This window comes from Streptomyces sp. NPDC021212 (assembly GCF_044332925.1).
Lineage (GTDB): Bacteria > Actinomycetota > Actinomycetes > Streptomycetales > Streptomycetaceae > Streptomyces.
The window spans coordinates 450,510-508,180 of the sequence record NZ_JBIRPZ010000006.1 but is presented as its reverse complement, the minus strand read 5'-3'; the positions used below and the strand labels follow the sequence as shown (position 1 = coordinate 508,180).

Here is a 57,671-nt window from a genome sequence, read left to right as displayed (position 1 = left end):
GCGTATGCCTCGCGCTGCGGCGGCCGGGGATCGGTCTTCCCGCTCTCCCAGTTGACCACCGTCGCGCGGCGCACCTGCAATGCCTTGGCGACCTGCTCCTGGCTCAGGCCGTGTGCCTTGCGCAGCCGCAACTCGGACATGGAACGCCTCCCGCCCCCGTTATACACAGGAGCGGACTTCCGGCGCACATATCGCGGACAGCCGCGCGGAGTGGCCGGCGGTGTGCGTGGCCTACCGTTCGGGGGCGTAGAAACCCGTGGTGGCGCGGGCGGCGGCCGCCGCCACGTCGGCCGGTGCGCCGGACGCCTCGTACGCCGCGCCCCAGGCCTCGCTGCTGCGGGTCGCATACTCCCGCGCCTCGTCCGATCCCTCCCACGCGGCCGGGTCGTCGATCGATTCGCCGCGCAGGTGCAGGCCGAGGCCGAGGAGGGCCAGGTCCCAGCCGACTCCGGTGGCCCCGGGGCCGAACCGGTCCCAGAACTCGGCGGGGACGACAGCGATGTGCTCCAGCTCGAACACGGTGCGCTCGTCGCCGTCGGCGGTCAGCCGCACCTCGACCTCGCTGAAGCCGGGGTTCTCGCCGAACAGCCAGCTCACCGCGAGCAGTCGCGGGGGGTCGCAGCGCAGGATCTCGCCGCCCGCGTTGCCCTTCAGCTGGTAGTGGCCGCCGAGTCGCAGGTCGCCACTGACGGGCAGGAACCAGCGGGCGATCCGCTCACGGTCGGTGCACGCCTCCCAGACATCCTCGATCGCGGCGTCGTAGGTGCGGCGCAGCAGTACGGTGCGGGCGTCGCCTTCGGGGACGGCGCGGCTGCCGACCGCGCGGTGGACGTGGTTGATCTGGTCGACGATGTCGCTCATGGCTGCTCTTCCCTGTCGGTGCGGCGATGGGCGTCGCCGCCGTGCTCGTCGCGCAGCCGCCGCTCTCGCTTCCCGCGTGCCAGCTCGGTGCCGAGGGCGTCCAGCCGCTGCTCCCAGAAGCCGCGGAACCGGTCCAGCCACGCGTCGGCCTCGCGCAGGGGCTCGGCCTCGACGGCATACAGCCGCCGAGTGCCCTCGGCCCGCACCGACGCGAATCCGGACTCGCGCAGCACGCGCAGATGCTGTGAGACCGCGGGCTGCGAGATGCCGAACTCGGCGCGGATGGTAGAGCTGACGGTGCCTGATGTCTGTTCGCCTTCGGCGAGCAGCTCGAGTATCCGGCGCCGTACGGGATCTCCCAGTACGTCGAATGCGTGCACGTCAGGACTATTTCACCCGCGACTTATATAAGTCAACACTTAGACAATGGAACGGCAGGGCTAGGTCGAGACGTCGTCCAGATCGCCCCACTGGGCGAGCAGGTCCTCCTCGGTGGGTTCGGGGCCGGGGGCGGCGGCGGTGAGTGACTGCTCGGCCCAGATGATCTTGCCGGTGGGGGTGTAGCGGGTGCCCCAGCGCTGGGCGAACTGGGCCACCAGGAACAGGCCCCGGCCCCCCTCGTCCGTGGAGGCGGCGCGGCGCAGATGGGGTGAGGTGCTGCTGCCGTCGGACACCTCGCAGATGAGGCTGCGGTCGCGGACGAGGCGGACGTTGATGGGGCCGGTGCCGTAGCGAATGGCGTTGGTGATCAGCTCGCTGAGGATGAGTTCGGTGGTGAAGCCGCTCTCCTCAAGGCCCCATCCGGCCAGCCGCCGGGCGGCCTCGGAGCGGATTCCGGCGACGGCGGCGGGGTCGGAGGGGACGTCCCACTCGGCGACGGAGTCGGGGTCCAGCAGGTGGGTGCGGGCGACGAGGAGGGCGACGTCGTCCCTCGGCTGCGGGGAGGTCATCGCATCGAAGACGGCCCGGCAGATCTCCTCGGGGCCGCGCCCGGGATGGCCCGCCAGAGTGCTGCGCAGGAGGCGGAGGCCGGTGTCCCGGTCGCGGTTGCGGTCCGCGACCAGGCCGTCGGTGTAGAGGGTCAGGCGGCTTCCCTCGGGCAGCAGCAGCTCGGTCGTCTCGACGGGTTCGCCGCCGAGGCCGAGCGGCGGGGCGAGGGGGACCTCGGGGAAGGTGACGGTGCCGTCGGGGTACGTCAGGGCAGGACCCGGATGGCCCGCCCGGGCCATGGTGCAGCGGCCGGTGACCGGGTCGTAGATCGCGTACAGACAGGTGGCACCGCTGATCGGCGCGACGTCGGTTTCCGCGGCGGCCTGGTCCTGGTCGAAGCGGGTGACCAGCTCGTCGAGATGGGTGAGGATCTCGTCCGGCGGCAGGTCCAGGGCGGAGAAGTTGTGCACGGCGGTCCGCAGCCGCCCCATGGTGGCGGCGGCGTGCAGTCCGTGGCCGACGACATCGCCGACGACCAGGGCGACTCGGGCGCCGGGCAGCGGGATGACATCGAACCAGTCGCCGCCGACGCCGGCCTGGGCGGGCAGATAGCGGTGCGCCACCTCCAGGGCGTCCTGCTCGGGCAGGCCCTGCGGCAGCAGGCTGCGCTGGAGGGTGACGGCCATGGAGTGCTCGCGGGTGTAGCGGCGGGCGTTGTCGATGGCGACGGCGGCGCGCGCGACCAGCTCCTCGGTGAGGGCCACATCCTCCTGGTCGAACGGCTCGGACTTCTCGGAACGCCAGAAGGTGGCGATGCCCAGGGTGACGTCCCGGGCGCGCAGCGGAATGGTGATCATGGAGTGGATCCCGTACTCGACGATCCGTACGGCCTGCTCGGGATCCTGCTCCTGCCATCCCGCGAAGTCCCGGATGTCGGCGTCGAGCACCGGCCGCCCGGCGCCGAAGCCGAGCGCCTGCGGCGCGCCGCGCACGTACGTCGTCCGCTTGCCGACCCGCCACAGCGGGTGGTCCTCGCGGATGCCGAAGGTGGCCGTACGCACCATGTCGTCGCCCACGGGCTCGTCGCCGCGCATCACCGGGTCCACCAGGTCGACGGTGGCGAAGTCGGCGAACCACGGCACCGCGAACCGGGTCAGCTCCTCGGTGGTCCGGGAGATGTCGAGGGTGGTGCCGATCTTCGCGCCCGAGTCGTACAGCAGCCGCAGCCGCTTCTCCGCCACCTCGGCCTGGCCGGACAGCGCACGGAGTTCAGTGGTGTCACGGAGGGTGGCGACGCTGCCGGCGAGACCGCCGTTCCACTGGGTGGAGCGCTGGTTGACGGCCAGCAGCCGGTCCCCCGCGAGATGCACCTCGTCGGTGGCCACCCGGCCGGAGGCCAGCAGCTCGGCGGTGCGCGGTTCCAGCCCCAGGTCGCGGACGGGGCGGCCCTCGGGGTCCGGGGGCAGGTCGAGCAGCCTGCTCGCCTCGTCGTTGACGAGGACGAGGCAGCCGTGGCCGTCGACGATGAGCACGCCCTCGCGTACGGAGTGCAGCACCGCGTCGTGGTGCTCGTACATGCGGGTCATCTGGGCCGGGCCCAGGCCGTGGGTCTGGCGCCGCAGCCGCCGCCCCACCAGGGCGGTACCGGCGGTGGCGAGGGCGAGCGCGCCCCCGGCCGCGCCGAGGACCAGCGGCAGCTGGCGGGTGACCCGGCCGCTGACGTCATGGGCGGTCATCCCGGCGCAGATCACGCCGACGACCTTTCCGTCGGCCCTCCGGATCGGGACCGTGGCCTGCACTTCCTTGCCGAGCGGGCCCTGCACCGTCTCCGTGACGACCTTCCCGCGCAGCGCGGGCTTGTAGTTGGCGACGAGCTGATGGCCGATCTGCTGGGGCAGCGGGTGGGTGTAGCGGACGCCCTTGGGGTTCGCCGCGACGACGAAGTTCAGGCCCGCCCGCTTACGGACCTGCTCGGCCCGCGGCTGGAGCACGGCGGTCGGATGGCGGGATGTCATCGCCTCCGCGGTGCCCGGAGAGCCGGCGAAGGCCTGGGCCACGGCGGTCGACCGGTTGATGGCCTCCTGCTCGCTGTCGTTCCGGGCCTGGAGGACGAGCGCGAGGGTCGCCACGGCGATGAGCATGACGACGACGATCGCTTGCACGGCAAACACCTGACCGGCGATGCTGCGCACGCCCAGCAGGGAGCGCAAACGCCCCCGCGACCGGACAGGCCGGGAGTGCTTCGATCGACCGAAAAATCCGATCACCCCCTATTCCTAACACCTCACAGCGCCGGGACGTGAGCAGCCGGAGTGAGACAGTACCCCGGACCGGCCGGTTCATACGTTCCCGTCACACCCCGGTGATCGCCGGTGGCGCTGCGTAGGGGTTGGAACGGCGGGAGGGAGGGGAGGACCCTGCCGCCGGGCCATGGTTCCCGTGTCCGTCCGGCAACCGCACCACGTGTTGTCCGATCACGGCCGCCGCCTCCGCGCGCGCGGCCCGGTGAGCATGGAGGCGAGTGCCGTTGTCGACACGTCAGAGACCCCGGATACGGATCGGGACCCGGATCAGGGCCACCGTCGGGGCCGTCGTCCTGTCGGTGCCGGCCCTGCTGGTGCCGGCCGCCGTATCCGGCCCGGCCGCGGCCGACGGGCGCGCCGCGGGCGTCCCCGGTGTGATCCCGGCGCCGGTGCGGTGGACCGGCCAGGAGGGCGCGTTGCGACTGGCCGCCACGGCGGCGGTGGTCGCGCGGACGCCGGAGCTGCGCGGTGACGCCGGGACGTTCGCCGACGACGTGGCCGACGCGACGGGGCTGCGGCTGTCCGTGGCGACCGGCGGGGACGGCGCGGCGGGCGATGTGGTGCTGGGCGTGGACGCGTCCCGGAAGGATCTGGGCGCCGAGGGGTACGAACTGGTCGTCGGCGGCTCCGTGCGGATCACCGGGGCCACGGCCGCCGGGGCGTTCCTCGGGACCCGGACCGTGTTACAGATGCTCGGCGGCGGGCGCGAGTTGGCGCACGGCCGGACGGTCGACGTGCCGCGGTACGCCGAGCGCGGGGTGGGGGTGTGCGCCTGCTACATCCACGTCTCCCTGGGCTGGTTCGAGCGGCTGATGCGCGACATGGCGTATCTGAAGCTGAACCAGCTGTGGATCGAGGCGAAGGTGGTCAGCGACGACTACCCGAAGACGAGGTTCTGGGGCTACTACACCAAGGACGAGGTGCGGCGGCTGTCGGCGATGGCCCGGAAGTACCACATCACGCTCGTACCGGAGATCAACTCCCCCGGGCACATCGACCCGTATCTGCAGAACCACCCCGAACTCCAGCTCACGGACACGAAGGGGACCCGGTCGCCGGCGCGGCTGGACATCACCCGGCCCGAGGCGTTCGCCTTCTACACCGGGCTGCTGGACGAGGCGCTGGCGGTGTGGGACACCCCGTACTGGCACATGGGCGCGGACGAATACATGCTGGGCTCGGACTACGCCGCGTACCCGCAGATCGCCGCGTACGCCAAGGCCAGGTACGGCGCCCGGGCCACCCCGCAGGACGCGTTCGTGGACTTCGTCAACCGGGTCGACGACCATGTGCGCGTCGGCGGGCGCACCCTGCGGATCTGGAACGACGGGCTGACCGGCGACAACACCGTCCCCGTCAACAAGGACATCCGGGTCGAGCACTGGATCGCCGAATCCGGGCAGCCGCCCTCGGCCCTGCTCGCCCAGGGCCATCAGGTGATGAACGCGACCTACGCGCTCTATCTCATCCGCGGCGGCTCTCCCATGAAGACGCGGGAGCTGTACGAGAGCGACTGGACGCCGTTGCGCTTCGAGGGCGAGACGCTGAGCGGCCCCCAGCCGGGGATCACCGGGGCGAAGATCTCCATGTGGCCGGACTCGGCGGCGGCCCAGACCGAGAACGAGGTCGAGACGGAGGCGTATCTGCCGTTGCGCTTCCTCGCCCAGGCCGCCTGGGGCGGCCCGAAACCGGCCGCCACGTACGACGCGTTCAGCGCGCTCGCCCGCGACATCGGCCACGCGCCAGGCTGGGAGAACACGGTGCGGCTGCCGGTGAAGGACGGCCGTTACGCCCTCGCGCTGCCCGGCTCCGCGGCCCGGCTGACCACCACGGGCGGCGGCGAGGGCGCCACCGCGCGGTTCGGGGAGGACGGCGGCGCGGCGTGGCAGGTGTCGGCCACCGCGGACGGCTACTACACGCTCCGCGCCGTGCGCGGTGGCGCGGCCACCGCCTACTGCCTGGACATGGTGAAGGGGGCCCGCTACCTCGGCGCCCCGCTGGAGGCGGGCGCCACGGTCACCACGCAGACGTGCTCCGCCACGGCCCGCACCCAGCGGTGGCAGCTGACCGGCACCGGGACGCGCGTGCGGCTGGTCAACGCCATCTCCCGGCTCGGCCTCGCCCGGCGCGCCGCCGACGGGGTCGCGGTGCAGCAACCGCCGGACCAGCAGGCGGCGGCCACCCTGCGCCCGGTGGCCGCCACTCCGCCCGCTCGGGACCGCGGATGACCTGAGCGTTTCGACGACATGACGCTCCTGGCCGCTGACGGCGCCCGTGACGCCCGTGACCTGAACCGGACCCGTGGTGGTGAGCCCGGGATCGGCCTATTCTGCGCACGCGTTGATCGACTTCCTATGGAGGACGCATGACCGTCGGCAGCACTCCCTCCCGGGCCGTGGTGGTGGGCACCGGATCCCGTGCGCAGATGTTCACCACCGCGCTGGCCCGCCGCCCCGGGCTGCGGGTCGCCGCGCTCTGCGACCCGAACCCCGTGCGCATCGCCCACCACCAGCGGCTGCTGAAGGAGGCCGGTGAGCCGGAGGCTGCCGCCTGGAGCCCGGAGGACTTCGAGCGCCGACTGCGTGCGGACGACATCCAGGAAGTCGTCGTGACCTGTGTGGACGCGCTGCACGACGCCTACATCGTGCCCGCGCTGCGGGCCGGTTGCCGGGTGGTCACCGAGAAGCCGATGACCACCGACGCCGCCAAGTGCCGCCACATCCTCCGAACGGTGGAGGAGACCGGCAACCATCTGGCGGTGGCCTTCAACTACCGCTTCAACCCGGTGCACGAGGAAGTCCACCGGCAGCTGTCCTCGGGTGCCATCGGCGAGGTGCTGTCCGTGCACTTCGAGTGGTTGCTGGACACCCGGCACGGCGCGGACTACTTCCGCCGCTGGCACCGCGAGAAGAGCCACAGCGGTGGACTGATGGTGCACAAGTCCAGCCACCACTTCGACCTGGTCAACTGGTGGCTGGGGGCCAGGCCGCAGGAGGTCTTCGGCTACGGCAGGCTCGGCTTCTACGGCCGTGAGGCGGGCGAGCGCAGCGGTTACCGCCGCGAGTACGAGCGGGCCCACGGCGCGTCCGCCGCGCAGGACGACCCGTTCGCGCTGGAGCTGGCCGACAACGACGCGCTGCGCTCGCTGTACCTGGACGCCGAGGGGGCGGACGGCTACCACCGGGACCGCAATGTGTTCGGCGACGGCATCACCATCGAGGACGACATGTCGCTGCTGGTGCGCTACGACACCGGCGCCACCATGACGTACCACCTGACCGCGTACTCACCGTGGGAGGGCTACCGCGTGATGTTCAACGGCACCCGCGGCCGGCTGGAGCTGGAGGTGGAGGAGAGCCGGTGGCAGCCGCCCGTGCTCGGCACCACCTCCGGCCGGGGCACGATCCACGGCGACGAGGCACTCGCCAACGCGGGCGGCCCGCGGGTGGTGCTGCGCCCGCTGTGGGAGCCGCCGCGGGAGGTGGCGCTGCCGGCGTTCGACCACGCGGGACACGGTGGCGGGGACGAGCGCATGCTGACGGCGCTGTACGGACCCCTGAATCCCCTCGCCCCGGCGGCGGACACCGGGGCACCGGCCGCCACGGACGGCTCCGACGCGTCGAAGCAGCGGGCCACCGAGGCGGACGGAGCCCTCGCCCTGGTCACGGGTCTGGCCGCGAATGAATCGTTTGTCAGCGGAAAGCCCGTGGCCACGGCGGATGTGGTGCCCGGACAGCACACCTAGGCGCTCAGCCGTTCCTGCCGGGCCGTGAGTTCCAGGCCCATGTGCTGGGCGAGGCCGACGGCGAGGGCCGCCACGGTCGGGTGCTGCCAGACGAAGTTCCCGGCGAGCTTGATGTTCAGGCCGGTTTCCAGGCGTACCCGCAGCTCCATGGCGAGCAGCGAGTCGAACCCGAGGGACTTCAGCGGGGTCTGCGGATCGAGGGTGGTGCTGCTCAGCCGCAGGACGACCCGGATGTGGTCGGTCAGATACGCCTCCAGGGCGGCGCGGCGGGCGAGTCCGGCCGGGATGGCGGTCAGCCGGGCCCGGATGTCGTCGGTGTTCTCCTGGGCGTCGGCCGGTTGCTCCTCGCCGGGGAGGAGCAGTCCGAACAGGGACGAGTGGTGTCCGGCGGCCGGGATCCAGCTGGTGGGCTCGCCGGGGATGACACCGGTGTGCGTCCGCCCGTACGCCAGGAGGGTGCCGAACGCGCGGAGCCCCTGGTCGGTGGGGATGGTCTGATATCCGCGGTCGGCGAAGCCGGTGGCGACACCGGTCTCGCCCCACGGACCCCAGTTGACGGCCAGGGTCCGCAGGCCCTGGGCGGAGCGCCAGGCGGCGAAGCCGTCCAGCCAGGCGTTCGCGGCGGCGTAGGCGCCCTGCCCGGGGTTGCCGAGCAGCGAGGCCATGGAGGAGAACACCGCGAACCAGCCGAGCCGCGTCCCGGCCGTTGCCCGGTGCAGCCGCCACGCGCCGGTGACCTTCGGTGTCCACACCCGGTGCAGCTGGTCCTCGTGGATGTTGGTGACCACCGCGTCGTCGAGGACCATGGCGCAGTGGACGACGCCGTCGAGCCGTGCCCCGTCCGCGGTGGCGGCGGCCACCAGCCGGTCGGCGGTGCCGGGGCAGCCGATGTCGCCGAGGATGACGGTGACCCGGGTGCCGGTGGCCGACAGTTGGCCGAGGGTCTGCGCGTCGGCACCACCGGGTGCGGTACGGCCGTTGAGCACGAGGTGGCCCGCGCCCTGGCCGGCCAGCCAGCGGGCGGTGGCCAGGCCCAGCCCGCGCAGTCCCCCGGTGATCAGATACGTGCCGCCCTCGCGCACCGGGACGGGCCCGTCGGGCAGGACGGCGCTGATCTCGCCCCGCTGCGGGAGGGTGAGCACCAGTTTGCCGAGGTGGCGGGCGCCCGCCATCTGCCGGAACGCCTCGGTGGCATCGGCCAGCGGATAGGTGGTGCACCGCAGGGGCTTGAGGCGGCCGGCGGCGAACTCGTCGAGGACCTCGTGCAGCATGGCGGCGAACACCGCGGGGCGGGAGGTCTGGAGTTCCACGAGGTCGACCGTGCTGAACGTGATGTTGTGGCGCAGGGGCGCGAGCCCGAGCGGGGCGTCGGAGAGGATGTCGCGGACGCCGAGTTCGATGAAGCGGCCGAAGGGGCGCAGCGACTCCAGCCCGGCCCGGATGGCCGCGCCGGACAAGGAGTTGAGGACGACGTCGACGCCCTCGCCGCCGGTGGCCTCCCGGATCTCGTCCCGGAAGTCGAGCGAGCGGGAGTCCATGACATGGCTGATGCCCAGGGAGTGCAGATGGCGGCGCTTTTCCTCACTGCCCGCCGTGGCCAGCACCTCGGCGCCCAGCAGCCGGGCGACGGCGATGGCGGCCAGTCCGGTGCCGCCGGTGGCCGAGTGGATCAGCACCCGCTCGCCCGCCGTGACCCGGGCGATGTGGCGCAGCGCGTACCAGGCGGTGAGGAAGGCGAGGGGCAGTCCGGCGGCCGTGGCCGGGTCGAGGCCGTCCGGGATGGGTCCGGTGCAGTCGGCGGGTACGACGGTGAAGGAGCCGAAGGCGCCGCCGCGCGCGTCGGCCGCGACGACCCGGTCGCCGACGCGGACGTGGTCGACGCCGGGGCCGACCGCGGTCACCTCACCGGCGCATTCGAAGCCGAGCCGGTAGCGGACATCCGTGTCGCCGGGGAGCAGGCCCATGGCGGTGAGGACGTCGCGGAAGTTCATGCCCGCGGCCAGGACGCGCAGTTCGGCCTCGCCGGGGCCGGGCGGGCGCCGTCCGGCGGTGGCGAGTTCCAGGGTGCCCAGGTCCCCGAGGCGGCCGGCCCGCAGCCGGAAGCCGTCGGTGCCGCAGCGTACGGTGCGGGCGGCGGCCGTGGTGCGTTCGGTGTCGGTCAGGGGTGCGTAGGCGAGCCGGGCGGTGTGGCGTGTTCCGTCGCGGAGGGCGACCTCGTCCTCCGCGGCGTCGGCGAGGAGTTCGGGGACGAGGTCGAGCGGTGCGGCCGGGTCGGTGTCGACCAGGGTGGCGCGCAGTTCGGGGTGTTCGAAACCGAGCACCCGCACCAGTCCGCGCAGTGCGCTCTGCGCCGGGTCGGCCACGTCCCCGGGTGCCACGGCCCGGGCGCCGCGGGTGACGGCGTAGAGGCGCGGCGGGCCGGCGGGACCGCCGGGGACGGAGGCGAGGGCCTGGGCGGTGGCGAGCAGCCGCCGGGTGCGGCGCAGGGCGTCGTCGCCGCTGTCCTCGGTGCGTGTGTCCCCGGTGTCCGGTGCGGTGCCGCACAGGAGGACGACGCCTCGCGGCAGGGCGCCGGGGCCGGTCAGCCGGGCGGTGAGGTCGTCACGGAGGGCGTCGAGCGGTGCGTCGTCCAGCGGCGGGTCCCAGAGCCGGGTGGAGGCTCCGGCGGCGCGCAGTGCGTCGGCGGTGGCGCGGGCGGTGCCGTCGCCCTCGCCGACGACGAGCCAGTGGCCGGGCGGGCGTCCGTCGTCCGGGGCGGGCAGCGCGGTGCGTTTCCAGCCGATCTCCAGGAACCACTGGTCGGCCTCGGTGGTCTGCTGAGCGGCGCGGCGCGCGATCCGCAGGCCGTCGATGGCGAGGATCGGGCGGCCTTCCCCGTCGAGCAGCCGGATGTGGCCGACGAGGGCCCCGGCGGTGCTCTCGGCGGTCAGCCGGGCGTGGCAGTAGACGGCGGTGGCGGGGTCGCCGAGGATCCGGGCGGTCTGCATCCGGACGGGCAGCACCAGCCCCTGGTCGGCGTCGTTCAGGAGCCCGGCCGCCACGAGCTGGGCGCACAGGTCGACCAGCACGGGGTGGATGCGCAGGGCGTGTCCGGGGGTGCGGGCGGCCTCGGGGATCCGTACCCGGGCCCAGAAGCTGCTGCCGTGGCGGGAGGTGTGCACCTCGGTGATCCCGACGAACGCCGCGCCGTGTTCGATGCCCCGGGCCCGCAGGTTGGCGTACAGGGCGGCAGGATCGACGGGGACGGGGTGGCGCAGGGCCAGGGTGCGTACGGAGGCGGGGCGGGGCCGCGGGGGTGCGGCGAGGCGGCGCAGTACCGCACCGGCCTGTCTGATCCAGGTGCCGTCGTCGTCGCGTCCGAAGATCTCGCAGGTGGCGCGGTCCGCGGCGGCCACGGTGACCGTGGTGCTGAGGTCGGTGTGCTCGGCGATGGTGAGGAGTTCGTGGAAGCGCAGATCGGTGACCTCGACCTCAGTGGGGTCGGCGTCGAAGACCTGGCAGGCGGTGGTGAGCGCGAGGGCGTAGTAGGCGGCGCCGGGCAGGACGGGGGTGCCGTGCACCCGGTGGTCGTCCAGCCAGGGAAGGGTGGCGGTACCGGTGCTCGCGCGCCAGGAGTGGCGGAGGGATTCGCCGGGCACTTCGGTGTGGCTGCCGGGCAGTTCACCGGCGGACCGGCCGGAGGTGTCGGCGGCGGGCGCGGGGAGGGCGGGGGTGGCCCAGTGGGGAGTGCGGTCGAAGGTGATGGCGGGGACGTCGGCGAGGTCGCCGTCCCCGTACAGGTGTGCCCAGTCGACGGGGACGCCCGCGCAGTGGAGGGCGGCGAGCTGGGTGCGGAAGGTGGTGGTCTCGTCCTCGCCGCGGCGCAGGGTGGGCAGGACGACCGGGTCCCGGGTCAGTTCGGCGAGGGTCCGGGCCACGGGATGGGTGACCACGGGGTGCGGCGAGATCTCCACGTACACCAGGTGGCGATCGGCCGCGGCGGCGGCGAGCGCGGCGGAGAAGCGCACCGGGCGGCGGAGGTTGGCGCACCAGTAGGAGGCGTCGAAGGCGGGCACGTCGTGCGGGTCGTCGAGGACGGTGGTGTAGAAGGGCACGTCCGGCCGCCGGGGTGTGAGATCGGCGAGGACGGTGCGCAGTTCGGGGAGGAGAGGGTCGACCTGCGGGGAGTGCGAGGCGACGTCGACGGCGACCAGGGCGGCGGGCACGCCACGGGCCTCCCAGTCGGCGACGAGGCGTTCCACGCGTGCGGTGTCCCCGGCCACGACGGTGGAGCCGGGCGCTGCCACGACGGCGACGGTGACGGCGCCCGAGGCGTCGGCGGAGCTGTCCAGTTCCGCCTGGACCTCCTCGGCGGGCAGGCCCACGGTGGCCATGGCGCCGTGTCCGGCGACGCGGGTGAGCAGCGCGGAGCGGCGGCAGATGACCTTGGCTCCGTCGGCCAGGGAGAGCGCCCCGGCCACCACGGCGGCCGCCACCTCGCCCATGGAGTGGCCGATGACACCGGCCGGTTCGACGCCGTGGGCGCGCCAGGTGGCGGCGAGGGCGGTCTGCAGGGCGAACAGCACGGGCTGGACGCGGGCACAGCCGGTCACCGGCTCGCTCGCGCGGATGATGTCGAGCACCGAGAACCCCGCCTCGGCGGCGATGAGTGCGTCGGCCTCGGCGAGCGCGGCGGCGAAGGCGGGCTCGCGCTCCAGCAGTCCGCGTCCCATGCCGGGCCATTGCGAGCCCTGACCGGAGAACACCCACACCGGCCGCCGGGACACCTCGGCGCCCACGGCGCCGGTCACCACGGCGGGGTGGGCCCGGCCGGTGGCGAACGCCCGGAGGGCTTCGCCGAGTTCGCCGTGGCCGGTGGCGGTGACGCCGAGCCGGCCACGGCCCGCGGCGCGGCGCAGGGCGAGGGTGTGGGCGATGTCGCGCAGCGGTACGGCCGCGCCGTCGCCCTCCAGCCAGTCGGCCATGCGCCGCGCCGCGACCGGCAGCGCGGCGGGGGAACCGGCCGGGAGGAGGACGATGTGCGGGTCGGTGGTGGTGGTGTGGTGGGGCCGCCGCGCGCGGGGGCGGGCCGGGGTGGCGGGCGGCTGTTCCAGCACCACATGGGCGTTGGTCCCGGAGAACCCGAACGAGGAGACGGCCGCGAGGCGGGGGCCGGTGCGCACGGGCCAGGGGGTGAGCTCCCGGGGGACGAAGAAGCGGGTGGCCTCGGCGTCGATGGCCGGGTTCCAGCGGGTGAAGTGCAGATTGGGCGGGATGCGGCCCTCGTTCAGGCAGAGGATGGCCTTGATGAGGCCGGTGACCCCGGCGGCGGGTTCGAGGTGGCCGAGGTTGGTCTTGACGGACGCCAGGGCGCAGCGGTCGCGGCCGGTGCCGTACACCTGGGCGAGGCTGGTGAATTCGACGGGGTCGCCGACCGGGGTGCCGGTGCCATGGGTTTCGATCATTCCGACGTCACGGGCGTCGATCCCGGCGCGGGCGAGCGCCTCCTCGTACAGGGCGCGCTGGGCGGTGGGCGAGGGTGCGGCGAGCCCGTCGGAGTGGCCGTCCTGGTTGACGGCGGAGCCGCGCAGGACGGCGAGGACACGGTCCCGGTCGCGAAGGGCGTCGGGGAGGCGTTTGAGGACGACGATGCCGCAGCCCTCGCCGCGTACGAAGCCGTCGGCGGCGGCGTCGAAGGCGTGGCAGTGGCCGGTGTGGGAGAGCATGCCCATCCGGTCGAAGGAGCGGGTGACCCGGGGCTCGAACATCAGGGTGACGCCGCCCGCGATGGCGAGATCGCATTCGCCCGCGCGCAGCGCCTGGGCCGCGAGGTGCACGGCGACCAGGGAGGAGGAGCAGGCGGTGTCCAGGGCGAGGCAGGGTCCCTGGAGGCCGAGGAGGTAGGAGATCCGTCCGGCGGCGACGCAGTGCGCGTTGGACAGGGACGAGCCCTGCTGCTCCGGGGCGTGCCGCTCGAGGCGGTCCGCGTAGTCGTTGTAGCTGAGGCCGGTGAAGACGCCGGTGGAGGTGCCGGTGAGTCGGTCGGGCGGTGTTCCGGCGTGCTCCAGGGCCTCCCAGGCCACTTCCAGCAGCAGCCGGTGCTGCGGGTCGAGGACGTCGGCCTCGCGGCCGGAGACGCCGAAGAAGTCGGCGTCGAAGCCGGACACGTCGCGCAGGTAGCCACCGACGGCGGGCAGCCCGGAGCCGTCCTCCGGGCCGGTGGCGGGCGGTGGCCCCCACAGGGCGGTGCGCTCGGCGGGGGGCGCGGCGACCGCGTCCCGTCCCTCGGCGAGCAGGTGCCACAGGGCGGCGGGCGAGTCGATGTCACCGGGGAGCCGGCAGCCCATGCCGACCACGGCTATGCGGGTGGGCGGGCGGCCGGAGGCAGGGGTGTTCTGACGCATCGGGGTCTCCGTGGGGGTGTTCGGCCTGTGGGGTGGAGGCCGTGAGGGGGCGGGCGCGGGCTCAGATGGCGTCCGGGCTGCCCAGCAGCATGGCGTGCTTCACGCCACCGATCTGGTAGTTGAAGCTCAGTGCGTAGTCGAAGTCGAGGGGCCGGGTGCGGGTGCCGGGGACCGGGTCGAAGGGCAGTCCCTCGGCGGGTTCCTCGCAGTTGGCGGTGGGGCACACCGCGCCCTGTTCCATCATCATCAGGGTCAGGGCGGCGCCGACACATCCGATGGGCGAGCCGTGATGGCCGAAGCAGGCCTCCTGGGTGCTGACCAGGACGGAGCTGTCCGGCCCGTACAGCTCCCGGATGGCGCCCGCCTCCAGGGCGGTGACGGCCGCGCCGCCGTCGCAGGCGCCGTTGATGTACGGGATCTGCTCGATCCGCCACCGGTCGCCGAGACAGGCGCGGACGGCCCGGACGAGCTGTGCGCCACTGGGATCGGTGGCGAGGGGGTTGTCGAGGCCGTCGCGGGTCATGGCGGTGGCGAGCACCTGGCCGTAGAGGTGTGCACCGCGGCGCAGGGCGTGTTCGCGGCTCTCCAGGATCACGGTCGCGGATCCCTCGCCGTGGTTGATGCACTCGGCGCGCCGGTCGTAGGGGCGCATGAGGGAGTCGAACGAGGCGACGAGGTCCGGCATGGCGGCGGCGTCCATCGCCTCGTGGGCGCGCTGCGCGCCCACTTGCACCCGCTGGCCGTGCTGGATCAGTCCGATGTCGAAGACATCGACCCCGGTCACCGCGGCCATCTCGACCTCACCGGTGGCGATCATGCGGCGGGCGTTGCCGATCTGTACGGCGGCGGACGAGCAGCCGCAGGCCACCGTGAAGCAGGGGCCGGTGGAGCGGGCCGCAGCGGCCTGGACGACCACGACGTCGGCGGGTGACGCGCCCAGCGCCGCCGTGACGAACATCTCCACGCCGTCCAGCGCGGTGGCTTCGTCCGACTGGGTGTTGAGCAGCGAGAGGTACACGCCGACGTTGGTGTCCACTCCACCGCGGCCGACGAGGATCGCCGCCTCGCTCAAGTCCCCGGCCCCAAGGTCCAGTTCGGCGTCGGCGCAGGCTTCCACCAGGGACACCAGGCCGAAGCGGTGGGCGTCGGTGTAGTGGCGGGAGAAGAACTCGGGGATTCCGGGGAGCCGTTCACCGAAATGTTCTGGGGTGAGGTTCACCGCACCGTAGGCGATGTCCCGCTGGACGAGGGCGGAGCGGCCGTGGGAGGCGATATCCCAGACCTGTCCCGCCGTGAATACGGGCTCGGCGTCGCCCGGCAGGCAGAAACCCAGACCGGTGACCACGGCATCCCGCGGTCTTTTCACAGCGCTCTCCTGAAGCTGATAATAGTTGTCATGACGACCACCTGATCATCGTTCGGAAACGATTGCGGAATAGAAGACGTTACGCCGCGGTAAGGACCGCCGGAAGGTTGTGCCGTATCGCCGAGGTGGAGACGGAAGGTACGGTGCCCGGATTCGTACGCCCGGCGCCCGGGGCACACCACCACCCCGCTATCGGGCTCCGCGTTCCCGCGCACGCCCCCTCTTGCGGAAACTTTCTGAAAACGGGGGAAATTCACAGTGGGCGGGCATCTCATCGGTACGTCATTTCGACTGCTCATCACCGGTCGCCGAAAGGACCCCACATGGCGAACCAGTCCGTACCGTTCGACGACCTGGACCGCAAGATCGTCGCGGCCCTGGTGGCGAATGCCAGGGCGAGCTTCACGGAGATCGGCGCCGCGATCGGGCTGTCGGCGTCCGCGGTCAAGCGGCGGGTCGACCGGATGCGGGAGAACGACGTGATCACCGGCTTCACCACGACCGTGCGCCCGGCCGCCCTGGGCTGGCGGACCGAGGCGTACGTGGAGGTGTACTGCGACAGCGCGGCCCCGCCCAGGCGGCTGGCGGAGGTGGTGCGCAGCTACCCGGAGATCACCGCGGCCATGACGGTGACCGGGGGCGCCGACGCCCTGCTGCACGTCATGGCCATCGACGTGGAGCACTTCGAGGAGGTGCTGGAGCGCATCCGGACCGAGCCCTTCATCCGGAAGACCATCAGCTACATGGTGCTGTCGCACCTGATCGCGGGCAGCGCCGAGGCCGGCGCCAGCCCCGCCGCCGCGCCGCCCGGCGCGATGGACGCAATGAACGATCGCTAAACCGGCCGAAGACGCAACATCACTGCACCATCGCGCAATTTTCCTTTCTTGTGTCCCCTCTCGTCCGCTTTCTACCGTTGAATCATTCCCCGGTCCGCGGAAGCGAGAGGACTGCTCCGTGCCCCAGACCCGTGTGCCGCGCCCCCGGCGCTATCTGACCTGTCCCCCCGAATACTTCGACGTGCGGTACGCCATCAATCCCTGGATGCGCGAGGACACCGTGGTCGACACCGCACTCGCCCGCGCCCAGTGGGAGACGCTGATCCGCACCTACCGCGACCACGGCCACCGGGTGGAGACCGCCGAGCCGGTGCCGGGTCTGCCGGACATGGTGTTCGCCGCGAATTCGGCCCTGATCCTGGCGGGCCGGGTCTTCGGCTCCCGGTTCCACGCTCCCCAGCGCCGGCCGGAACAGCTCGCCTACACCTCCTGGTTCAAGGCGGCCGGATTCGAGGTGCACCAGCCGGAGGCGGTGTGCGAGGGCGAGGGCGACCTCGTGCCCGCCGGCCGGTTCGTCCTGGCCGGCACCGGGTTCCGTACGACGCGCGCCGCCCACCAGGAGGTGCAGGAGTTCTTCGGCGTGCCGGTGATCAGCCTGCTGCTGGTGGACCCGTACCTCTACCACCTGGACACCGCCCTGTTCACGCTCGACGACGAGAACATCGCCTACTACCCGGGGGCGTTCTCCCCCGGGAGCCGTGAGGTTCTGGAGCGCCTCTTCCCGGAGGCGCTGATCGCCACCCGGGACGACGCCATGGCCTTCGGGCTCAACTCCGTCTCCGACGGCCGCCACGTGTTCGTCGCCCCGCGCGCGACCGGCCTCATCGAGCAGCTCACCGACCGCGGTTACGTCCCCGTCCCCGTCGACCTGTCGGAGCTGCACAAGGCCGGCGGGGGCATCAAGTGCTGCACTCAGGAGATCCGCTGATGACCGCACCCACAACGATCGCCCAGGCCGCCGAAGCCCGTCCCGCGCGCTCCTCGGACGAGCTGATCGGCGCCGAGGAGTCCTCGCTCGCCCACACCTACCACCCGCTGCCCGTGGTCGTGTCCCGCGCCGAGGGCGTCTGGGTGTGGGACGTCGAGGGCCGCCGCTACCTCGACATGCTGGCCGGCTACTCGGCCCTCAACTTCGGCCACCGCCACCCGGCGCTCATCGAGGCCGCCCACCGCCAGCTCGACCGGCTCACCCTCACCTCGCGCGCCTTCCACAACGACCGGCTCGCCGACTTCGCGGAGGACCTGGCGCGGCTCACCGGCCTGGAGATGGTGCTGCCGATGAACACCGGCGCGGAGGCGGTGGAGAGCGGCATCAAGCTCGCCCGCAAATGGGCGTACGAGGTCAAGGGCGTCGCCCCGGACCAGGCGACCATCGTGGTGGCCGACGGCAACTTCCACGGCCGCACGACGACGATCGTGGGCTTCTCCAGCGACCCGGTGGCCCGCGACGGGTTCGGCCCGTTCGCCCCGGGTTTCCGTGTCGTCCCGTACAACGACCTCGCCGCGCTGGAGGCGGCGGTGGACGAGACCACGGCCGCCGTGCTGATCGAGCCCATCCAGGGCGAGGCGGGCGTGCTCATTCCGGACGACGGCTATCTGCCGGGGGTGCGTGAACTCACCCGGCGGGCCGGGGCGTTGTTCATCGCCGACGAGATCCAGTCCGGGCTGGGCCGCACCGGCGCCACCCTCGCCGTCGACCACGAGGCGGTACGTCCTGATGTGCTGCTGCTCGGCAAGGCGCTGGGCGGCGGCATCGTGCCGGTCTCCGCCGTGGTCGCCGACCGCGCGGTGATGGGCGTGCTGCGCCCCGGCGAGCACGGCTCCACCTTCGGGGGCAATCCGCTGGCCGCCGCCGTCGGCTCGGCCGTGGTCGACCTGCTGCGCACCGGGGAGTTCCAGGAGCGCGCCGCCGAGCTGGGCCGGGCGCTGGACGCCGGGCTGAGCGCGCTGCACGGCAAGGGCGTGACGGGCCACCGCTGCCGCGGCCTGTGGGCCGGGGTCGATGTGGACCCCGCGTTGGGCACCGGGCGCGAGATCGGGATGCGGCTGCTGCGCGAGGGCGTCCTGGTCAAGGACACCCACGGTTCGACCATCCGGCTGGCCCCGCCGCTGACCATCACCCGCGAGGAACTGGACGCGTCGCTGGCGTCGCTGGAGAAGGTACTCGGCTGACCCCACCCGAAGATTGAAGCGCCGGGCCGCATTACGTTCCATACGGCCCGGCGCTTCGTCATGTTCAATCCGTCTCCGAGATTCTTTTCCGCGCCCCGCCCAGAGCCTCCGAACCGTAGATAACGCGCAGGTCACGGCCCTTTTATGTACGTTGTTGAGTATTCGACTGTTGCGGATCTCCCGATGTGGAACACTTCCTGTCAACTCGCCGGGAAGACCTGGCGGAGGGTAGGAAGTCCTTGCAGGTCAGCATGGTTCAGAAGGCGAGCGTGCAGGGTGCGGGAAGGAGTTGCGGCTGGCGTGGACACGGAACCGGTCACGGTGACGGCCGCATACCGGGTGGACCCCGGCCGCGAAACCGAGTTCTATGGCTGGGCGATTGAGATGCTCAATGCCGCGGCAAGTCTTCCCGGATACCTGGGGGGCGGCGTCATGGGCTCCGGTCAGCTGTCCTCGGAGTGGCATGTCATCTACCGATTCGACAGGGAAGTATCCGCACAGGGATGGGAATCCTCGCTCGAGCGCGCCCGGTTGGCCACTCGGGCCGGACCCTTCGTAGAAGAAAAGGGAACTCAGCGCACCTCAGGACTGCAGAACTGGTTGAAGGGTCCGGTGCGGCCGCTGCCGCCGCCCCCCAAATGGAAGCTCTGGCTCGTGAACCTGGGCGCCGTGTTCCCTCCGGTCCTCATGTTCAACGTGCTGGTGATCCCGTTCCTCGACGGCACCAATTTCCTGCTCCGGACCCTGGCTCTGTGTCTTGGCGTGACCGCGATGGTGACCTGGCTCGTCATGCCGCGCCTGCAGCGGCTCCTCAAGAAGTGGCTCTATCCGCCGCTCCAGTCGATCCGAGGACGTCACAGGCGCATGGCGATGGACGGCCCGAAGCAAGGAGGCAAATCCGGATGGAATCGCTGAGGACGCTCCTCGTCGATAATTACGACTCGTACACGTACAACCTCTTCCATCTGCTCACCGAGGTCAACGGTGAGGAACCGGAGGTGCTTCTCAATGACGCGCCCGAATGCGCGGACATCGACCTCTCCGAGTTCGACAACATCGTGGTCTCCCCCGGCTCCGGACATCCGGCCGACGCCCGCGACTTCTCCGGCGCCGCCCGGCTGATCGAACGGGCCACCATCCCGGTGCTGGGCGTGTGCCTGGGCCACCAGGGCATCGCGCTCGGGGCCCAGGCGCGGGTGGTACCCGCCCCCCAGCCGCGGCACGGCCATCTCTCCCGGATCAAGCACGGCGGGCGCGGCATCTTCCGTGGTCTTCCCCAGGACTTCACGGCCGTTCGCTACCACTCGCTGTGCGTCGCCGAGCCGCTGCCGCTCGGTCTGCAGGGAATCGCCTGGTCCGAGGACGGCGTCCTGATGGGGCTGCGGCACCGGGCCCGGCCGCTGTGGGGCGTGCAGTTCCACCCGGAGTCGGTGCTCACCGGATACGGCCACCGGATGTTCAGCAACTTCCGCGATCTGACGATCGAGCACGCCAAGGGCGAGTCCGTGACGTCCACCGCCTCCCCCGACGAGCCTCGCAAGCCCCGCCCCCCACGCCCCAAGAAGCCGGTGGTGGCGACGAGCGCCCAGGGCGCGGACGGCGCGGAGGCCCGCACCTACCGGCTGCACGCCCGCTGGCTGGCCGACGCGACCGACACCGAGGCGGCCTTCACCCGGCTGTACGCGGACGCGCCGCGCGCCTTCTGGCTGGACAGTTCGCGGACCCAGTCCGGCGAGGCGCGCTTCTCCTTCCTCGGCGACGGGCAGGGGCCGCTGGCCGAGTTCGTGGCGTACGACACCGCCACCAAGGTGTGCGAGATCGAGCGGCCCGGCCGGCCCGCCGCCCGTTACGAGGGCAGCGTCTTCGACTATCTCAAGCGGGAGCTGGCCGCCCGCCAGATACACGCCCCGGACCTGCCCTTCGACTTCACGGGCGGCTATGTGGGCTACTTGGGCTACGAGATGAAGGCCGACTGCGGCGCCCCCGGCCGGCACGAGTCCGCCACCCCGGACGCCTGCTGGCTGTTCGCCGACCGCTTCGTCGCGGTCGACCACCAGGAGGGCGTCACCTACATCTGCTGCCTCTCCGAGGACACCCCCGACGGCCACCGCGAGGCCAAGGACTGGCTGGACGCGACGGTGACGGTGCTCTCAGGGGTGCCGGCACAGACCGAGCCCCTGCCCGCGCCGCCGCCGCTCACCACCACGGCCGCCGTCGAACCCTGGCTGGTCCGGGACCGGGAGAAGTACCTGGCCTCGATCGAGGCGAGCCTGCGCGAGCTGCGCGCCGGGGTGAGCTACGAGGTGTGCCTCACCAACTCCGCGTGGCTGCCCGCCCCGAGCGACTCGTACACCTTCTACCGGACGCTGCGCCGCTGCAACCCGGCTCCGTACGCCGCGTATCTGCGGTTCGGCGAGGCGGACGTGGCGTGCGCCTCCCCCGAGCGCTTCCTGCGGGTCACCCCGGACGGCATAGCCGAGGCCAAGCCGATCAAGGGCACGGCCCCGCGCTCCTGGGACGCCGACAAGGACGCCCGGGCGCTGGCCGCCCTCGCCACCAGCGCCAAGCCCCGGGCCGAGAACCTGATGATCGTCGACCTGCTCCGCAACGACCTGGGGCGGGTGTGCAAGCCGGGCAGTGTGTACGTCCCGCGGCTGATGAACACCGAGTCGTACGCCACCGTCCACCAGTTGGTGTCCACCGTGCGCGGCCGGCTGCGCCAGGACACCAGCACCGTCGACTGCGTACGGGCGTGCTTCCCGGGCGGCTCGATGACCGGCGCCCCCAAGCTGCGCACGATGGAGATCATCGACGCGCTGGAGACCGAGGCCCGCGGCGTGTACTCGGGCGTCCTCGGCTTCCTCAGCTGCAACGGCGCCGCCGACCTCAGCGTCGTGATCCGCACCGCGGTGTTCACCGGCGGCCGGATGCACATCGGGGCGGGCGGCGCCATCGTCCTCGACTCCGATCCGGCCGAGGAGTACGAGGAGATGCTGCTGAAGACCGCGGCGACGATGCGCGCGTACGACGCCTCGAAACAGCGGCCCGCCGGTGAGCTGGACGACCTGCTGGTGGCGGCGGTCCCGTCGCTGCCGGACTCCCCCGCGAAGGAGCTGGAACGGTGACGACTCTCCCGGATCTCTCCGACCCCGCCCTCCCAGGCCCGCCCCTCGACGCCTCCGCGCTTCCGCTGTCCGGCCCGTCGGTCTTCGTCCCGTCGGTGTCCGCCAACGTGGCCGCGCATCTGGCGGCACTCGCCGACCGGTGCGGCTGGTCGGCCCGGCCCGCCTTCCTGGAGGCGCACCGGATCTGGACCCACGGCGAGGTCCACGACCGTGCCGCGCGCGCCGCCACCGTGCTGGCGGGGCGCGGGGTGGGCGCCGGGGACCGGGTGCTGATGGCGCTGCCCGACGGCTTCATGTGGGTGGCCACGTTCCTGGCCGTCGCCCGGCTGGGGGCGACGGCGGTGCTGGTCAACCCCGGGCTCACCGCCGACGACCACCGGTTCATGGCCGAGGACTCGCGGGCCGCGCTGTGTGTCTCGGGCCCCGATCTCCAGGACCACTTCGACACCGCGCGCCGGCTCGGCGCGGACCATCTGTCGGCGCTGACGAGCCCGGACGGCATCGACGCCGCGGCCCCCGTGCGGGAGGCCGAGCCGGTGACGGCCGACGCCCCGCTGTACGTCCAGTACACCTCGGGGACCACCGGCCGTCCGAAGGCGGTGACCCACACCCATGGCCATGTGGCGGCGTACTACGACCTGGTGGGGCGGGAGGTGCTGGACATCGGTCCGGACGACGTGACGTTCTCGGTGTCCAAGCTGTTCTACGCCTACGGGTTCGGGAACGCGTTCGTCTTCCCGCTGTTCTCGGGGTCGTCCGCGGTGCTGAGCGCGCAGCGTCCAGGGCCCGGTCTCACCGACGACCTGGTGGCCCGGCACCGGGTGACCCTGCTGTACTCGGTGCCCTCCGCGTACGCCGCCCTGGTGGACGAGCGCGGCACCGGCCACACCCACTGCTTCGCCTCGGTGCGCGCGGCTGTCAGCGCGGGCGAGAGCCTGCCCCAGGGCTTGGGCGAACGGGTCGCCGAGATGCTGGGCGCCCCGGTGCTGGAGCAGATCGGCTCCACCGAGGCGGGCCACGCGTTCTGCGCGAACACCATCTGGGAGAACGCCCCCGGCACCCTGGGCCGCCCGGTGCCGTGCTTCGAACTGGAGCTGCGCGACAGCGCCGGCTCCGTGGTGGAGGCCACCGCCGACGCGGTGGCCGAGGGCGAGTTGTGGGTGCGCGGGCCGACGGTGGCCTCCGTCCGCCCGGCGGACGACGGCTGGCTCGCCACCCGGGACCGGGCCCGGCGCAACCCGGACGGCACGTACCAGCACCTGGGCCGGGTCGACGATCTGGAGATGGTCGGCGGGATCACCGTGTCCCCGCTGGAGGTCGAGGAGGTGCTGCGGCACCACCCGGCCGTGCGGGAGGTGGCGGTGGCCGCCGTCCCCGACAGCCGGGGCGCGACCCGGCTGCACGCCTTCGTGGTGCCGACCGCGCCGGTGGCCGGTGGCCGGACGGTCGACGAGCGGGCCCTGTCGGCCGATCTGATCGCGCTGGCCCGGAAGCGGCTCGCGGCGTTCAAGGCGCCGCGCACGGTGCGGGTGGTGGCGTCCCTGCCGCGGACGCAGACCGGCAAGCTGCGGCGCCATGTCGTACGGACAGGCGACTGGTGAACGGCCGTCATCCCGCCGGACGGTGCCCCGACCCCGCGCGCACCCTCGTGAACGATTCCGAACGGTAGGTACTGCATATGTTGGAGCGGCTACTCCCCGAGCGCGGGTTCTACCTCGGGCTGATGTTCCAGGAGGCCGCGGCCCGCCACGGCAGGGTCCGGGTGACGCTCGACCGGCCGCTGGACGTCGCACCGGACGCCGGTACGGACCTCGGGTACACCGATCTGGCGGATCTGGTCGACGATCTGGCCGCCCGGCTGTGGTCGGCGGGGGTGCGGCCGAGCGAGCACGTGGCGATCCACAAGAGCGACAACGTCGACATCGTGCTGCTGGCCTGCGCCGCCTCCCGGATCGGCGCGGTGCCCGCGCTGCTGTCGCCCTCGCTGGACGGCGCGGTGGCCGCGGTGCTGCTGGACCGGTTGCACGCGCCCTGGCTGGTCACCGACCGGGCCGCGCTGGAATCCACCCTGAGCGGTCTGGACACCGGGCTCGCCCGTGGCGTGCTCACGGTGGACGAGGCGCCCGGGAACGGGCACGCGGTGCCGCTCGCCGAGTACGCCGGGGTGCCGCGCCGCGCGCCCATCCGGCTGCACCCCCGCGAACCCTCGCTGATCACGCACAGCTCGGGCACCACCGGCGTCCCCAAGCTGGCGGTGCACTGCGCGCACACCATGTGGAACCGGCTCGTACCGCAGCAGGCGCTGGGGCGGGCCACCCGCGGCGAGTCCGCCGCGCTGCACATGTCGTTCGTGCACTCCCGCTTCTACCATCTGCTGGGCGTGCTGCTGCACTTCGGCAGCCCGCTGCTGCTGCTCCTCGACCCCGACCCGGCCCATGCGGGCCCCCTGCTCGCGAAACACCGGCCCGGCATCGTGGAGACCCACCCCAACACCTTCGTGCTGTGGGAGGACCTGGCCGAGGCGCCCGGACAGCCGCTGGCCAACGTACGGGCGTACGGCTCCACCTTCGACGCCATCCACCCGCGCACCGTGCAGCGGCTGCTCGGCGCGTCCCGCCGCCGCGACCCGCGGCTGGTGCAGCTGTACGGGCAGAGCGAGACCGGGCCGATCGCCTTCGGCTGGTACACCCGGCGCGGCGCGGACCGGGTGCAGGGGCGGCGGGTGGGCACCGGCATCCCCGGGTTCACCCGGGTCCGGGTGGTGGACGAGCGGGGCCGGAAGTGTCCGCCCGGTGCGCCGGGGGCCATCGAGGCCCGTACCCGCGGCCGGATCCTCACCTATCTCGGCGCCCCCGACCAGTACGCCCGCCAGGTGGACCGCGGCTGGTGGCGGATGGGCGACATGGGATACCGCGACCGCTGGGGCGCGCTGTACCTGCTCGACCGCGAGGTCGACCAGAACGCCACGGTGGACTCCAATCTGGAGATCGAGGACGAGCTGCTGTCCCGGGTCGCCGAACTCCGCGAGGTGATCATCGTCCACGGTCCCGACCTGGAGCCGGTGCCGGTGGTGTGCACCCGCGGGGACGAGCCGCTGGACGCCGACCGCTGGCGGCTGGCCACCTCGGACCTGCCGCCGCTGGCCGAACCGGTGCAGTGCCGCTTCGTGGACCTGCCCCGCACCGGCACCTGGAAGATCAAGCGGCTGGAGATCAGCCGGCTGCTGGCCGAGGGCGAACTGCCCACACTGTCCACCGCCCGGGCCCATGGCTGACCCGGCGGCGGACGCGCAGCCGGTCCTGGTGGTGGGCGCCGGGCCGGTCGGGATGACCGCGGCGCTCGCGCTGCGCGCCCGCGGCCTGCCGGTCACCGTGCTGGAGTCGGGGGCGAAGGACCGGGTGCGGCCCGGGAGCCGCGCGCTGTTCGTGCACCGGCAGTCGCTACGGCTGCTGGAGCGGGCCCGCCCGGGGCTCGGGCAGCGCATCGCGGCGTACGGCACGACCTGGCGGACCCGGCGCACCCTCTACCGCGGGCGCCAGGTGTTCGCGCGGACATATCCGGATCCCACGGGCAGCGGCGCCGGCGGTGGTGAGAAGCTCCCCGCCTTCGCGAGTCTGCGCCAGGTGGACACCGAGCGGTTTCTGTACGAGGCGTGTCTGGAGGCGGGCGTGGACTTCCGCTTCGACGCCGAGGTGACCGGGGTCGAGGCCACCGGCACCGGGGTGGAGGTGACCGCGGCGGACGGCGACGGCTGGACGGCCGGCCATGTGATCGCCGCCGACGGCGCCCGCTCCGGGGTGCGCAAGGCCCTGGGCATCCCGCTGGAGGGCACCCGTTCCGAGGGCTATCACGTGGTCGTGGACGTGGCGGATCCGGCGGGCGGGGAGTTGTCGGCCGAGCGGGTCTTCCACTACGAGCACCCCGCCGCCGGCGGCCGCACCGTGCTGCGGGTGCCGTTCACCGGCGGCTTCCAGCTCGACCTGCAGTGCGGGGCGGACGACCCGCCGGGTACGTACGACACCGAGCAGGCGGTGCGCCGCTGGCTGCCCCGGCTGGTGGGCGCGGACTGCGCGCACCATGTGCTGTGGGTGTCCCGGTACCCCTTCCTGCGCAAGGTCGCCGCGGCGTTCACCGATCCGACCGGCCGGGTGCTGCTGACGGGCGAGGCGGCCCATCTGTTCCCGCCCTTCGGGGCCCGCGGGATGAACAGCGGGATCGCGGACGCGGTCTCGGCCGCCGATGCCATATCGGTGGCATGCTCCGACCCGTCGCGGGCACCCGTGGCCGTCGGCGAGTTCGCTTCCACCCGCCGTCGTGCCGCGTTGTTCAACAGCGTGGCCGCGGGGGCGGCCCTGGACCATATGCGACCCCGCCGCTGGGCGAGGATGACCCAGCGCGCGGCGGCCACGCTGGCCCCGGTGGTCCCCCGGTGCGGTGTGTGGCTGGAGCATGCCCCGTACGGCCCCCGCGGCGGCCCGATGGCCGATGCGGCGAGGAAGTACTGACGGTGGAGGGGAACGAAGGCGTGAACACGCACACGGACATGGTGACGGCGGCCCGGGGCACCGGCCGGAGGCAGTCGCCGGAGCAGCAGCAGTGGACGCTGATGTGGCGCGAGGACGGCGGGCTGATGCCCTCCCGGCCTGTGCCCGACAGCGCGCTGCTGGCCGCCGACTCCTGGCTGGTCGACGAGGGCCGGGTGCGGGCGATCGACCACCACCACCGGCGGTTCGCCGCCGCGTGTGCCGAGGCGACGGGCGACTCCCCGGCCCGGATCGAGAGCTTCTGGCGGGACGCGGTGGCGGCGCTGCCGCGCACCGGCCGCTGGTTCCCGCGGGTCGAGCTGGCGGGTCCCGAGCCGGCCCGGCTCTATCTGCGGATACGGCCCGCACCGCCCCGGACGGCCAATGTGGCCGTCTGTCTGACCGAGGAGTTCGATCCGCGCATCCATCCGCGCCGCAAGGGACCGGATCTGTCCCTGCTGGCGCATTTGCGCCACCGGGCCGCCCAGCGCGGCGCGCAGGAGCTGATGCTCACCACTCCCTCGGGGGTGGTGCTGGAGGGGACGACGGCGAACGTCCTGTGGTGGGAGGACGACGTCCTGTGCCTGCCGCCGCCGGACCTGCCGCTGCTGGCGGGCGTCACCACGACCGTGATCCAGGAGCACGCGGCCGAGCTGGGGGTCCGTACCGAATACCGCCGGTGTCCCGCCCAGGAGCTGGACGGGCGCGAGGTGTGGCTGGTCAACGCGTTGCACGGGATCCGGCCCGTGACCGCGTGGCTCGGCCGTCCGCTGCGCGCGGGACCGGCCCTGCGCGCCGCTTCCTGGCAGAGCTGGCTCGACAGCTGTGCCGATGTCCTCATGCCGACGAACGGAGCTCACCGATGACCGCGACCGCGCCCGGTCCCCAGGCCACCACCGCCCGGCTGGAACTGAAGAAGCTGGCCCCCAAGGTGTCCGCCGCGATGGGTGCCCTGCACGCGGCGGCCGTCGAGGCGGCGCAGGAGGCGAAGGTCGAGCCCGAGCTGCTCGAACTGGTCAGAATCCGCGCCTCGCAGCTCAACGGCTGCGCGTTCTGCCTGGACATGCACACCAAGGACGCCCGGGCCCAGGGCGAGACCGAGCAGCGCATCTACGCCCTGAGCGCCTGGCGGGAGACCCCGTTCTTCACCGAGCGCGAGCGGGCCGCCCTCGCACTGACCGAAGCGGTGACCGATGTGAGGGACGGCCATGTCCCGGACGAGGTCCACCGGGCCGCGTGCGAGGTGTTCGACGAACCGCAGGTGGCGGCGTTGATCTGGGCCGCGGTCGTCATCAACGCGTACAACCGCACGGCGATCAGCGCCCGGATGGTGCCCGGCGCGTATCAGCCCGCCCTTCGCACCTGACCCACTGCCCGTCGCGCGGCGCGCCCTGGGGCACCCCCGGCGCATGGCGCGCCACGCGACGACGTCAGCACTGGCTGGAGGCCTTAGACCCATGAACACCCACGGACCGCGAGGCGCTTTCGGACCCCATCCGCCCCTGCTGGGCCGTCCGGCCCGGGGGCGCAACCCGCTGCGCAGGCGGACGGACCGGGTCCAGTCCTGGTTCGGCGTGCTCTTCCTGCTGGTTCTCGTGCTCGGCCTGCCGATGGCCGCGGTGAGCGCGGGGAACGCCGCGTACGCGTCGCAGATGAGCGTCGTGCACGCCCAGGCCGCGGCGCGGCACCAGGTCACCGCGCGGCTCGCCGAGTCCCCTCCCGGCGGGCCGCGCCAGGCGGACGCCACCGAGCTGAGGATGGCGAAGGTCGCCTGGACCGGCGACGACGGCGCCCGGCACACGGGTGTGGCCACGGTGCCCGGCGGTGCGGACGCGGGTACGGAGGTACGGGTGTGGGTGGGCCCGGACGGGGATCTCGCCCAGGAGCCCACCTCCCCCTCGACCGCGCGGACGATGGGCTGGTTCACCGGCATGCTGACCGCGGCGGCGGTGGCCGGGGCGGCGTTCGCGGGGCGGGCCCGGGTCCGGCAGGTGCTGGACCGCCGCCGGTACGCGCGCTGGGAGGCAGAGTGGAAGGTGGTGGAACCCGCGTGGTCCGGTAGGAACCGTCGCTGACCACTCTCGGCCACCGACCGCTCCTCGGCCGCTCCGCCGCGGGTCCGGCATGCGAGGTGATCGGAGCGGACGATGTCGCACACAGTGGAGTGGAAGGTCTATCTCTATCTCTTCGAGGATGAGGACGAGGGCCGGACGAAGGCGCGCGTCGAGCTGGACACCGGTGCCGCGGCGCTGACCGGCCGGGGCACGGCACGGCGCAATCCGGAGGACCGGGAGATCCCGCTGATCGGCGACGAGCTGGCCGCGGGCCGGGCGCTCAGCGATCTCGGGCAGCAGCTGCTGCGGGCCGCCGAGCACGACATCGAGAGCGAGGAGCCGCCGGCGCCGCGCAGGCCGCGGCCCGGATACGGCTGGGTGGTCTGACCCCTGCGGCTCCCTCAGCTGCCGGGGGGCCGGGTCGCGGCCGCGCCGACGTCCTCGGCGGCCTTGGCGAGCAGATCGAGCATGGCCAGCTCCGCGCGCGGGGCGTCCCTGTCGTGCACCGCGTCCAGCACCCGGCGGTGGCTGGGCACCGGGTCGTCGGCGTCGCCGTGGGCGTGCACCAGCCGGTCGCGCTCGCGCAGCCCGGGTTCCAGGACCAGATCGAACCGGGCGAGGAGTTCATTGCCGGTGGCGGCGAGCAGCGCCCGGTGGAAGGCGGCGTCGGCGTCCGCCTCGGCGGCGAGGTCGCCCCGGGCGCGTTCCATCGCGGTCAGCGCCGCGTCCAGTGCGGTCAGGTCGGCGTCGGTGCGGCGCAGCGCGGCCCGGTGGGCGGCGGCGGGCTCCACGACGGAGCGCACGTCGGTGAGGTCGCGCATCAGCCGCTCGCCGTCGCCGCCCGCCATGCGCCAGCGGATCACGTCGGCGTCCAGGAGGTTCCAGGCGGAGCGGGGGCGGACGTAGGTGCCGCGCTTCTGCCGGGCGTCGATGAGCCCCTTTCCGGCCAGCACCTTCAGGGATTCGCGCATCACAGTGAGGCTGACGTCCAGTTCGTCGCCCAGCGCCCGTACGTCCAGGACGTCGCCCTCGGCCCAGTGGCCGCCGACGATGCGGGCGCCCAGCCGCTGGACCACCTGGCCGTGCACACCGCGGCCGGAATAGGACGCCATGGGGTTCTCCTCGTCAGCGCTGGGCAGTTAGGGCAGCTGGGCATTATTTATGAATACATCTTGACACCCCCCAGGCCCGCCCGGACGATGAACCGACCTCACCGAGACGCACGCCGACCGCGGGGAGCCCCCTGTGACGCAGTCGCCGCACGCCCATCTCCCGGCCACGCTGACCATCTCCCTGTGGGACTTCAGCTGGTACACCCGTACCGGCCCGGGCGAGCCCTTCGCCGATCTGGACCGCGCCTTCGAGGACGCCGTCGCCCGCGGCTACAACACGGTACGCATCTGCGCGATGCCGTATCTGCTCTTCGGCTCGGGGTTCGACACCAGCCGGCTGCGGCTGCGTCCGCTGGGCGGCGACTACGGGCAGCGGATGCGCTGGTACGACGTGGGCGCGGTCGCCGAGATCGACGGGCGCGCCCATCTGCGGGCGCTGTTCGAGGCGGCTCTCCGGCACGACTGCTACGTCATCCTCTCCAGCTGGGAGTATCAGCAGAGCCCGTCCTTCGCCGAGGACAGCGCCTGGTTCGACGCCCTGATGGCGATCGATCCCGAGCGGCGCGCCGAGGTGCTCGCGGACGCGCTGGCCGATCTGATCGACTTCCTCGTCGTGCACGGTCTTGACGACCGGATCGCCTTCACCGAGCTGCACAACGAGGTGCAGGGGACCCGGCTCACCGACGGTCTGCGGGGCGAGGACCGGATCGTCGCGCTGCGCCCGCGGCTGGAGCGCGGTCTCGCCCGGTTCAGGGAGCGCCACCCGAACCGGCCGGTCACCGTCAACTACGCCATGGTGCCGGTCGGTTCGCTGCGCGGGGTGCCCCGCGACGTCGATGTCGCCGTGTTCCATCCGTACGTCTACGGGGTGCTCGGCGAGCTGATCGACACGTTCGCGATCCGCGACCGCGCCCGGCCCTTTCCCCAGCCGCGGGCCCGCCGGGAGCTGCTGCGCCCCGGCGCGCCCGATCTGGCGGACTGGGTGCCGCCGGAGCGCGACCGGTGGCGGCTGGCGGCCACCACGGTCGGGCCGCGGGAGATCTACGTCCACGACTGGTGCGATCCGGTCAAGTGGGACGCCTGGCTGTACGAGCGGTACGCGACCCACCGGCCGGCGATGGAGCAGAAGCTGGTCACCTGGATCGAGGCCGCCGCGGACTGGGCGGCGGACACGGGTGTGCCGCTGGTCTTCGGCGAGGGCTGGATCGGCTACACGCCGCTGCACGGCACGTTCGAGGAGGGCCCGGTGGGGGCCGCGTTCTGCCGCCGTGCGGTGAGCGAGGCGGCGCGGGTCGGGGCGTGGGGCGCGGTGGTGTGCTCCAACGCCGCGCCGCAGCACCCGATGTGGCAGGACATCCCGCTGCAGCGGGAGTGCAACGCCGTCCTGCGCGGCTGAGAGCACAGCGTCACCCCGAGGCCGTCACCACTCGGCGAACGAGCCGTCCGGGTGGCGCCAGATGGGGCCGCGCCAGTCGGGGGTGGTTCCGTCGGCGGCGCGCACGGCTTTCTCGTCGACCTCGATGCCGAGCCCGGGGGCGGTCGGGCGGTTGATGTGGCCCTCGTGGAAGCGGAACACCTCGGGGTCGACCACGTAGTCGAGGACTTCGGCGCCGTCGTTGTAGTGGATGCCGATGCTCTGTTCCTGGATCAGGAAGTTGGGGGTCGCGAAGGCGATCTGGAGGCTCGCCGCGAGCGAGACCGGGCCGAGCGGGCAGTGCGGCGCGAGGGGGATGTCGAAGACCTCGGCGAGCGAGGCGATGCGCCGCACCTCGGAGATGCCCCCGGCGTGCGAGAGGTCGGGCTGCAGCACGGCGACCCCGGCCTGGAGTGCGGGCAGCACATCGGTGCGGGAGTAGAGCCGTTCGCCGGTGGCGATGGGGACGGGCGAGGAGGCGACGAGGTCGCCGAGCAGATGGGTGTACTCGGGAAGGACCGGCTCCTCGGCGAACAGCGGGTGGTACGGGGCCAGATGGGGCAGCATCTTGCGGGCGCCCGCGGCGGTGAAGCGGCCGTGGAAGTCGACCGCGAAGTCCCGGTCAGGGCCCAGGGCCTCGCGCGCGGCGGCGGCGCGGGCCACGACGGCGTCGATGTCGGAGACGGTGGGCAGCCGGTTCATCCGCCCGGAGGCGTTCATCTTGACCGCGGTGAATCCCGCCTCGACCTGGGCGGCGACCGCCTCGCCGACCGCGCCGGGCTCGTCGCCGCCGACCCAGCTGTACGCGCGGACCCGGTCCCGTACCGGGCCGCCGAGCAGGGCGTGGACGGGGACGCCGAGGGCCTTGCCCGCGATGTCCCACAGCGCCTGGTCCAGTCCGGCGACGGCGCTGGAGAGCACCGGGCCGCCCCGGTAGAAGGAGCCCTTGGTCATGAGCTGCCAGTGGTCCTCGATCCGCGCGGGGTCCTTGCCGACGAGGAGTTCGGACAGCTCGTGGACGGCGGTGCGGACGGTGGAGGCGCGTCCCTCGACCACCGGCTCGCCCCAGCCGACGACGCCCTCGTCGGTCTCCACGCGGCACAGCAGCCAGCGGGGCGGGACGGCGAAGGTCTCGACACGGGTGATGATCACGGAAATGACTCCTCAGGAACTGGTCTTCAGCACGCTCCACCCGCCGTCGACCACCAGCGAGGCGCCGGTGACGAACGAGGCGTCGCCGCCGAGCAGGAAGGCGATGGCCCCGGCCACCTCCTCCGGACGTCCGAGGCGACGGGCGGCGGTCTGCTCGGCGCTGTTGCGCCGGTCCTCCTCGCTGATCCCGGCCCAGGCGCGGGTGAGGACGGGGCCCGGCAGGACGGCGTTGACCCGCACCGCGGGGCCGTACTCGACCGCCAGCTGGCGGGTCAGCCCGGTGAGCCCGGCCTTGCCTGCCGCGTAGGCGGGGCGGCCGGGGAGCCCGACGAGGGCGTGCACGGACGACACCAGGACCGCGCTCCCCCGGGTGGCCCGCAGGCCGGGGAGGCAGGCGCGGAAGCCGAGGAAGGCGGCGGTGAGGCCGACCGACAGCTGCCGGTTCCACTCCTCCAGGCCGATCGCGTCGGCGGGCCCGACCCGCACCGCGGTGGCATTGCTGACCAGCCCGGACACCGGCCCGTACGCCTCGGTCGCGGTACGCACCGCCGCGTCCCAGGAGGTCTCGTCGGCCACGTCGCAGTGCTGGAAGACGGCCCTGCCGCCGTCGGCGCGGATCTCCCGGGCGACGTCCTCGCCCTCCTCGCGCAGCACATCGGCGACCAGCACCCCGGCGCCGTCCGCGGCCAGCCGGCGGGCGGTGGCCGCGCCGATGCCGCCGGCGGCGCCGGTGACGATCACGCACCCGGATCCCCGAGCGGGGGAAGAAGAACTCACAGCCGATATTAAATATGAATTAATGACTGACGCCAAGGGGTCCCGCGAGCCGGGCGGAGTAAAATTCGCTGCACGTGCCAGAACGAGGCGAGAGCGCATGCGATGGGCGACAGCACCTTCCGCGGATGGCCCCACCACCTCCCCGACCTGATCGCGGAGGCCACGTGGGTGGTGGACGAGCGGGGCGTGCTGACCGGCTGGAGCCTCGGCGCGCGGAACCTCCTCGGGTACCGGGCCGAGGACGTGGTGGGACGCCCGGTGGCCGAGCTGTTCGCGGACCGAGGCCCGGGGCCGCCCCGCTTCGACACGTACACCGCCGACGGCGGCACCCCCGCGGTGCTGCGTCACCGCGACGGGCACGACGTACGCGGCGTCCTGTGGGCCCAGCCGTGGTCCCTGGGCGACGGGCGCCCCCACTGGCTGCTCCAGGCCACCGGCGAGGAGGCGGTGCGGCGCCAGGACATCGGCCGCGCGCTCCTGGACGGCCTGGGCCTGGCCTCCCCCGTGGCCCTGAGCGTCTACGACGCCCAGTTCCGCTGTCTGATGCAGAACGCCGCGCTGCGCCGACTCAGCGGCGTCCCGGACGAGGAGCGCCTCGGCCTCACCCTGGGTGAGACGGTCCCGCGGGTGGACACCTCCGGAATCGAGGCGATGCAAGCCCAGGTGCTCCGCCAGGGTGTCGCGGTCGCCGACATCGAGGTCCGGGGCCGGGTGCCCGCCGAACCGGACCGGGAGCGCGTCTGGTCCAACTCGCTCTTCCCGCTCAAGGACCGCTCCGGCGAGGTGTTCGCCGTCTGCCACGCGGTGCTCGACATCACCGAGCGGCACCGCGCCCGGGAGCGGCTCGCGGTGCTGAACGACGCCAGCGCCCGCATCGGCTCCACCCTGGATCTGCTGCACACCGCCCAGGAGCTGGCGGACGTCGCGGTGCCCCGGCTCGCGGACTTCGCCTGCGTCGACCTGATCGACTCGGTCTTCGAGGGCGAGGAGCCGCCCACCGGGGCGGTGGCGGGCGAGACCGTGTTCCGGCGCGCCGCGCACCGGTCCATCGTGCCCGGCACCCCGGAGGCGGTGGCCGACGTGGAGGACGTGGACGTCCACGCGTCCGCTCCGGACTCACCCTTCGCCCGCGCCCTCGCCACCGGCACCTCCGTCCTGGAGTCGGTTGACGGCCCCGGCCCGGTCCCCGGCTGGCTCGCCGACGATCCGAAGCGGGCCGAGGGCATCGGGCGGTGGGGCATCCACTCCTGGATGGTGGTACCGGTACGGGCGCGTGGCAGCACCCTCGGAGTGGCGGTGTTCCTTCGGCGGGAGCGCACCGACCCCTTCGAACAGGACGATCTGCTGCTGGCCGACGAGATCGTGGCCCGCGCCGCGGTCTGCATCGACAACGCCCGCCGCTACACCCGCGAACGCGGCACCGCCCTCGCCCTCCAGCGCAGCCTGCTCCCCCAGCGGCAGCCGGTCCAGGCGGCGGTGGAGGCCCGGTCGCGCTATCTGCCGGCCGGCAGCCGGCTGGGGGTGGGCGGCGACTGGTTCGAGGTGATCCCGCTGTCCGGCGCCCGGGTGGCGCTCGTCGTGGGGGACGTCGTCGGCCACGGGATGAAGGCCGCCGTCACCATGGGGCGGCTGCGCACCGCCGTCCGCACCCTGGCCGATCTCGACCTTCCCCCCGACGAACTGCTCGCCCATGTCGACGACCAGGTGCGGCGGCTGGTCGACGAACAGGCCGCCGAGGGCCAGGAGTCCGGCGACGCCGCCGACCCCGCGGCCGGTTTCGCCTCCGAACCGGCCATCGACGCCTGGGCCTTCGGCGCCACCTGTGTGTACGCGGTCTACGACCCGGCTACCCGGCGCCTCACCTTCGCCCGGGCCGGCCATCCCCCGCCCGCCGCCCTCACCCCCGGCGGCCGGGCCGAGTTCCTGGACTCCCCGAACGGGCCCCCGCTGGGCGTGGGCGGGCTGCCGTTCGAGGCCACCGAGGTCGAGCTGCCCGACCAGAGCCTGCTCGTGTTCTACACCGACGGCCTGGTGGAGTCGCGCGACCACGACATCGACGCCGGGCTCGACCGGCTGCGCCGCACCCTGGACGACGGCTGCCGCGATCTGTCGCCGGACGAGGTGTGCGACACCGTCGTCTCCCGGCTGATCCCCGGCCATCCGTCCGACGACGTGGCGCTGCTGGTGGCGCGTACCCGGGCGCTGAGCGACGACCGCTGCGCCGCCTGGGACCTGCCCGCCGAGCCCGCGGTCGTCTCCCGGGCCCGGGCCCAGGTGGCGCGCCAGCTGTCCCAGTGGCAGCTGGGCCATCTCGTGGCCACCACCCAGGTCGTGGTCACCGAGCTGCTCACCAACGCGATCGTGCACGCCCGCAGCCCGATCCGACTGCGGCTGGTCAGGAACCAGTCGCTGATCTGCGAGGTGTCCGACAGCAGCGCGGCCGCCCCGCATCTGCGCCGGGCGGGCCGGATGGACGAGGGCGGCCGCGGCCTGTTCCTCATCGCCCAGCTCAGCCGGCGCTGGGGCACCCGGTACTCCGGCGACCGCAAGACCGTCTGGGCCGAGCAGCCGCTGACCGGTCCCTGCCGGTAGCCACTTTCGGTACACACCCGCCCCGGCGGGTACGAGATGCGGATGTGAGCGCTTCTCTCCCCGGTCCGGCCACGCGCCGCGCTCTGCTGGCGGGTTCGGTCGGCAACCTCATCGAGTGGTACGAGTTCGGTGTCTACGGCTTCTTCGCGACGGTCATCGCCGCGAACTTCTTCACCCCCGAGGGCGGCAGCGCCCTCGAGGGCCTGGTCAAGACCTACGCCTCGTTCGGGCTCGCGTTCTTCTTCCGGCCCATCGGCGCCGCCGTCTTCGGCAGCGTCGGCGACCGGATCGGACGGCGCCCGACCCTGATCCTGGTGCTGCTGCTGATGACCGGCGCCACCACGCTCATCGGACTGCTGCCCACGTACGACACGGTCGGCGCCGCCGCCCCGTGGCTGCTGACCCTGGTGCGGATCCTGCAAGGGCTGTCCGCGGGCGGGGAGTTCGGCGGCGCGGTGTCGATCATGACGGAGTTCGCTCCGCCGGGGCGCCGCGGGCTGTACGGGGCGTGGCAGTCGTTCACGGTCGCGCTGGGGCTGCTCGCGGGTGCCGGGACGGCCGCCGTCCTGGCCACCGCGCTGAGCGAGGAGGCTTTGCGCGACTGGGGCTGGCGGCTGCCGTTCCTGCTGGCCCTGCCGATCGGGCTGTCCGCGCTGTGGCTGCGGCTGAGGCTGGAGGAGACCCCGTCGTTCCGGGAGACGAGCGGACGGACCGGCGCGGCGCGCCTCCCGGTCGCCGCGCGCCGCGAGGCGGCCCGGGCCGTCCTGCTCGGCGCCGGGCGCGTCATGGGCTGGGCCGCGGCCGGGTACACCTTCCTCGTCGTCATGCCCTCGTATCTGCAGTCCACCCTGGACGCCACCTTTCGGCAGGCGCTGATCGCCACCGTGGTGGCCAACGCCGGGTTCGCGGCCGCCATCCTCCCGGCGGGGCTGCTCAGCGACCGGATCGGCCGACGCCCCGTCATGCTGACCGGCGCCGCCCTGATCACCGTGCTCGCCTTCCCGCTGCTCAATCTCCTTCAGGATCCGGGAAGTTCGGCCCTCGCCCAGGGCGTGGCCGTCTTTGTGGCAGGCGCGGTGGTGGGACTGATGGCGGGTCCCGGCCCGGCGATGCTCGCCGAGATGTTCCCGACCCGGGTCCGGTACACGGGACTCGGGCTGGCGTACGCGCTGTCGAACGCCGTGTTCTCGGGGTGCGCGGGGCTGATCATCACCGAGGCGATCAAACGGACCGGCGAGGCGGACATCCCCGCGTACTACGTGGCGGTGACCGGCGCCCTCAGCGTGATCGCCCTCGCCACCCTGCGCGGCGACACCCACCGGGGCACGCTGCGGGAGGAGGAGCGGCACCCGCCCCGGGACGAGACGGAGGAGGAGACCCCTTGCGCGTGATCGGACTGATGTCGGGCACATCCCATGACGCGGTGGACGCGGCGGCCGCCGATCTGGCCCTCGACGGCGACACCCTGGTGCTCGCCCCGCTGGGCCTGATCAGCGCCGCCTATCCGGACGCGTTACGCGCGGGCTTGAGCGCCGCGCTGCCACCGGCGGCGACCACCATGGCGGACGTGTGCGCGCTCGACACCCGTATCGGCCAGGCTTTCGCCCGGCTCGCCGTCCGCGCCGACCGGGAGCTGTGCGACGGACGGGCCGACCTGATCAGCTCGCACGGCCAGACCGTGTACCACTGGGCCGAGGAGGGCCGGGTGCACGGCACCCTCCAGCTCGGGCAGCCCGCCTGGATCGCCGAGGCCACCGGCGTCCCGGTCGTCTCCGATCTGCGCAGCCGGGACGTGGCCGCGGGCGGCCAGGGCGCGCCGCTGGTCAGCCTGGTCGACACGCTGTGGCTGCGCGGGCGGCCCGGGGTGTGCACCGCCCTGAACCTGGGCGGCATCGCCAACCTCACCGTCGTCCCCCGGGCCGGTGAGCCGCTGGCGTTCGACACCGGCCCCGCGAACGCCCTCATCGACGCGGCGGTGCGGGATCTGACGGACGGCCGGCAGGACCACGACGCGGACGGCGCCCGCGCGGCACGCGGCACCGTCCATTCCGGACTGCTGGAGCGGCTGCTGGCCGAGCCGTACTACGCGCTGCCACCGCCCAAGACGACCGGCAAGGAACTGTTCCATCTCCCCTATCTGCGGACCGCGTTGGCGGCCACGGGCCCGGTGGCGGGCGACGATGTCGTCGCCACCGTCACCGAGCTGACCGCCCGTACCGTGGCCGACGCGGCGCGCTCCGTCCACGCCACCGAGGTGGTCGCCTCGGGCGGCGGCGTCCGCAACCCCAGCCTGATGGCCACGCTCCGCCGCGACCTCGGTGCCGTCGCCCTGCGGGTCTCCGACGAGCTGGGGCTTCCGGCGGCGGCCAAGGAGGCGTACGCCTTCGCCGTGCTGGGCTTCCTGACCGCCCACGGCCTGGCCGGCACGGTGCCGAGCTGCACCGGCGCCCGGCACCCGGGCGTCCTGGGGTCGATCACCCCGGGACGGCGGCCGCTCGTGCTGCCGCCTCCGGACCGGCCGGCACCGTCCCGGCTGGAGATCTTCCGCCGGTGAGGACGGTCCTCAGTCCTCCGGGATCTCCATCCGGAGGCCCCGGGGCGGCTGCTGTTCGAACCACACCAGCTTGCCGGTGCTCAGCAGGGTCGCACCCCAGCGCCGGGAGAGCTCGTTGACCAGGAACAGTCCGCGGCCGCCCTCGTCACCCGGGCGTGCGTGGGTGAGCCGGCGGGCCCGGCCGGCGGTCTGCGGCTTCGGCTCCAGGAACCAGGAGGCGACGTTGTACGACGGGATGCCATCGAAGCGGGCGGCGAGCAGCGCGATGTCGTCGTCCCGGTTCCTGGATCCGACGCGGCCCACCGCCGCGTCGCAGCTTCCTCAGCCGCCTCTTCGGCACCGGAGGAAGATCTGCTCCTCGGGCGGGATGTCCGAGGAGGCCGGTGCGTAAGCGTAGGACGACTCGCCGATGATCTCGAAGCGGGCCGCTTCGACGACTTCGCGCAGATCGTCCCGGAGATAGCCGGTGACCCGGATGGTGGAGCGGAGGAACGGGATCGCGAAGTCGTCCACGTCGGCCTCCACCATCGACAGGGCGAACAGCCCGCCGGGCGGCAGCAGGCGGCGGATGGTGCCCAGCGCGAGCGGGATCTCGGCGCGGGGCAGCATCAACAGGGAGAAGAACGCCGCGACCGCGTCGAACCGGCCGAGATAGACCGGGCCTCCGGGACGCAGGTCGGCGATGTCCACCTGGTGGAAGTCGGCGCCCGGGACATAGGACCGGGCGAGCCGCAGCATTCCGGCGGACAGGTCGACACCCGTGACCCGCAGGCCCGCGCCGATCAGCTGGCGCGCGGTCGGCAGCCCGGTGCCGCAGCCCAGATCGAGCACCCGGGATCCGCGCGGGAGCCGGCCGATCAGCCACTCGCCGGCGGCGAGCTGGCCATCCTTGTGCGGGAACGCCTCGTCGTAGCGGTCGCCGATGGCGTCGAACGCCTCGGCCTGACCGGTGCGGTCGAGCCGAATGTTCCCGTAGCCGGTGTCGCCGGTCCCGTTGCTCACGCACACATCCCCGCAGGTTTGGACGTCACCCCATTCTCCTCATATTCCGGGCGGGCACCATGGCCTGGGCACGACTTCCGGGGCACACCTTCCGGGGCGGTCAGCCGGCGCTGCCCTTCGGCTTCTCGTCGTCCACGATCTCCGCGTCCACCACCTCGTCGCCGTCCGGGTGGGGCTGGTCCTGGCCCGCTTCCCCGCCGCCCCCGTCCGGGGTCCCGGACTGCTGCTGTGCCTGGGCGTAGAGGGCGGTGCCGATCTTCTGTCCGACGGTGGCGGCCTTGTCGGTGGCGTCCCGGATCGCGGCGGTGTCCTCGCCCTTCAGCGCCTCCTTCAGCTCCGCGACCGCCCTCTCGGCCTCCTCCCGGACGTCCCCCGGCACCTTCCCGGCCTGGTCACGCAGCAGCTTCTCGGTCTGGTACACGAGGGATTCGGCCTGGTTGCGGGTCTCGGCGGCCTCGCGGCGCTTGTGGTCCTCCTCCGCGTAACTCTCGGCCTCGCGCATCATGCGGTCGATGTCGTCCTTCGGCAGCGCGGAGCCGCCGGTGACGGTCATCCGCTGTTCCTTGCCGGTGCCCAGGTCCTTGGCGGAGACGTGCATGATGCCGTTCGCGTCGATGTCGAAGGCCACCTCGATCTGCGGCACACCGCGGGGGGCGGGCGGCAGCCCCGTCAGCTCGAACATCCCGAGCTTCTTGTTGTACGCGGCGATCTCGCGCTCGCCCTGGAACACCTGGATCTGCACCGACGGCTGGTTGTCCTCGGCCGTCGTGAAGACCTCCGAGCGCTTGGTCGGAATGGTCGTGTTGCGCTCGATCAGCTTGGTCATGATGCCGCCCTTGGTCTCGATGCCGAGGGACAGCGGGGTGACGTCCAGCAGCAGGACGTCCTTGACCTCACCCTTCAGGACACCGGCCTGGAGGGACGCGCCGATGGCCACGACCTCGTCCGGGTTGACGCCCTTGTGCGGCTCCTTGCCGGTCAGCTCCTTGACCAGGCCCGTCACCGCGGGCATCCGGGTCGAGCCGCCGACCATGATCACATGGTCGATGTCGGAGATCTTGACCCCGGCGTCCTTGATCGCCTGGTGGAAGGGGGCCTTGCAGCGCTCCAGCAGGTCCTCGGTCAGCTGCTGGAACTGCGAGCGGGTGAGCTTCTCGTCCAGGTGCAGCGGGCCCTCGGCGGACGCGGTGATGTAGGGCAGGTTGATCGCGGTCTCGGTCGCCGCGGACAGCTCGATCTTGGCCTTCTCGGCGGCCTCGCGCAGCCGCTGCACGGCCATCTTGTCCTTGGAGAGATCGACCCCGTACGCGTTCTTGAACTGCTTCACCAGGTGGTCGACGACGCGCTGGTCCCAGTCGTCGCCGCCGAGGTGGGTGTCGCCGTTGGTGGCCTTGACCTCCACGACCCCCTCGCCGATCTCCAGCAGCGAGACGTCGAAGGTGCCGCCGCCGAGGTCGAAGACCAGGATCCGCTGGTCGTTCTCCCGGTCCAGCCCGTAGGCGAGAGCCGCCGCGGTGGGCTCGTTGATGATCCGCAGCACCTTCAGCCCGGCGATCTCGCCCGCCTCCTTGGTGGCGGTGCGCTGGCTGTCGTTGAAGTACGCGGGGACGGTGATGACGGCGTCCGTGACGTCCTCGCCGAGGTAGGCCTCCGCGTCGCGCTTGAGCTTCTGCAGCACCCGCGCGGAGATCTCCTGGGCCGTGTAGCGCTTGCCGTCCACGTCGCCCGTGGCCGGGAAGCGCCAGCGGTCCTCCCCCATGTGGCGCTTGACCGACCGGGCGGTGCGGTCCACGTTGGTCACCGCCTGACGCTTGGCGACCTCGCCGACCAGCACCTCGCCGTTCTTGGCGAAGGCGACCACCGAGGGGGTGGTCCGGGCGCCCTCGGTGTTGGTGATGACGGTGGGCTCACCGCCCTCGAGGACCGAGACCACGGAGTTCGTCGTCCCCAGGTCGATACCGACTGCGCGGGTCATGTCGAACCACCTCCCGATACGCCTCCAAGTATCCCAAAAGATGCGCGAGCGGGGCGACGGGCGGCGGGCCGGGTCAGTCCCCCAGGTGGTCGACCTCGCGCATCCGGTTCGTCGCGTCGAGGGCGGCGACCTTGTAGGACTCGGCGAAGGTCGGATAGTTGAACACCGCGTCCACCAGATAGTCGACGGTCCCGCCGCAGCCCATCACCGCCTGGCCGATGTGGATCAGCTCGGTCGCACCGGTGCCGAAGCAGTGCACCCCGAGCAGCCGCCGGTCCTGCGGGGACACCAGCAGCTTCAGCATGCCGTCCCCGTCGCCGACGATCTGGCCGCGGGCCAGCTCCCGGTAGCGCGACACCCCGACCTCGAACGGCACCTTCGCGTCCGTCAGCTGGTCCTCGGTCCGGCCGATGAAGCTGATCTCCGGGATGGAGTAGATCCCGATGGGCTGCAGATCGTGGATCGGGTTCACCGGCTCGTCGCACGCGTGGTACGCCGCGCTGCGGCCCTGCTCCATGGAGGTCGCGGCCAGCGCCGGGAACCCGATGACGTCCCCGACCGCGTAGATGTGCGGTACGGCCGTACGGTAGTGCTCGTCCACCGTGATCCTGCCGCGCCGGTCGGCCGTGAGCCCCGCCCTCGCCAGGTCCAGCTCCTCGGTGAGCCCCTGCCGCCCCGCGGAGTACATCACCGCGTCGGCCGGGATCTTCTTCCCGCTCTCCAGCACGGTCAGGGTGCCGCGCTCATGCCGCTCGACCGCCGCGACCGTCTCGCCGAAGCGGAAGGTGACGGAGAGGTCCCGCAGCCGGTAGCGGAGCGCCTCGACGATCTCGGTGTCGCAGAAGTCCAGCATGCCGTCCCGCTGCTCGATCACGGTGACCTTGCTGCCCAGGGCGGCGAACATCGAGGCGTACTCGATGCCGATCACCCCGGCCCCCACGATGACCAGGGAGCGCGGCACCCGCTCCATGCCGAGGACGCCGTCGGAGTCCATGACCGTGCGCTCGTCGAACTCCACGCTCGCCGGGCGGGCCGGGCGGGTACCGGTGGCGATCACGATGTGCCGCGCGGTCAGCAGCTGTTCGCGGCCGGAGGCGTCGGTCACGGCCACGGTGTGGTCGTCCACGAACCGCCCCGTCCCGGAGAACAGCGCGACCCGGTTGCGGGAGAGCTGACTGCGGACGACGTCCACCTCGCGGCCCACCACATGCCGGGTGCGCGCCGTCAGATCCGCGACCGTGATCTCTTCCTTCAGCCGGTAGCTCTGGCCGTACAGGTCCCGCTGGGTCAGCCCGGTGAGGTAGAGCACCGCCTCCCGCAGGGTCTTGGACGGCACGGTCCCGGTGTGCAGGGACACCCCGCCCACCATGTCCTGCCGGTCGACGACGGCGACCCGGCGGCCGAGTTTGGCCGCCGCGATGGCGGCCTTCTGACCGCCCGGGCCGGATCCGATGACAAGCATGTCGAAGTCGGTCACGGGAGGAGTCTGTCACCCGGGCATCCGCGCCGGAAGAGCGATCAGCGGATCAACGCTCCCTGCTGGACCCGGACTTGAGGCGTCCTGCGACGCCCGCCGCGGTACCGTCCTCGGCGGCGGGCCGTGACGCCAGGGCGTACGTGAGGCCCGCGGCCGCGACGCCGGTCGCCGCCGCCGCGACCAGCACCCGGTCCAGGCCCGCCGAGGGGCCGGCCGCCTGCCGGAACAGCACGCCGAACACCGCTACCCCGAGCGTCTGCCCGAGCTGCCGGAACGTGGTCATCGCCCCGGCCGCCATGCCGCCGCGCCCGGGCGGCAGCGAGGCGAAACTCCCGAGCACCTGGGCCGGGGCCGACCGGCTCACCGCGGAGCAGGTCGCGCTGCTGAACCCGCCGCCGGTCGCCGAGGACGAGCCGCCGCCCGCGCTCGGGGACGGGGACCGGGCGCTGTTCGACGCGTTGGGGCGGGACGGCCGGGCGAGCTACGCCGGGCTGGCCACCGCCACCGGCTGGTCCGAGTCCACGGTCCGCCGCCGGGTGGCGGCCCTGCGCCGGGCGGGGGTGCTGGCCTTCCTGGTCGACATCCCACCCGCCGCGCTGGGCTTCCGCGCCGAGGCACGACTGTGGATGTCGGTACGGCCGTCCCGGCTGACCGCTGTGGCATCGGCGATGGCCGGGCACCCCGAGGTCTCGCTGGTCGCGATGACCACCGGCCCGACCAATCTGCTGGCAGCCGTCAACTGCCGTGGCACGCAGCACCTTTCGCGCTATCTCACCGAGCGGATCGCCTCGCTGGACGCGATCCGCGCGATGGAGACGGCGCCGGTCATCCGTACGGTCAAGCGCGCCGGTACGCCCCTTCCCCTGTAGCCGCCCCTTTCGCGATGGCCGCCGCTACCGCGATGGCCAACCGGTGTGCGGCCACAGGCTTCCTTGGGCACCGCGGGCCGGCGGGACGAAGGACACCAGGAGCACGAGCGCGACCAGCACGGTCGGCAGGGCGGGCGCCACGGGAGCTGCGTGGGTGACCAGCAGGCCGCCGAGCGCCGCGCCCGCGACGAGGGCGGCGAGCAGCGCCACGCTGACCCAGCGCACCCGGCCGTCGCGGGCCATGTCGACCAGCAGCCCGGTCAGGGTGCCGGTGAGGTAGGTGGTGGACATCCCGGGCGGGCCGGTGGCGCGCACCAGGCCGCTCTGGCCGCCCATGGCGAGCGAGGCCACCGCGAGCAGTCCCAGCCGCAGGCCCCCGCCGGGGTGGCCGCCCGCCGTGGCCCAGCCCGCCCACAGCCCGCCGAGCGCGAGCACTTCCACGCCGAGCGCCCAGCGGGTCCGCCGCACGGGCCGCCCGCCCCGGACGATTCGGGCGCTGAGCAGGGCGCCCACGATGAAGCCGGCGACCGCGACGGCGGAGTCCCGGGCCCGGCCCGGGTCCTGGGCGCCCGCCGAGATGCCGAGGAGCGAGAGGTTGGCCGTCATGACGCTGGTGAAGACGCCGCCGAGGGCGAGGAAGCTGATCGCGTCCATCGCACCGGTGGCCACGGTGAGCGCGACGGCGGTCGCCACCGGACCGCCGTCACCGGTGCCGCGCGCCGCCGTCTCGTCGCCGTCCGCCATCGGCCACCTCCGGGCGCCCCGGGTGCCCCGCCGGGGGCTCGGGAAACAGCGGGCCGGGATTCCGGCCGTATTCCGCTTCCGGTACCGCCGAGGGATGGTTAGGTTCGGGGTGCCCCACCCCGTAACGCCCCCTGAACCGTGGAGGAATGCCGCACGTGTCCCGCGAACTCCATCACCGCGCGGTCGTCGCCGACGCCCACAACGATCTGCTGATCGCCGTCGCCGCCCGCCCGCCGCGGCGCTGGGCGTCCTTCTTCCGGGAGCAGTGGCTGCCCCAGCTGCGCGAGGGCGGCGTGGACCTCCAAGTGCTGCCGGTCTTCATCGACGACCAGTTCCGTCCCGAAGGCGCGCTGCGGGAGACGCTCCGCATGATCGAGTGCGCCCATACGCTGGCCGAGGGCAACCCGGACGAGGTACGGCTGTGCCTGGACGGGTCCGACATCGACGCCGCACTGGCGGAGAGCAGGATCGCGCTGGTGCTGGCGCTGGAGAGCGCCCCCGGCCTCGACGCCAACGTCGAGCTGATCCCCACGGTCCACCGCCTGGGCGTACGGGTCGCGTCCATCGCCCACTGGGGACGTACCGCGCTGGCCGACGGCAGCGGTGAGGACGCCACCGGCAGCCGGCTGACGGCGGCCGGGGTCGAGGCGCTGCGGGAGATGGAGCGCCTGGGCATCCTCTTCGACGTCTCGCATCTGAGCGCCTCGGGCGTCGCCCATGTGCTGGAGCTGGCCACCCGCCCGGTGCTGGCCACCCACTCGTCGGCGCGGGCGCTGCTCGACCACCACCGCAACCTCACCGACGAGCAGATCCGCGGCATCGTGGCCACCGGTGGCATGGTGTGCGTGAACTTCCTCGGCGAGTTCCTGGCCACCGATCCCGCCGAGCGCACGGTGGACCGGCTGGCCGACCACATCGCCCATGTCGCGAAGGTCGCCGGGCCGGACCGGGTGGGCCTGGGGCCCGACTTCATCAAGGAGGTCAGCGCCGATGTCAACCCGCCGTGCTGCGAGGGCCTGGAGTACGCCGAGCTGCTCGTCCCGGGCCTCGAAGGGCCCCGCGGCCTCCCCCTGGTCACCCAGGCGCTGATCGACAGGGGTTTCTCCGAGGCCGCGGTGCACCAGATCCTCGGCGGCAATGTGCTGGACCTGTTCCGCAAGGAGCTGGGCCGCCCCGCGTGAGCCGCCGGGCCCGATCACGTGTCCCGGCTCGCCCGCCCCAGGAGGAAGGGGACCGCCAGGTGGTGGACCGGCGCGGCCACGGCCCACACCGCGCGGCCGACGCGGCCGTGGAAGCGTACGGAGGTGACCCACACGACCCTCGCGTCGTCCACGACCACGATGTTGCGCGCGGCGACCAGCCGCGAGCGCGCCGCCAGGGTGACCGAGTCGGCTCCGGAATCCGTGACGGGCCGGCCCAGGACATGGTCCGGCGCTGTCCTCGGCCCCCGGCATCACGGGGGGCACGTCGACCCGGCGTACTCGCGCGGCGGCCATGGGAGATGCTCCTTCCGGAACGCCTGACGGCGACCCTCGGTGCACGGACGCGGGACGGCCTCGGAGTCTATGCGACGGGTTCGCACGGCGCGCGGACGGCGGGGCGTGGGGTCGCGGCCGTACGGGCGGTGAGCTCGGGTACGACCGTGAAGACACCGATGGCCGCCAGCGCGGCGCCGAACCAGACCGGGGCTCGCAGGCCGAAGGCGTCGATGGTCAGCCCGCCGACCGAGGAACCGATGATGACGCCGAGGGTGATGAAGGAGGTGTGGACGGTGTTCACCAGCGGCCCGGCGTTGCCGGTGCGCTGAACCCGGGTGGCCATCGCGGGGTTCATGGTGACGCCGACCAGCCCGATGCCCATCATGAACACCACGGCCGGGACGCTGAGATGGGCCAGCAGGGCGAACCCGGCGAGGAAGCACACGTTGAGGATCAGCCCGCACAGCAGGACGTGCAGGGGGTGCCGGTCGGCGAGGCGTCCGACGATGGTGTTGCCCACCACGGTGGCGGCGCCGTAGGCGATGAGCAGCAGCGGGACGGTTCCGGCGCCGAAGCCCGTGACCTCGGTGAGGATCGGGTTGAAGTAACTGAACGCGGAGAACGTGGCGCCGATGATGAGGGTGCTGGTGGAGAGCGCGAGCCACAGCCGGCGGTTGCGGAAGACGGCCAGCTCCTGCCGGAAGGTCCCGCCGCCCTCGGCGCGCTCCAGTCGGGGCGCTCCGGCGAGCGTGCACAGCGCCGCGGCGACGGCCAGGACGGAGGTCGCCCAGAAGGCGGCGCGCCAGCCGAGGCGCTCACCGATCACGGTGGACATCGGCAGCCCCAGCAGGGTGCCGAGCATCAGTCCGTTCATGGCCACTCCGATGGCGCGACCACGTATCTCGGGGCGGGTGAGCTGCGCGCACATCGAGAGGGCGACTCCGAAGAACGCCTGGGAGGCGGTGCCGGTGATGACGCGTGCGAGCATCATGACCCCATATCCGGGCGCGGTGGCGGCCAGCACGTTGCCCGCCAGAAAGACGGCGAACACCACCATCAGCGCGGTCTTCTGAGGTGCCCTCAGCAGCGCGACGGTCAGCAGTGGCCCTCCGACGGCCATGGCGACCGCGAAAGCGGTGATGAGATAGCCGACTTGCGGGACGGTGACGTCCAGTCCCCGGGCCATCTGCGGCATCAGGCCGGCTACGGCGAACTCGCTGGTGACCATGGCGAAGACGCCGAGGGCCAGTACATAGACGGCACGGGGCATGGTGCTCCTCACTGATTTTGGATCGAACAGTGCAAAACTTGGGCATGAAAAAGGCCCTTCCGGGCCGGGCAGTGCCCGGTGGGATCAGCGCATCACGGCAGCAGAGCGTCCATGGCCGTCGAGGCGATGGACTCCAACTGGGCGCGGTCGGCGCCGCCCCTGGCCGCGACCCGCATGCCACCGGTCACCGCGTTGACGAAGCGGGCCAGCGACTCCGCGTCACGGGAGGAGGTGATGTGACCGTCACGCTGACCGCCACGCAGCACAACACGGAGAGCGGTCAGCCGACGCTCCAGATCCCGCTCCAGCAGCGCGGCGGCCTCCGCGTCGCGCCCGGCGAGCTCCACCGTGGTGTTGACCGTCAGGCACCCGATACTGCGGCCGTCCACCCGCTCCTCGAATTCGCTGTCGATGACGGTGGCGAGGAAGGCGCGAATCCGCTCCACGACCGGCCGCTCCTCATCCTCCAGCAGGTCGATCTGGGTGGTGGTCTTGATGTCGATGTAACGGGCCAGCGCCCGCTGGAACAAGTCGTGTTTGCTGTGGAAGGTGTTGTAGATACTGCTGCGCCCCAGCCCGGTGGCCGCGCACAGATCCTGGGTCGAGGTGGCCTCGTAGCCGTTCGCCCAGAAGGCGCGCATCGCCGCGTCCAGGGCCCGCTCCTCGTCGAACATCCTCGGCCGGGCCATACGAGGACCGTAACACGTTTTGGAACGACCGGTGCAATAGCGTGGGCGGCACCTCCGTCGCGGTGCCGCCCACTCCTGAAGGGGACGGTCAGGGACGTGCCACCGCCGCCGGTTCCGCGGGCGCCCCGGCCGGGGCGTCCTCACCCGCACGCACCCACAGCGGCTTCAGCCGGTAGGTCAGCAGGTACAGCACCACGGAGGCGCCCGCGGCGACGTACATGCTCAGGTCGCCCGCGCCGGGGTACGCCGAGGCGAACGCCCCGGTGTACAGCTTGGACTCCCAGAAGGGGATGGACGCCAGTACACCGCCCGCCCACGCGACGAAGCCCCAGGAGAGCACCCGCCGGCGGTCGTACAGTTCGGCGATCCGCGCCGGGTCGGAGCGGCCGCCCAGCCAGTAGTCCAGGAGCAGCACGGTGGCGAAGGGCGCGATGAAGTACGCGGTGAGGTTGAGGAACACGGAGAACTTCTCCTCGATCCCGGACTCACCCCACAGGCTGATCACATAGGCCAGCAGACAGATGACGGTGACCGCCTGGGTCCGGCTGACCGGCACCTTCAGGGTCTGGACGGAGATCGCGCCGCCGTAGACGTTGAGGAAGTTCTGGGCGAGCGCCGAGAGGCCGACCGCGACGAGGGCGGGTACGGCGAACGGCCCGGCCAGTTCATGGAGGGCGGTGATGGAGTCGGCGCTGTTGGCGTTCGAGCCGACCAGGACGCCCAGGATGCCGAGCCAGCAGATGGTGACGAAGTTGCCGAACCCGGTGTACCAGGCGGTGCGGTTGACTGTCTTCGGGGTGTCCGGCAGGTAGCGCGAGTAGTCGGAGGCGAACGGCGCCCAGGCGACGAGGAAGGAGAGGAACCAGCCGCAGAAGGTGATCCAGCCGCCGGTGTCACCGATGTAGCCGGACGCCTTCGGGTTGGCGTCGAAGGTGCCCGCGCCGCGCACCAGGGCCACGACCGTGATCATCGCGAACAGCGGTGTCAGCACATAAGTGAGCACGCGCTGAAGGAAGTTGATCATGTTGTAGCCGAAGATGGACACCACCAGCTCGATCACGGTGAGCAGCAATCCGCAGAGCCAGTAGGGCAGATGTGTCAGCTCCGCGATCGCCTTGCCACCGAGGATCACGGTGACCGAGGCCCAGCCGACCCCGGCGAACACATTGATGTAGGCGACCGGCAGGAAGTTTCCGAAGAAGCCCAGCGGCCCGCGCGCCTGGATCTGCTGCGGCACCCCGAGCCGTACGCCCATCTTGGACATCACGGCCATCAGCACCGAGCCGACCCCGGCGCCGACGACGATCGCGGCGACCGCGCCGGTGAAGCTGAGGCCCATGCTGATCGCGCTGAATCCGAGCAGGATGATGGGGAAGTTGAGGCCGGCGGCGAACCAGACGAAGAACTGCGAGCTGGGTTTGCCGTGCCGCTCGTTGTCGGGGATGTGGTCGACCCCGAAGGGTTCGACTTTGGTGACCGCGCTGCCGTAGACCGGCGCCGCATCGTCGTGGGTCATGGGCGTGCTCCTGGGGACAGGGGGAGATCTGGGCGTCAGGGGGTGACAGGGTGCGGGGGGAGGGTGGGGTCCAGGCGCGGCCGGGGGCGCCTCACCACGGCAAAGGCGCTGTGTTCGAGATATCGAAAAATCCGCCGCCGCTGTAGACCAGCGGCGCCAGGTCCTCGTGACGGGCCGCGACGACCCGGCCGGTGAAGACGGTGTGGCTGCCCGCTTCCAGCCGTTCGCCGATCTCCACCTCCAGCTGGGCGCAGGACCCGTCGATCAGGGGGACGCCGGAATCGCCAGGGGTCCAGGACAGATCGGCGAACTTGTCGTCCGACTTGGACGCGAAGACCTTGGCGACATCGAGCTGGCCCGCGGCGAGGATGTTGATCCCCAGGTGGGTGGCCCGGTGCAGCGCGGGGTGGGTGGTGGAGCTGCGCTGGACGCAGACCAGCACCATCGGCGGATCCAGCGAGATGCTGGAGAAGGCGTTGACGGCCAGCCCCCGGGGCGTACCGCCGTCGTCGGTGGTCACCACGGTCACGCCGGTGATGAACTTGCGGTGCACCCCGCGCACCAGATCGGCGTCGACGGCGGCCTCCTGGGTGGTGGTGATGATCCCCAGCGCCTCCAGCAGCTGGCGGGGGTCCCAGGTCACCCATTCCTCGGCGATCCGGCCGTCTTCGAAGTGGGTGAAGGTGGCGCCGGAGACCTCCACCGGTCGGCCGGTGGGCGGCACGCCGAGGAAGTCGCCGGTGTGGCTGCCGGTGCTGCGCCAGCGGATCGCCAGCTCCTCACCGTCCTCCACGATCTCCTCGATCTCGGTGTGCAGATCGGGGAACGCCTCGCGGATGGCACGTACGGAGTTCTTGAACTGCTCGCGGTCCTGTGGTGTCGCGGCCGGGCCACGACGCCGGACGTAGCCGGGGCTGAGCAGGTCGTCGAGCGCCTCCACCCGACCCTGATCCCAGGCTGCCTCCCAGGCGGAGCGGATGCGGGCGGTGCGGTCAAGAGTGTGCGTCATGACGGATCCCTCATTCAGCTCTTGTATGGCAGAGGACGGTAAGAACGCCATCAGCTCGTGTCAACACCTTGGAACAAATGAGCCAGGAAAGAGCGGTTCTCGCACCAAATGCACAGGTCAAAGTTGTTGCATGCACGTGAACCCTTGACGGGCTCCAACCGGACTCCTAGCCTCCCTGCCATGGCACAGCGCGACCCGGAAGAACAGGACGGACGCTGCATGCGATTCTCGATATTCCACAACCTCGGAGCACCGGGCCGGCTCGGCTCCTACGCCGAAGTCATGGACGAGGCACGGGAGTTCGCGGTCGCCGCGGACCGCGCGGGCTTCTGGTCCACCTGGTACACCGAGCACCACTTCGGCCACGAGGCCATCGAGATCACCCCGAACCCGGTCCTGATGGGCGCCGACATCGCCGCCCGCACCGAGAACATCAGAATCGGCCAGGCGGCGAACATCGCCACCTTCTGGCACCCGCTGCGGCTCGCCGAGGACATCGCGATGCTCGACCAGCTCTCCCGCGGCCGCGTCGAGGTGGGCCTCGGCCGCGGGCTGTACGGGCGCGAGGCGCTCAATCTGAACGCGCTCGCCGATCCCCGCGACCAGGAGCAGAACCGCGCGCTGTACGACGAGACCGTGGAGATCCTGCGCAAGGCGTGGAGCGGCGAGTTCTTCTCGCACCAGGGCCGCTTCTACGAGTTTCCCGCCCCGGGGGTGAAATGGAACCACCCGCTCTCCCCCGCCACCCCGGACTACATGGAGGACGGGGTCATCACGAAGATGCAGGTCACCCCGTTCCCGTTGCAGCGGCCGCATCCGCCACTGTGGCAGGTCATCGACAGCCCCCGGTCGATCCGGGCGGCCGCGGCCGACGGGGTCCAGGGGATGTTCTGGCTGCCACCGGTCTCGGCGCTCAAGGAGCGCTTCGAGCTGTACCGCTCCACCGCGAGCCGGGCCTCGGGCCGCGAGTACGCGCTCGGCGAGGGCATCGGCCTGGTACGGGACGTGTACGTCGCCGACACCATGGAGCAGGCGCGGGCCGACTTCGAGGAGGCGCTGATGACCACCTACCGGTGGATCATGCACTTCCGGGGCCTGGGCAACCTGATGGAGGCCGGTGAGGAGCTGACCGACGCCCACGAGCTGTCCTTCGACTTCCTGGCGGAGCGCAATCTGCTGGTCGGCACCCCCGAGTACGTCTCCGAGAAGGTCGCCGAGCTGCGCGAGGAGGTGGGCCTGGAGCATCTGCTGCTGTGGACCACCCACCCCGGTCTGGAGCACCGCAAGGCGATGCGCAGCCTGGAGCTGTTCGCGGAGAAGATCATGCCGCGGTTCACCGGTGGCGGCGGCCATGAGTGACGTGGCCACGAGTGACCTGGGCCTGCGCAAGGTCGTCAGCGTCACCGACGACCTGCTGCTGGAGCTGGGACGGCCGGTGGCCTTCTCCGTGCGCCGGGTCGCGGCGGCGGCGGTGATCCGTAACCCGTGGGCGGGCCAGGGCCTGGTCCCCGACCTCCAGCCCGAGGTGGAGCGGATCGCCCCGGGTCTCGCGCGGCTGCTCACCGACCGGGTGAGCGAGGCGCTGGGCGGCGTGGAGCGCGTCGAGTCGTTCGGCAAGGCCGCGATCGTCGGGCTGAACGGGGAGATCGAACACGGCGGGGCGCTGATCCACACCCCGTTCTTCGGCAACGTCCTGCGGGAGCTGACCGAGGGCACCTCGATCATCGTGTTCAGCGACGACCGGCTTCCGGCGGGTGAGCCGCTGACCGTACCGCTGTGGCACAAGACGGCGGCCGCGACCCGCTCGCACTACCAGACGTGCCAGATCCGCATCCCCGACGCGCCCCGGCCCGACGAGATCGTCGTCATCGTCGCCGGCGCCTCCGGCCCCCGCCCCAACGCGCGGATCGGGGACCGGGCCACCGATCCCGTCATCCGCCTCGCCGACCTGGAAAACCGCAACAACCAGGCCAACATGGAGACCGTGCAATGAACGTCCGCAAGATCATCACCTTCACCGAGGACATCCACAGCGAGGGTGGCCGCCCGGTGGATCCGCCCGCCCGGACCGCGGTGGTGCTCGCCATCATCGAGAACCCCTGGGCCGGGCAGGGCTATGTGGCGGACCTGCTGCCGGGCATCGACGAGGTGGCGCCGAAGCTCGGCGAGCTGCTGGCGCCGCGAGTGGTCGAGGCGCTGGGCGCGCCGGTCGAGGCGTACGGCAAGGCCGCCGTCGTGGGCCTGGACGGGGAGGTCGAGCACGGCTCCGGACTGATCCACACGCTCAAGTTCGGCGACCACTTCCGCAAGGCCGCGAAGGCGACCACCCTGCTGCCGGCCGTGGAGAAGCGCGCGGCCGCGGGCACGGTCTTCGACATCCCGCTCAAGCACATCACCGATGCCACGATCCGCTCGCACCACCAGAGCATCGAGGTGCGGGTGGCGGACGGACCGCGCGCCGACGAGATCGTCATCGGGCTCGCGGCCGCCGCCCAGGGCCGCCCCCAGGCCCGGCTGGCCCCGCTCACCACGGAGCAGTGAGCGGCATGGGCACGGGCAGCGGTATGCACACGCCCCGGACGGGCGGTCCGGCCCGTCCGTCCGGGGCGTGCTCCACCACACCGGTCGCGCTGGGCCACGAGACGCACGGCGCCGGGCCCGGCCTCGTCCTGCTGCACGGGGTCGGCCTCGACCGGCGGATGTGGGAGCGGTGTCTGCCCGCGCTCACGGCCCGGCACCGGGTCACGCTGGTCGATCTGCGCGGCCACGGTGCCTCCCCGGCCGCGGCCCCCGGGGTGTCGCTCACCGAGCTGGCCGCGGACGTCGCGGCCCTGCTGAGCGGACCGGCGCACATCGTCGGCTTCTCGCTCGGCGCCCTGGTCGCCCAGCAGCTCGGCCTGGACCGGCCGGACCTCACCGCTTCGCTGTCGCTGGTCAGCTCGGTGGCGGGGCGGTCGGAGGAGGAGCGCGCGGCGGTGGCGCGGCGGCGGGACGTGGCGGCCCGGGACTTCGGGGCGTCCGCGTGGGCGGCGGTCGACCGCTGGTTCTCGCCCGGCTGGCGGGCCCAGGAGCCCAGCCTGGCGCAGCGGGTGCTGGACACGCTGCTGGCCAACGACCCCGTCTCGTACCTCGCCTGTTACGACGTCTTCGCGACCGCCGACGCCGGGCTGTGGCAGCGCCTGCCCGGGATCACCGCCCCCACCCTCGCGGTGACCGGGGAGAACGACCCCGGCTCGACCCCGGCCATGTCCCGCCGGCTCGCGCAGCGGATCCCCGGCGGCCGGGCGGTGATCGTGCCGGGAGCCCGTCATCTGCTGCCGCTGGAGTGCCCGGAGCAACTGGCCGACGCGATCCTCATCCACACCGGACACCAGGAGTGCCACAGCTCATGAACCGCCTGCCGCGCCATGACCACTACATCGCGGGCGAGTGGACCGCCCCCGCCGACGGCGGCTACTTCGCCAGCGTCAACCCGGCCACCGCCGAGCCCTGGTACGAGGCGGCGAACGGCACCGCCGCCGATGTGGAGCGCGCGGTGGGCGCCGCCCGCGCCGCGTTCGAGGATCCGCGCTGGCGCGATCTGAGCCAGACCCGGCGCGGCCGGCTGCTGCGTAACCTCGGCGATCTGATCGGCGAACACGCCGAGGAACTGGCCCGCACCGAATCCCTGGACAACGGCAAGCTGCTGCGCGAGATGCGGGCCCAACTCGCGGGCCTGCCCGAGTACTTCTATTACTACGCCGGGCTCGCCGACAAGATCCAGGGCGACGTCATCCCGGGCGCCGGCCGCGAACTGCTCAACTACACGCTGCGCGAGCCGGTGGGCGTGGTGGGCGCCATCACCCCCTGGAACTCCCCGCTGCTGCTCACCGCCACCAAGCTCGCCCCGGCGCTGGCCGCGGGCAACACGATGGTCATCAAGCCCTCGGAGCACACCTCGGCCTCGCTGCTGGCGCTCGCCCCGCTCTTCGCGGAGGCGGGCTTCCCGCCGGGCGTGGTCAACGTGGTCACCGGCTTCGGCCGATCCGCGGGCGGCCCGCTGACCGAGCACCGGGACGTGGCCAAGGTGAGCTTCACCGGCTCCACCGAGACCGGCCGCCGGATCGCCCGTACCTGCGCCGACCGGCTGATCCGCTGCACCTTGGAGCTGGGCGGCAAATCGCCCAACATCATCTTCCCGGACGCCGATCTGGGATCGGCCGCCATGGGCGTGATCGCCGGGGTGTTCGCCGCAGCGGGCCAGACCTGTGTGGCGGGCAGCCGGGTGCTGGTGCACCGCGACGCGTACGACGAGGTGCTGGAGCGGGTGGCTGCCCGAGCCGCCACCATCGCGATCGGCGATCCCCTCGACGACGCCACCGAGCTGGGCCCGCTGGCCATCGCCGATCAGCTGGAGAAGGTCGAGTCATACGTCGAGCTGGGCCGCTCCGAGGGCGGAAAGGTGGTCTGCGGCGGGACCCGGCCGGACACCGGTCTCGCCGGATACTTCTACTCCCCCACCGTGTTCACGGACGTCGACAACACGCTGCGGATCTGCCGGGAGGAGATCTTCGGCCCGGTGGCCACCGTCATGCCCTTCGACTCCGAGGAGGAGGCCCTTTCGATCGCCAACGACTCGGCGTACGGTCTCGCGGCGGGGGTGTGGACCCGGGATGTGAACCGGGTGCACCGGATGGCGAACCGGCTGGAGGCGGGCACGGTGTGGGCCAACACCTACCGTTCGATGTCGCCGATGTCGCCCCGGGCGGGCTTCAAGAGCAGCGGCATGGGCACCGAGCACGGCACGGAGGTGATCCGGGAGTACACCCGGCTGAAGAGCGTGTGGATCAACACCAGCGAGGAACCGGCCGGGGATCCGTTCATCCTCAGGTCATGACGGCTGAGGTGATTGATGACCAGGCGGGAGCGCTCTTGTATGGCAGATCACACAAGCCTGCCCTCTGTTGACGGAAAGAGAGCGCCCCGCCTACTGTCACGTGCCATGCAACGACCCACAGGCAAGCGGCTTCAGCAGACCAGCATGCAGGCGAGGGTTGCCGAAGAGCTGCGGCAGATGATCATCAGTGGCGAACTGCCGCCCCGTTCCAGCCTGTCCGAGATGGCGCTGTCGGAGACCTTCGGGGTCAGCCGTACGCCCATCCGCGAGGCCCTCAAGCAGCTCCAGATAGAGGGGCTGGTCGAAGTCCGGCCGCGGGTCGGCACCTTCGTGGCCGTACCGTCGCGCCGTGAGCTGACCGAGCTGTTCCAGATGAAGGAGCTGTTCGAGGGCGCCGCCGCCCGGCTACTCGCCTTCCGGGGGAACGTGCCCGAGGTGGACCAGCTGGAGGCCAGCATGCGCGCGGCCGACCAGGCCGTCCAGGACGGCGACGCCGAGCGGTACGCGACGCTGGTCCACGAGTTCCACGATCTGATCGTCAGGGGCGCGGACAACAGCAAGCTCGAGGGGCACTACCGCACCCTGATGAACCAGCTCGCCTACGCCCGGCTGGTGCGCACCTCGCTGTCCCGCCCCGGGCGCCTCATCGAGTCGGACTCCGAGCATCATCGCGTCCTCAGCCTGATCCAGGCCAAGGACGGCGACGGCGCCGAGCGGGTGATGCGCGAGCATGTGCGCGCCAGCCACCAGGCCCTGATGAAGGGCATGGACGAGCGCGGGCACTGACCTCCCGGCGCCGCCGGCCGGGGGCAGGTCAGCCCTCGGCGTCGGCCCGGGCGGCGCGCAGCGCCGAGCGGAGCCGGTTCCTGGCGCCGAGAAGGTGTTCCCGCAGGGTGGTGACGGCGACCTCGGTCTCGCCGCCGCGCACGGTCTCCAGCAGGTCGACGTGGGCCTCGGCGGAGGGGTGCAGATCGACGTCCTGGGCGTTGGTGACGTCGAGGACGACCCCGAAGGTGGGGCGGTACTGCTCCCAGACCGCGACCAGCCGCCGGTGCCCGGACAGCAGGTAGAACTGGGAGTGGAACTCCAGGTCGGCGAGGGCGAAGTCGCTGGGCGCGGAGCGGTCGGCCGCGTCCCGCATCCGGTCGACGAAGCCCTGGGCGCGGTCCCAGTCGCCGGGTCCGGCCCGCCCGATGGCGAGCGTGAGGGCGAGGGTCTCCAGGGATTCCCGCAGCGTGTACAGCTCGTCCACGTCGTCCTCGGTGAGCCCGGTGACGAAGACGCCGCGGCGGCGGGATTCGACCAGCCCCTCGGCCTCCAGCTGCCGCAGCGCGTCGCGGACCGGGCCGCGGCTGACGTCGTACTGCTCGGCGAGGGCACCTTCGACGAGATGGGTGCCGGGGCGCTGCCGTCCTGAGACGATGAGCACGCGCAGCTCGTGTGCGACCAGATCGCCGAGGGACTGCTGCTGTAGCGAGGTGATGGGCACCGACGGGCTCCTTGCTGGGGGCGGACGTCCTTCAGTCAATCCGTAAACGGTTAACGGTTGACTCATTATTCCTCCCCAGGGCCGCTTCGGGAACGGTGGCGAAGGCGATGCCGCGCCGCTGCCAGGTGTACCTGACGGCGACGCCGTCCGCCCAGGGCACGAGCGCCGGGTAGGAGAACTCGCCGTGGCCGTCGGTCCGTACTCCGGTCTCGTCCGGGACGATGGCGCCGGGGCGGGAGACCGGGCGGTCCTCCAGCACCACCGCCCGGCGCCAAGTGATCCCGTCGTCCTCGGAGACGGACAGCACCGGCGGGGTGCGGGCGCCCCACTCGGCGGCCACCGGGTTGTGCGCCGGCACCATCCGGCCGTCGGCCAGCCGTACGGCGTCCAGACCGCTGTTGTTGTTCGGGACGTCCAGCGGCCGCGCGGTCGACCACGTCAGACCGCCGTCGCGGGAGGCGCCGCGGCAGACCCGGCCGCAGGAGCTGCGCAGCAGCATCCGGACCGCGCCCGGGGCGCTCTCCCACAGCGCGGGCTGGATGACCCCGGGGCAGCGGAACGCCGGGCGGTCCAGCGGTACGGGCGCGGAGCGCCGCCAGCTCGCGCCGCCGTCGTCCGAGCGGTCGGTGAACGCGTCCCAGCGGCCGCCGGCGCTCTGCGGCGCCTCGACGGAGGCGGGCGCGCGTCCGAAGCGGGGGTCGTCGCGCAGGACGAACTCGCGGTGGACGGCCACGGGTGGCTCCTGATGGTGGCGCGAGGGCGGCGTAAGGGCGACTGAATCGGGTATCGCGGCCGCTCAGGGGGCGACCGCTCCGGCCTCCGGTGCCTCGGCGGTCCTGGTGCCCGGTGCGGGCGCGGGCTCGGGCCCGGCCGCCATCGCGGAGCTGGTGTCGACCAGGTCGCGGCGGGAGGTCTCGGGGGTGAAGAAGTACGCGGCGGCCGCCGAGATCAGGGCGACGGCGCTCGCGTAGGCGGCCACCGGGACCCAGTTGTCGCCGCCGCCGGTGAGCGCGGTGGCGATGAACGGGGTGAGGCCACCGGCCACGATCGCGCCGAGCTGGGCGCCGACCGAGGCGCCGCTGTAGCGGACCTTGGAGCCGAACAGCTCGGTGAACAGGGCGGGTTGGACGGCGTTGCAGGCGTTGTGGGCGAGATTGATGACCAGGCAGTACGCCAGCACGATCAGCACCGCCGAGCCGGACTTCAGCAGCCAGAACGCCGGGAAGGCCAGCGCCGCGGCGGCCAGGCCGCCATAGACGTAGACCGGGCGGCGGCCCACCTTGTCGGACAGCGCGCCGAAGAAACCGTGGGCGGGGAAGGCGAGCACCGAGGCGATCATGATGGCGGTGGTCAGCGTGGACTTCGGGATGCCGAG

47 protein-coding genes and 2 pseudogenes (2 of these 49 cut by a window edge) are annotated in these 57,671 nt (G+C 72.4%); 26 read left to right on the top strand and 23 right to left on the bottom strand.

The features are described 5' to 3' along the window. The 4 genes and pseudogenes from tap to ACH4SI_RS19415 form a co-directional block, all read right to left on the bottom strand. A pseudogene (gene tap, locus ACH4SI_RS19430) lies at positions 1–128 on the bottom strand (telomere-associated protein Tap) (its annotated part extends 1,831 nt beyond the left edge of the window); the annotation flags it as partial. 103 nt (positions 129–231) lie between these two features. After that, positions 232–861, bottom strand: coding sequence for an SRPBCC family protein (locus ACH4SI_RS19425; protein ID WP_398297078.1), 630 nt, complete (start codon positions 859–861; stop codon positions 232–234). Next, positions 858–1,241: an ArsR/SmtB family transcription factor gene (locus tag ACH4SI_RS19420; protein ID WP_398297076.1), complete on the bottom strand. Its 384-nt coding sequence runs from the start codon at positions 1,239–1,241 to the stop codon at positions 858–860. The genes ACH4SI_RS19425 and ACH4SI_RS19420 overlap by 4 nt, the downstream gene beginning before the upstream one ends. Before the next feature lie 60 nt (positions 1,242–1,301). Next, positions 1,302–4,001, bottom strand: coding sequence for a SpoIIE family protein phosphatase (locus tag ACH4SI_RS19415; RefSeq protein ID WP_398297074.1), 2,700 nt, complete (start codon positions 3,999–4,001; stop codon positions 1,302–1,304). Positions 4,002–4,318: 317 nt separating this feature from the next. Here ACH4SI_RS19415 and ACH4SI_RS19410 point away from each other — a divergent pair, with 317 nt between their 5' ends. Continuing rightward, complete coding sequence (locus tag ACH4SI_RS19410) at positions 4,319–6,322, top strand: family 20 glycosylhydrolase (protein ID WP_398297072.1); 2,004 nt, start codon at positions 4,319–4,321, stop codon at positions 6,320–6,322. A gap of 137 nt (positions 6,323–6,459) precedes the next feature. Further along, positions 6,460–7,839: a Gfo/Idh/MocA family protein gene (locus ACH4SI_RS19405; protein ID WP_398297070.1), complete on the top strand. Its 1,380-nt coding sequence runs from the start codon at positions 6,460–6,462 to the stop codon at positions 7,837–7,839. Here the strand turns inward: ACH4SI_RS19405 and ACH4SI_RS19400 are convergent. Both ACH4SI_RS19400 and ACH4SI_RS19395 read right to left on the bottom strand, forming a co-directional pair. After that, positions 7,836–14,222, bottom strand: coding sequence for an SDR family NAD(P)-dependent oxidoreductase (locus ACH4SI_RS19400; protein ID WP_398297068.1), 6,387 nt, complete (start codon positions 14,220–14,222; stop codon positions 7,836–7,838). The genes ACH4SI_RS19405 and ACH4SI_RS19400 overlap by 4 nt on opposite strands. 61 nt (positions 14,223–14,283) lie before the next feature. Then, entirely contained in the window at positions 14,284–15,588 is a 1,305-nt protein-coding gene (locus ACH4SI_RS19395; RefSeq protein WP_398297066.1) for a beta-ketoacyl synthase N-terminal-like domain-containing protein, read from the bottom strand. Positions 15,589–15,911: 323 nt separating this feature from the next. Here ACH4SI_RS19395 and ACH4SI_RS19390 point away from each other — a divergent pair, with 323 nt between their 5' ends. The 12 genes from ACH4SI_RS19390 to ACH4SI_RS19335 all read left to right on the top strand — a co-directional run bounded on the left by ACH4SI_RS19390 (position 15,912) and on the right by ACH4SI_RS19335 (position 28,688). Continuing rightward, the gene (locus tag ACH4SI_RS19390) at positions 15,912–16,427 is read left to right on the top strand and encodes an Lrp/AsnC family transcriptional regulator (RefSeq protein ID WP_398297064.1); all 516 of its coding nucleotides are present in this window, start codon (positions 15,912–15,914) and stop codon (positions 16,425–16,427) included. Positions 16,428–16,545: 118 nt separating this feature from the next. Continuing rightward, positions 16,546–17,355, top strand: coding sequence for a dimethylargininase (gene ddaH, locus ACH4SI_RS19385; protein WP_398297062.1), 810 nt, complete (start codon positions 16,546–16,548; stop codon positions 17,353–17,355). After that, complete coding sequence (rocD, locus tag ACH4SI_RS19380) at positions 17,355–18,599, top strand: ornithine--oxo-acid transaminase (protein WP_398297060.1); 1,245 nt, start codon at positions 17,355–17,357, stop codon at positions 18,597–18,599. The genes ddaH and rocD overlap by 1 nt, the downstream gene beginning before the upstream one ends. A gap of 300 nt (positions 18,600–18,899) precedes the next feature. Then, positions 18,900–19,514, top strand: a complete 615-nt coding sequence (locus tag ACH4SI_RS19375; protein ID WP_398297058.1) for a hypothetical protein — start codon at positions 18,900–18,902, stop codon at positions 19,512–19,514. Further along, positions 19,502–21,724 (top strand): aminodeoxychorismate synthase component I, encoded by a 2,223-nt coding sequence (pabB, locus tag ACH4SI_RS19370; protein ID WP_398297056.1) that lies wholly within the window; start codon positions 19,502–19,504, stop codon positions 21,722–21,724. The genes ACH4SI_RS19375 and pabB overlap by 13 nt, the downstream gene beginning before the upstream one ends. 95 nt (positions 21,725–21,819) lie before the next feature. Then, a complete protein-coding gene (locus ACH4SI_RS19365) occupies positions 21,820–23,325 on the top strand; it encodes an AMP-binding protein (RefSeq protein WP_398297130.1) in 1,506 nt (501 codons plus the stop codon). A 77-nt stretch (positions 23,326–23,402) separates the two neighbouring features. Then, positions 23,403–24,998, top strand: a complete 1,596-nt coding sequence (locus tag ACH4SI_RS19360; protein ID WP_398297054.1) for a class I adenylate-forming enzyme family protein — start codon at positions 23,403–23,405, stop codon at positions 24,996–24,998. Beyond that, positions 24,991–26,229 carry an FAD-dependent oxidoreductase gene (locus ACH4SI_RS19355; protein ID WP_398297052.1) on the top strand — a complete coding sequence of 413 codons (1,239 nt, stop codon included), beginning with the start codon at positions 24,991–24,993 and terminating at the stop codon, positions 26,227–26,229. Before ACH4SI_RS19360 ends, ACH4SI_RS19355 begins: the two co-directional genes overlap by 8 nt. 38 nt (positions 26,230–26,267) lie before the next feature. After that, positions 26,268–27,113 (top strand): aminotransferase class IV, encoded by an 846-nt coding sequence (locus ACH4SI_RS19350; protein ID WP_398297128.1) that lies wholly within the window; start codon positions 26,268–26,270, stop codon positions 27,111–27,113. Then, positions 27,110–27,613 carry a carboxymuconolactone decarboxylase family protein gene (locus tag ACH4SI_RS19345; protein WP_398297050.1) on the top strand — a complete coding sequence of 168 codons (504 nt, stop codon included), beginning with the start codon at positions 27,110–27,112 and terminating at the stop codon, positions 27,611–27,613. The genes ACH4SI_RS19350 and ACH4SI_RS19345 overlap by 4 nt, the downstream gene beginning before the upstream one ends. 91 nt (positions 27,614–27,704) lie before the next feature. Continuing rightward, positions 27,705–28,322 (top strand): hypothetical protein, encoded by a 618-nt coding sequence (locus ACH4SI_RS19340; RefSeq protein ID WP_398297048.1) that lies wholly within the window; start codon positions 27,705–27,707, stop codon positions 28,320–28,322. 72 nt (positions 28,323–28,394) lie between these two features. Then, positions 28,395–28,688, top strand: a complete 294-nt coding sequence (locus ACH4SI_RS19335) for a DUF1876 domain-containing protein (protein ID WP_398297046.1) — start codon at positions 28,395–28,397, stop codon at positions 28,686–28,688. 14 nt (positions 28,689–28,702) lie between these two features. Here ACH4SI_RS19335 and ACH4SI_RS19330 read toward each other — a convergent pair whose 3' ends face one another. Next, complete coding sequence (locus ACH4SI_RS19330; protein WP_398297044.1) at positions 28,703–29,413, bottom strand: FadR/GntR family transcriptional regulator; 711 nt, start codon at positions 29,411–29,413, stop codon at positions 28,703–28,705. Positions 29,414–29,546: 133 nt separating this feature from the next. Between ACH4SI_RS19330 and ACH4SI_RS19325 the strand changes: the two genes are divergently transcribed. Further along, positions 29,547–30,809: a cellulase-like family protein gene (locus ACH4SI_RS19325; protein ID WP_398297042.1), complete on the top strand. Its 1,263-nt coding sequence runs from the start codon at positions 29,547–29,549 to the stop codon at positions 30,807–30,809. A 24-nt stretch (positions 30,810–30,833) separates the two neighbouring features. Here ACH4SI_RS19325 and dgoD read toward each other — a convergent pair whose 3' ends face one another. Next, the gene (gene dgoD / locus ACH4SI_RS19320; RefSeq protein WP_398297040.1) at positions 30,834–31,979 is read right to left on the bottom strand and encodes a galactonate dehydratase; all 1,146 of its coding nucleotides are present in this window, start codon (positions 31,977–31,979) and stop codon (positions 30,834–30,836) included. A 12-nt stretch (positions 31,980–31,991) separates the two neighbouring features. Next, on the bottom strand, positions 31,992–32,720 hold the full coding sequence (locus tag ACH4SI_RS19315; protein WP_398297038.1) for an SDR family NAD(P)-dependent oxidoreductase: 729 nt from the start codon (positions 32,718–32,720) through the stop codon (positions 31,992–31,994). Between the two features lie 138 nt (positions 32,721–32,858). On the opposite strand from ACH4SI_RS19315, the gene ACH4SI_RS19310 reads away from it, so the two are divergent. The 3 genes from ACH4SI_RS19310 to ACH4SI_RS19300 are packed head-to-tail and all read left to right on the top strand — an operon-like array spanning position 32,859 to position 37,902. Continuing rightward, a complete protein-coding gene (locus ACH4SI_RS19310) occupies positions 32,859–35,348 on the top strand; it encodes a SpoIIE family protein phosphatase (RefSeq protein WP_398297036.1) in 2,490 nt (829 codons plus the stop codon). Positions 35,349–35,392: 44 nt separating this feature from the next. Beyond that, positions 35,393–36,739, top strand: coding sequence for an MFS transporter (locus ACH4SI_RS19305; protein ID WP_398297034.1), 1,347 nt, complete (start codon positions 35,393–35,395; stop codon positions 36,737–36,739). Then, entirely contained in the window at positions 36,730–37,902 is a 1,173-nt protein-coding gene (locus ACH4SI_RS19300; RefSeq protein WP_398297032.1) for an anhydro-N-acetylmuramic acid kinase, read from the top strand. Before ACH4SI_RS19305 ends, ACH4SI_RS19300 begins: the two co-directional genes overlap by 10 nt. A gap of 9 nt (positions 37,903–37,911) precedes the next feature. Here the strand turns inward: ACH4SI_RS19300 and ACH4SI_RS19295 are convergent. From ACH4SI_RS19295 to ACH4SI_RS19275, 5 genes and pseudogenes are all read right to left on the bottom strand, one after another. Next, positions 37,912–38,217 (bottom strand): annotated as a pseudogene (locus tag ACH4SI_RS19295) (ATP-binding protein); the annotation flags it as partial. A 6-nt stretch (positions 38,218–38,223) separates the two neighbouring features. Continuing rightward, the gene (locus ACH4SI_RS19290; protein ID WP_398297030.1) at positions 38,224–38,910 is read right to left on the bottom strand and encodes a class I SAM-dependent DNA methyltransferase; all 687 of its coding nucleotides are present in this window, start codon (positions 38,908–38,910) and stop codon (positions 38,224–38,226) included. 94 nt (positions 38,911–39,004) lie between these two features. After that, entirely contained in the window at positions 39,005–40,879 is a 1,875-nt protein-coding gene (gene dnaK, locus ACH4SI_RS19285; protein ID WP_398297028.1) for a molecular chaperone DnaK, read from the bottom strand. 73 nt (positions 40,880–40,952) lie between these two features. Next, positions 40,953–42,356: a Si-specific NAD(P)(+) transhydrogenase gene (gene sthA, locus ACH4SI_RS19280; protein ID WP_398297026.1), complete on the bottom strand. Its 1,404-nt coding sequence runs from the start codon at positions 42,354–42,356 to the stop codon at positions 40,953–40,955. Positions 42,357–42,405: 49 nt separating this feature from the next. After that, on the bottom strand, positions 42,406–42,639 hold the full coding sequence (locus tag ACH4SI_RS19275; RefSeq protein WP_398297024.1) for a hypothetical protein: 234 nt from the start codon (positions 42,637–42,639) through the stop codon (positions 42,406–42,408). Between ACH4SI_RS19275 and ACH4SI_RS19270 the strand changes: the two genes are divergently transcribed. After that, the gene (locus tag ACH4SI_RS19270) at positions 42,632–43,225 is read left to right on the top strand and encodes an Lrp/AsnC family transcriptional regulator (RefSeq protein ID WP_398297022.1); all 594 of its coding nucleotides are present in this window, start codon (positions 42,632–42,634) and stop codon (positions 43,223–43,225) included. The two genes, ACH4SI_RS19275 and ACH4SI_RS19270, sit on opposite strands and share 8 nt — an antisense overlap. Before the next feature lie 24 nt (positions 43,226–43,249). Here ACH4SI_RS19270 and ACH4SI_RS19265 read toward each other — a convergent pair whose 3' ends face one another. After that, complete coding sequence (locus ACH4SI_RS19265; protein WP_398297020.1) at positions 43,250–43,969, bottom strand: YoaK family protein; 720 nt, start codon at positions 43,967–43,969, stop codon at positions 43,250–43,252. Between the two features lie 146 nt (positions 43,970–44,115). Here ACH4SI_RS19265 and ACH4SI_RS19260 point away from each other — a divergent pair, with 146 nt between their 5' ends. Next, complete coding sequence (locus ACH4SI_RS19260) at positions 44,116–45,150, top strand: dipeptidase (RefSeq protein ID WP_398297018.1); 1,035 nt, start codon at positions 44,116–44,118, stop codon at positions 45,148–45,150. A gap of 14 nt (positions 45,151–45,164) precedes the next feature. On the opposite strand, the gene ACH4SI_RS19255 is transcribed toward ACH4SI_RS19260, so the two are convergent. The 5 genes from ACH4SI_RS19255 to ACH4SI_RS19235 form a co-directional block, all read right to left on the bottom strand. Then, positions 45,165–45,302 carry a hypothetical protein gene (locus tag ACH4SI_RS19255; protein ID WP_398297016.1) on the bottom strand — a complete coding sequence of 46 codons (138 nt, stop codon included), beginning with the start codon at positions 45,300–45,302 and terminating at the stop codon, positions 45,165–45,167. A gap of 230 nt (positions 45,303–45,532) precedes the next feature. After that, the gene (locus ACH4SI_RS19250) at positions 45,533–46,717 is read right to left on the bottom strand and encodes an MFS transporter (RefSeq protein WP_398297014.1); all 1,185 of its coding nucleotides are present in this window, start codon (positions 46,715–46,717) and stop codon (positions 45,533–45,535) included. A 92-nt stretch (positions 46,718–46,809) separates the two neighbouring features. After that, a complete protein-coding gene (locus ACH4SI_RS19245) occupies positions 46,810–47,406 on the bottom strand; it encodes a TetR/AcrR family transcriptional regulator (protein WP_398297012.1) in 597 nt (198 codons plus the stop codon). Between the two features lie 88 nt (positions 47,407–47,494). Continuing rightward, a complete protein-coding gene (locus tag ACH4SI_RS19240) occupies positions 47,495–48,922 on the bottom strand; it encodes a purine-cytosine permease family protein (RefSeq protein ID WP_398297010.1) in 1,428 nt (475 codons plus the stop codon). A gap of 91 nt (positions 48,923–49,013) precedes the next feature. Beyond that, the gene (locus tag ACH4SI_RS19235) at positions 49,014–49,931 is read right to left on the bottom strand and encodes a flavin reductase (protein ID WP_398297008.1); all 918 of its coding nucleotides are present in this window, start codon (positions 49,929–49,931) and stop codon (positions 49,014–49,016) included. Positions 49,932–50,150: 219 nt separating this feature from the next. Between ACH4SI_RS19235 and ACH4SI_RS19230 the strand changes: the two genes are divergently transcribed. From ACH4SI_RS19230 to ACH4SI_RS19205, 6 genes are all read left to right on the top strand, one after another. Continuing rightward, positions 50,151–51,290, top strand: a complete 1,140-nt coding sequence (locus tag ACH4SI_RS19230; RefSeq protein ID WP_398297006.1) for an LLM class flavin-dependent oxidoreductase — start codon at positions 50,151–50,153, stop codon at positions 51,288–51,290. Beyond that, entirely contained in the window at positions 51,283–51,924 is a 642-nt protein-coding gene (locus tag ACH4SI_RS19225) for an amino acid synthesis family protein (RefSeq protein WP_398297005.1), read from the top strand. Before ACH4SI_RS19230 ends, ACH4SI_RS19225 begins: the two co-directional genes overlap by 8 nt. Further along, complete coding sequence (locus tag ACH4SI_RS19220; RefSeq protein WP_398297003.1) at positions 51,921–52,472, top strand: amino acid synthesis family protein; 552 nt, start codon at positions 51,921–51,923, stop codon at positions 52,470–52,472. The genes ACH4SI_RS19225 and ACH4SI_RS19220 overlap by 4 nt, the downstream gene beginning before the upstream one ends. Before the next feature lie 5 nt (positions 52,473–52,477). Continuing rightward, positions 52,478–53,323 carry an alpha/beta fold hydrolase gene (locus tag ACH4SI_RS19215; protein WP_398297001.1) on the top strand — a complete coding sequence of 282 codons (846 nt, stop codon included), beginning with the start codon at positions 52,478–52,480 and terminating at the stop codon, positions 53,321–53,323. Continuing rightward, positions 53,320–54,807 carry an aldehyde dehydrogenase gene (locus ACH4SI_RS19210; RefSeq protein WP_398296999.1) on the top strand — a complete coding sequence of 496 codons (1,488 nt, stop codon included), beginning with the start codon at positions 53,320–53,322 and terminating at the stop codon, positions 54,805–54,807. The genes ACH4SI_RS19215 and ACH4SI_RS19210 overlap by 4 nt, the downstream gene beginning before the upstream one ends. Positions 54,808–54,912: 105 nt before the next feature. Beyond that, complete coding sequence (locus tag ACH4SI_RS19205; RefSeq protein WP_398296997.1) at positions 54,913–55,593, top strand: GntR family transcriptional regulator; 681 nt, start codon at positions 54,913–54,915, stop codon at positions 55,591–55,593. 28 nt (positions 55,594–55,621) lie between these two features. Here ACH4SI_RS19205 and ACH4SI_RS19200 read toward each other — a convergent pair whose 3' ends face one another. The 3 genes from ACH4SI_RS19200 to ACH4SI_RS19190 form a co-directional block, all read right to left on the bottom strand. After that, positions 55,622–56,296: a GntR family transcriptional regulator gene (locus ACH4SI_RS19200; RefSeq protein WP_398296995.1), complete on the bottom strand. Its 675-nt coding sequence runs from the start codon at positions 56,294–56,296 to the stop codon at positions 55,622–55,624. Positions 56,297–56,327: 31 nt separating this feature from the next. After that, positions 56,328–57,029, bottom strand: a complete 702-nt coding sequence (locus tag ACH4SI_RS19195; protein WP_398296993.1) for an exo-alpha-sialidase — start codon at positions 57,027–57,029, stop codon at positions 56,328–56,330. Between the two features lie 63 nt (positions 57,030–57,092). Continuing rightward, a protein-coding gene (locus tag ACH4SI_RS19190; protein WP_398296991.1) for an MFS transporter crosses the window boundary here: on the bottom strand, positions 57,093–57,671 show its 3' portion. The gene runs 801 nt beyond the window's last position; the window shows 579 of its 1,380 coding nt (coding positions 802–1,380); its start codon lies off the right edge, out of view; it ends in the stop codon at positions 57,093–57,095.

What these genes read in the sequence shown, in the direction of transcription:
- ACH4SI_RS19425 (WP_398297078.1), bottom strand. Translation starts at nt 861, where the DNA reads ATGAGCGACATCGTCGACCAGATCAACCACGTCCACCGCGCGGTCGGC.
- ACH4SI_RS19405 (WP_398297070.1), top strand. Translation starts at nt 6,460, where the DNA reads ATGACCGTCGGCAGCACTCCCTCCCGGGCCGTGGTGGTGGGCACCGGA.
- ACH4SI_RS19400 (WP_398297068.1), bottom strand. Translation starts at nt 14,222, where the DNA reads ATGCGTCAGAACACCCCTGCCTCCGGCCGCCCGCCCACCCGCATAGCC.
- ACH4SI_RS19390 (WP_398297064.1), top strand. Translation starts at nt 15,912, where the DNA reads ATGGCGAACCAGTCCGTACCGTTCGACGACCTGGACCGCAAGATCGTC.
- rocD (WP_398297060.1), top strand. Translation starts at nt 17,355, where the DNA reads ATGACCGCACCCACAACGATCGCCCAGGCCGCCGAAGCCCGTCCCGCG.
- pabB (WP_398297056.1), top strand. Translation starts at nt 19,502, where the DNA reads ATGGAATCGCTGAGGACGCTCCTCGTCGATAATTACGACTCGTACACG.
- ACH4SI_RS19360 (WP_398297054.1), top strand. Translation starts at nt 23,403, where the DNA reads ATGTTGGAGCGGCTACTCCCCGAGCGCGGGTTCTACCTCGGGCTGATG.
- ACH4SI_RS19355 (WP_398297052.1), top strand. Translation starts at nt 24,991, where the DNA reads ATGGCTGACCCGGCGGCGGACGCGCAGCCGGTCCTGGTGGTGGGCGCC.
- ACH4SI_RS19350 (WP_398297128.1), top strand. Translation starts at nt 26,268, where the DNA reads ATGGTGACGGCGGCCCGGGGCACCGGCCGGAGGCAGTCGCCGGAGCAG.
- ACH4SI_RS19345 (WP_398297050.1), top strand. Translation starts at nt 27,110, where the DNA reads ATGACCGCGACCGCGCCCGGTCCCCAGGCCACCACCGCCCGGCTGGAA.
- ACH4SI_RS19340 (WP_398297048.1), top strand. Translation starts at nt 27,705, where the DNA reads ATGAACACCCACGGACCGCGAGGCGCTTTCGGACCCCATCCGCCCCTG.
- ACH4SI_RS19335 (WP_398297046.1), top strand. Translation starts at nt 28,395, where the DNA reads ATGTCGCACACAGTGGAGTGGAAGGTCTATCTCTATCTCTTCGAGGAT.
- ACH4SI_RS19330 (WP_398297044.1), bottom strand. Translation starts at nt 29,413, where the DNA reads ATGGCGTCCTATTCCGGCCGCGGTGTGCACGGCCAGGTGGTCCAGCGG.
- ACH4SI_RS19310 (WP_398297036.1), top strand. Translation starts at nt 32,859, where the DNA reads ATGGGCGACAGCACCTTCCGCGGATGGCCCCACCACCTCCCCGACCTG.
- dnaK (WP_398297028.1), bottom strand. Translation starts at nt 40,879, where the DNA reads ATGACCCGCGCAGTCGGTATCGACCTGGGGACGACGAACTCCGTGGTC.
- ACH4SI_RS19275 (WP_398297024.1), bottom strand. Translation starts at nt 42,639, where the DNA reads ATGACCACGTTCCGGCAGCTCGGGCAGACGCTCGGGGTAGCGGTGTTC.
- ACH4SI_RS19265 (WP_398297020.1), bottom strand. Translation starts at nt 43,969, where the DNA reads ATGGCGGACGGCGACGAGACGGCGGCGCGCGGCACCGGTGACGGCGGT.
- ACH4SI_RS19260 (WP_398297018.1), top strand. Translation starts at nt 44,116, where the DNA reads ATGCCGCACGTGTCCCGCGAACTCCATCACCGCGCGGTCGTCGCCGAC.
- ACH4SI_RS19250 (WP_398297014.1), bottom strand. Translation starts at nt 46,717, where the DNA reads ATGCCCCGTGCCGTCTATGTACTGGCCCTCGGCGTCTTCGCCATGGTC.
- ACH4SI_RS19245 (WP_398297012.1), bottom strand. Translation starts at nt 47,406, where the DNA reads ATGGCCCGGCCGAGGATGTTCGACGAGGAGCGGGCCCTGGACGCGGCG.
- ACH4SI_RS19240 (WP_398297010.1), bottom strand. Translation starts at nt 48,922, where the DNA reads ATGACCCACGACGATGCGGCGCCGGTCTACGGCAGCGCGGTCACCAAA.
- ACH4SI_RS19235 (WP_398297008.1), bottom strand. Translation starts at nt 49,931, where the DNA reads ATGACGCACACTCTTGACCGCACCGCCCGCATCCGCTCCGCCTGGGAG.
- ACH4SI_RS19230 (WP_398297006.1), top strand. Translation starts at nt 50,151, where the DNA reads ATGCGATTCTCGATATTCCACAACCTCGGAGCACCGGGCCGGCTCGGC.
- ACH4SI_RS19225 (WP_398297005.1), top strand. Translation starts at nt 51,283, where the DNA reads ATGAGTGACGTGGCCACGAGTGACCTGGGCCTGCGCAAGGTCGTCAGC.
- ACH4SI_RS19220 (WP_398297003.1), top strand. Translation starts at nt 51,921, where the DNA reads ATGAACGTCCGCAAGATCATCACCTTCACCGAGGACATCCACAGCGAG.
- ACH4SI_RS19215 (WP_398297001.1), top strand. Translation starts at nt 52,478, where the DNA reads ATGGGCACGGGCAGCGGTATGCACACGCCCCGGACGGGCGGTCCGGCC.
- ACH4SI_RS19210 (WP_398296999.1), top strand. Translation starts at nt 53,320, where the DNA reads ATGAACCGCCTGCCGCGCCATGACCACTACATCGCGGGCGAGTGGACC.
- ACH4SI_RS19205 (WP_398296997.1), top strand. Translation starts at nt 54,913, where the DNA reads ATGCAACGACCCACAGGCAAGCGGCTTCAGCAGACCAGCATGCAGGCG.